Below are 41,482 nucleotides of genomic sequence, written 5' to 3' on the forward strand. Positions count from 1 at the left end.
TGAGGACCTCCACGTCTTCGCGCAGCCGGCGGTTCTCCCGCCGCAGCGCGGCCAGTTCCTCGCGTTCGCTGCTGGTCAGGCCGTCTCGCTCGCCGGCGTCGACCTCGGCCTGCTTGACCCAGTCGCGCACCGCGGTCTCGGTCAGGTCAAAGTCCTTGGCGACCTGGCCGACCGAGCGGTCGCCACGCCGGCACAGCTCGACGATCTCGGCTTTGAACTCCGGCGTGAACGAGCGGCGAGGGCGTGGCTTCTTCTTCCCCATGCTCTCCATGATGGACATCCTCCCGGGGCTGAACCCCAGATCTCGGATGTCCGCCAAAGCGAATCAAGCCCACCCCCGCAGGCCATCACTCGGCGGTGTTGCCCTCCGGTGGCTTGCGTAGCGCCAGGAGGCCGGCGATGCCGAGGGGCGGGCCCCATAGGCTGGCGGCGTTCTGAGGCTCAAAGTCCCCCCGGGACAGCTGCCACACGGTGATGAGCAACGAGTACCGCGACCACGGCTCCGCCGAGCCAGCCCACCGCTTGCCACGCCCGCCGGTGCCGGCGCCCCCCGATGTTCATGGCCCCGATGATGGCCCCAGCCCGCACCGGCGCACAGTCCCTTCCCATACCTGCGCTCTGTGATGCCCGGACGCGCGGCCTGTGGTGTACTCCCCCGCCCCATCAGGCGTGGCTGGGGAGTGGGGTTGCGTGTGCACCCGCCGCGCGCCGGGGCTGCGCCCCCGCGGTGCCTGCGGTCGGGCGACCGGTGCCGGTGGCGGGTGGAATCCGCGGTGACGAGGCGTTCTGGTCGTCGCGGCTGTGCCACAGTGACCGAAGGCAACGGGTAGGTGAATGGGGGCGGGACGATGAACGCCCCCCTACCACAGTAACCGCAGGCTCAGTTCGGCTGGTCTGGGGTGTTCCGGTGGTGGACGGCGAGGTGATGCTGGAGATCGGCGTGGCGGAATTGGTAGACGGGACCGACAGCGCGTAGCAGGCCGAGGCGGTGAGCGTCATCGAGGAAGGACATGAGCCGACGCGGTAGTTCACGGCGGCGTCCCGGGAGGCGCAGCGTGATCAGCACGTACCTCTTCCAGGCATGGTGATCGCCAGCGTAGAGGGCCGCGGCTGGGCCACCCACAAGGCCGACCATGAGGCCGCCGGCCGGTCCGAAGATGAGACCCGTCACCAGGCCGTAGGCCAGCCCGCCGGTGAGGCTGATCAAGGTGATTCTCGTGATGTTTACGGCGCGATCGGCCCGCCACGTACTGAACGGCGTGTTCGCTCGGTCGGTCGCAAGAGGGTGCTCGGCATGCTCGCCGAGCCAGATGCCGACCGTCAGGGCGAACATGGTTACGAGTCCGGCTAGAACGCCAGCGAATAGGGACCAAGTCAGGAATCCGGCCGCGAGGCCGACGAGAGCGCCGACACCGGATCCACCCAGGACGCCCCAGAGGAGTGTGCGGACAGTGCCACCAAGGGACACCCGCAGGTAACCCGGTCTGGCATCTTCCCACTCGATCGAGGCCGCTGAGGCCAAAGCCCCGGCCAGAATGCCCGCGATCACGGCGTCACGGATCGCCCAGATAGGACCCTCGATGAGCATCTCCAGCAGCAAGACGGGAACCGCGACGCACAGGCCGACTCCGACTCCCGCGGTGAGGCGGCGCTCACGAAGCGGGATTCCGTCGTCCAGGTCCCACCAGGCGAGGTCGTGGGTGTGCCGTCTTTCGAGCCGGTCGGCGAGTAAGCCGAGGTACCGTGCGGTCGGGCCAGGCTTCCAGCGACGTCGAGGCTCGAATGGCCTGGCGAGATCGTCGCTCGGTGGTCGCGTGGCGAGTGTCACAGGAATGAGACGGTCGAAAAGGTGGGCACGCAGCACTGCGGCCGTGGGAAACACCATGGGGTCAACGAGTTGGGCGGGATCTAGCCGGGGATCGCTCCTGTCCAGCCGGGCGGTGTAGATCGTGCCCAGCAGCCATAGGCCCAAAGGGGTAGAAACGACATCTGCGAGTGGGGGTGCGTCACCTGCCCTAAGACGGGACAGAACCTCGTCCCAGGCCGGAGTAAGGGGGCGCTGGGGGTGGTCGGCCAAGTAGTCGGCGGCGGCCCGTGCGGACAGCGGCCGGGGCTCGATGACGGCGGCGGCAGTCAGCCTGCCAATGGAGGCGACGGCGTTGGCGTACTCGTCCGGGCGGCAGGTCAGGATGACCTGGTCGGCCGCCGCGGTGAGCGATCTGTCGATTCCCGCCAGGACGGCGTGGCGAGCCGGCTCAGAGATCTCGTCCAGCCCGTCCAGGACGGGCAGCACCTTTGCGCGCATGACAAGTACCCGTGCCATGTCGGATCCGAACTGTTCGGCGGCGAGCGCCGGGTACCTTCTCGTAAGCTGGTCGGCCAGCCAGTCCCGCAGATCAGGTGTGCTATCTACGTCCCATTGGGTGAGGGGTAGCAGGACCGGTACCGGCTCGTCGTCTGCGCGAGTCGCAAGGAGCTGCCTCAGGAGCTGCACGGCGAGTGTCGTCTTCCCCGAACCTGCCCTCCCCAGGACCACGAGCCTGCGGCGGCGCAGCGCACGGAAGCGCGCCGCCACGCCCGCGATGTCAGCCCCGGACACTGACCACACGGCAGGCGCGTCGCCGAACACCCGGGCTGGGGTGTCCACCACCGCGAGGTTCGCGGTCAGATCCCAGTGCACTGGGATCGGATGATCGTCCAGGCGCTGGATACGCGCCTCGTTCCGCCACTGCTCGGTGACACTGGCCCTCAGCATCTCCATCGCCTCAGCTATAGCCTCTTCCGAGGGCAGTCGTTGCGGCGGGTGGAAGTGATTGACTTGCTGGTTGTTGTCGCCCACCTGAAAGGCGGTCGGCCCATGGAAGATGTTGCGGAACACCCCACCTTCATCCGCGCCTGGGGCCGGGGCAGTCACCTCTCTGACCCGAAGTGGTTGACTTGCCGGTTGTTGCCGCCCATTTGGAAGGCGGTCGGCCCGTGGAAGGTGTTCCCCGACACGCCACCAGCCGCAGGCTGCGCGTGCCGGGCCTGCTCGACCAGTTCGTGTAGCGCGGCGGCGAACTCCTCGCGTTCATCGTCGTCCGCGTCCTCCAAGAGCGTCTCGAACCGGGTCCGCCAGGACACCTCCTGGTCCACCAGTACTTGCTCGACCGCGTCTTCTCCTGCCGCTTCCAGGGCCGCCGCGGTCCGGTCCAAGCGCTCCAGCTCCACCCGCTCCCGCTCAGGATTCCCGCGGCCCAGCAGCCGCGCCACCCGCTGCCGCAGCGTCTCCCATGCGTCGGTACCCGCGGCCTGCGCCACGGCCGTACCGCTGGCCGCAGCCAACGCCACCAACGTCTCTGCCAACATCCCCGCCCCCTTCACCCCATGCCGACACCACGAACGTAGCGCCGAGCCCAGCTTCCAGCACAGCCTCTGCGACATCCGTAAGCCGACGAGGCCCCGTCGGCATGGCCGTCATCCCGGCCTCGGGGCGGCCGTTTCGTTCGAATCGGTTGAGGTCCGCCGCGGGCTGGGGACGGCGACCGCCGGGTCCAGCTCAAGGCGAGTGTTCATGTCCAGCTTGGTGGTCGGCGTGAGAATGACATGGCCTTTCGTCACTCATGCCGCCAACGGGTGAGCACCATCTGTCAGTGCCAATCACGAGATCGCTGAGCCTGCACCACTGACACTCAGATGATGCTGTTCAACTGACACTCCCCCGCAGATCATCACTTCAAAGGTGCACTATCTCTAGCCTCAGGGCAGCTGAGCTGGGGTGGAGTGGGCCCAGGCGGCACCGGACACGGTAAGCCCGTCGGCGGCCGCGATCGCGCGAGGCACCATCAGTTCTGCCGGCGACATGGCCGAGAGCCGTGGTATCGAATGCAGGTAAGGGAAGGCGAACCCGTTGCCAGAAATCCGCGCGATGGTGCCGTCTTCGCCGGGTTGAAGCGGGATGCGGTGGGTCTTCATCGCGCTGATGTCGACGTCGCGGTAGGGCGCCGACGGGTTCTTCGACAAGAGTGCCGAGTAGATCCGCAGCTTCTTGTTGCCGACCAGGTCCCACACGTCCAGGTCGAGCGAATGAGTTCCCTTGGGGATGTAGCAGTACACCGGGAGCTGGGTGAGGCCGCTCGCGAGCTTGAGGTAGGTGTGCGGTGAGCGTCCGGTGGAGTGGGATGCATCGATGTCGTATGTCAACGGAGCCTGGTGGTCGGCGTGAGAATGACATGGCCTTTCATCACTCACACCAGCAACGGGTGAGCACCATCTGTCAGTGCCAATCGCGAGGTCGCTGAACCTGCACCACTGACACTCAGATGATGCTGTTCAACTGACACTCCCTCGCAGACCATCAAGGGTGCCTGCGGGCAGCCAGCGTGCACGGGACGTGCAGGAGGGGCGCACAGCAGGCGGTCTCGCAGAGGGTGTCGCGGGCGGGCAGGGTTCCGCGGCCGACCCGAGGGCTCGTCCTGCTCAGCAGGTCATGACGGTCAGGACCGCTGTACCGCAACCACGCTCTCCACCGGGCAGGTCTCGCGGCGCAGCTCGTCGACGAGGGCTGCGCTCTCGTCCTGGCCGGGTCCTACGGTGTGGTCGGCGGCTTGCAGTCGGTCAGGGGCCGGGGAGTGTGGTGGGTCCGGGATGGGTGGTCAGCCATTGCTGGAGTTCGCGGTGGCGGAACTGGTAGGCGGGGCCGGCGTAGCGGAGCAGTCCCGCTTCACAGGCCCAGTCCAAGAACACCACCAGCCGGAACGGCAACCGGCCCCTCGAGCACAGTAGGAACACCGCGTAACGACGCACCACGACATCCCCCTGTCCGCCCGCCAGCCCGAGTGCCAGCCCGACCACCAGTCCGGATGCCAGCCAGCCCGCCAGTCCGACCTCTACCCCGGATGCCAGCGCACCCACCAGCCCGACCACCAGCCCGACCACCAGCCCGGTCACCAGCCCGGTCACCCACTGGACCACAAGATCGTCTCGCAGAAGCCCCCAGGGACGCGCCTCCTTGGCGGGCGGCGCTTGTAGCCCGGACCTCAGCATGACCATCAGCGCGACTACTAGCCCGACCACCAGCCCGACCACCAACGCGACCACCAGCCCGACCACCAGCCCACCCATTAGCCCGAACGCCTGCCCGGCTGGCAGCCCGAACGCCTGCCCGGCTGGCAGCCCGAACCCCAGCCCGGCTGGCAGCCCGAACGCCAGCCCGCCCTTCAGCCCGACCCCCAGGGTGCGGCTTGGGATGGCTGGTCTGGAGAGCCTCAGTCGACCTGGCGGTTCGGGCCGCGCTGTCGCCGCCGACAGCGCGGCCCAGACAGCGATCAGAACGATCATGGATGCCATGAGTGTGGGGACGGTGGTGGTCCGGGCCAGGGGAAGGGTAAGGAGCACGGCACTGACGGCCAGTACGGCGTCCAGGATGCGGACGCGGGTGCGGCCGGCCAGTGGCCACAGCTGGTGCAGGACCAGGTCGGTTCCCGCGCCGACGGGGACGGGCGTGGTGGCCGGTCCGGTGGTGGTGGGGGTGAGGGCGTGGGTGAGGTGGTGCAGCCACCGGTGGACCTGGTCCGGGTGGTAGGTACGTTGACGACCGAAACTGCTGCGGGGGTGGGGGCGGAGGCGGGTGGCGGCGGGGATGAAGCGGGCCAGCAGGTGCTCGTCCAGGGCCTGCGCGGTGGCGTGGGTGGTGAGTTCGGGGGGGTTGCCGTCGTGGTGGTAGACGGTGGCGGTCAGGCACAGTCGCCACGGTGTGGACAGCAGCGTGGCCAGCGCGCCGGTGGGGTGCCCGGTCAGGTGGTCGATCAAGGGCTGCCAGCGGGACATGTCCTGGGCGCGGGTGGTCAGGTAGGTGATGGCGTGGGCGGGGGTGACGGGGGCGAGGGTGATCTGGGCGGAGTCGCGCAGGGTTCCGCGGGTGGTCAGGGCGTGTAGGTGGGCGGTGCGGCAGGTCAGCACCACTGGTCCCGGCTCGCCCCGTACCCGGTAGCGGTCCAGGTGGCTCAGTGCCGCGCGGGCGCGGGGGGCGTCCGGGTCGGGGGTGCCGTCGGGCAGGGTGGGGTCCATCTCGTCTAGGCCGTCCAGTACCGGCAGGATCATGCCGTGCTCGACCAGGGCGGCCGCCTGCGTCGTGGGCCAGCCGTAGGCCTCGATCAGGCGTTGGGTCAGGAGGGTTTCCAGGGGGGTGGTGGTGTCCCACAGCGAGACCGGGATGCGGACCGGGACCGGATCGGTGTCGGCGCGGGTCTTGAGGAGGGCGAGGATCAGGGCGAGTGCGAAGACGGTCTTGCCGGCGCCGGCGGGTCCGGTGACCACCAGGCGTTGGGGGCGGACCTGACGCCAGTACGTGGCTACGTCCGGCGGGCCGGCTACGGGGTGTGAGGGCGGGAGCAGGAGCGCGGGGGCCGGGGTGGGTAGCAGGCGGGGGTGCGGTGGCGGTACGGCCGGGCGCGGGCTGGAGGGTGTAGGCGAGGTCGATGGGTACGGTGTCGTCGCCCAGCAGCTGGCCGTGGACGCGGCTCTCGCCGGCGGTGACCTGTTCGGCGAGGGTGGCGGACCAGGTGCGGACCAGGTCGGCGGTGTTGCCCTCCGGTGGCTTGCGCATCGCGAGGATCGAGACCAGCAAGGCGGCGAGGCCGATCGGCAGGCCCAGCAGGCCGGCGGTGTCCTGCGGTTCGAATCCGCCCCGGGACAGTTGCACCACGGCGTAGAGCAGGCTCGCTGCGACCACGGCTGCGCCGATCCAGCCGGTTCCTTTCCACACCCGCCGATGCTGACGGCCCCCGATCGTCATGCCCCCGATGATGGCCCGGACCTGAGGCACTGCGCAGCCGTTTCCCGGGGCCACGCGGCCCCAGGCGTGCCGGGCGCACCGGGTGGGGGCAGGCGGCCGTGTAGTGGGGGCTGCGCCCCTGGTGGGCGCGTGGGGCAAGTCGTGGACGGAGGGCTGCTTGGGCAGGACGTCAGCTTGGCGTTCCACGAGCCAGCGGATGTCGATGTGCAGGTCCACTCAGGCCACCCGGGAGGCCTTCACTCCTCGGCGGCGCCGTCGCGCGGCACCACCTCGCCGCAGTCGGGGACGTTGGCGCCGTCCGCGGCCTCGGCCCGGTCGTCGCCGTTGACGTAATAGGCGGACACCCAGCCCTTCCGTCCGCTCCCGCCCACGTCGGTCCGCAGCCACCACGAGTTGTAGACGCCGTTCTCGGTGACCGTCGCACCCGGGGCCCGGCAGTAGACGTGGTTCCGGCCGGCCCGCAGGGTTCCCAGCCGCTGCGAGTCCCGGGGGGGCTGCTGCGGATAGGGCCGTCCTTGAAGGTGACGACGACGACCCGGGCGAGCTCGGGGCTGGGCGAGCGTGAGGGCGTCGCGGTCGCCGATCCGCCCTGGTCCGCCGTACCGCCGGTGCCGCCGGGGTCCTCGCGCTGGGTGATCCCGTAGACCAGCGCCGAGATGGTGAGGGCCGCCACCGAGACCAGGGCGCTGAGGCCGAGGGCGGAGCGCCGCAGCCATCTCGACCGGTCGGTGCCGGTGCGGGCCTCCGGGCGGTCTTCCGACCGGGTCTCGGGCCGGGCCGGCGGGTCCGGGTCCGGCCGGGGGCTCACGTTCGGGCCGAGGTGCGGCAGGGGGTCCGGGCGGGGCTCCGGTCCCGGAGGCGGCGCGGGTTCCTCGAGGGTCGGCTCGGGCTGGGCCGCCGTGGTGCTCGAACGGACGGCGCGCGCCACCGGAGCGGGGAGCCAGTGCTCGGGGACCGACAGCTGCGCCGGCCGGTGGCCGAGCGCTGCTTTGATCATTTCCAGTACGGCGGTGGTGCCGAGCCGCCGCTGCGGATCCTTGGCGAGGCAGCCGCGCACCACCTCGCGCAGCCCGGCGGGCAGCCGCGTCAGGTCGGGTTCCGCGTGTACGGCCCGGTAGTTGACCCCGTAGGCCGACCCGGCCCCGAAGGGCGGTGCTCCGGTCGCGGTCCAGAGCAGCACCGCTCCCAGCGCGAAGACGTCGCACGCCGGCCCGGCCCGCTCCGCCATCACCTGCTCGGGCGCCATAAACCCGGGGGTCCCGACGGCGACTCCGGTCCGGGTCAGCCCGTCGGTGTCGCCGGCGATGGAGATCCCGAAGTCGATCACCCGGGGCCCGTCCGCGGACAGCAGCACGTTCGCCGGCTTCAGGTCCCGGTGCACCACCCCGGCCGCGTGGATGGCCTCCAGCGCCTCGACCAGCCCCGCGCCGAGGGCGAGCACCGCGTCGGGTGCCCAGGGCCCGTACGAGGAGACCGCCTTGTCCAGGGACAGGCCGGGAACGTACGCGGTGGCCAGCCACGGCGGCCGTCCGTCGGGATCCGCGTCCACCACGGCCGCGGTGTACACGCCATTGACCCGCCGGGCGGCGGCCACCTCGCGGCCGAACCGGCGCAGGAACTCCTCGTCGTCCGCCAGGTCCGGACGTACGACCTTGATCGCCATGGCCCGGCCGCCGGGGGACCGGCCGAGGTACACCCGGCCCATCCCGCCCGCACCCAGCCGCGCGACGATCTCGTACCGCCCCACCCGCCGTGGATCCCCGGCCTCCAGGGCATCGCCCACCGTCACGACGCTTCCCCCCATCATGTACCCCCGACACACCCGGGCGGGAGACTACCCAGGGGGCCCGGCCGTCACCAGGGTCCGGGCAGTGCCTGGCGCGTGCCCTAGGCTCTGTTGGTGGTCGGCGTGAGATGACATGGCCTTTCGTCACTCACGCCAGCAACGGGTGAGCACCATCTGTCAGTGCCAATCGAGAGGTCGCTGAACCTGCACCACTGACACTCAGATGACGAAGCCCAACTGACACTCCCCCGCAGACCATCAGCGTCCGGGACGTCCGTGGTGGCCTGCCGCTGGAGGACCGCGTCCTGCTGGTGACCGCGTACCCGCGCGCGAACCTGACGCGGCGCCAGCTGACCCGCCACGTTCGGCATCTCGAGGTCCGTCCCGATGGCGAACAGCGAACGCGCCTGCATGAGTGGGAAAGGGTCCGCTCCCGATCAGATGGGAACCCGCTGTCGAAGGGGACTCACGCCGAGGTCCCGGCGGATCGCGTTCCTCAGGTCGTGGAGGCGATCGGCGAAGGCCTCTAACTCGGCCTGGTAGTCGGCCAACGTGTCGTTCTCACCCGCGCGGATGCGGTCACGGAGCCTACGAAGGGCCGCGGAGGTCTCCACGGCGGCCCGTATGACTGGCTCCGACCCTATGAGGACGAGGTGCTCCTGGGCCTGGTGCACACCGGCGTCTCGGAAGGCCGCCCGCGCCGCATGGTCGCGGGTGGTCCCGGCGGCAACGTCCCCCAACGACACGGCTCGCATCATCTGGTTCGCCTCGTGTATCGCGTTCAAGTAGCCGATGTAGACCTCACGCCGGAGCGTGAGCCAATGGCTGCGCTGGTCCCGTCGCCAGCGGACGCGGTCACCAACAAGCGCCGCGCCCAGCGCGATAACGGCCCCGAGCGCGGTGGAGAGCATGGAGATCCATGACACAACGCGTGATCTTAGCGACGCACGTGCTCCCGCGCCGCTCGGCCGCGTTTCTTCGGACTGACCGGCCACTCGGCCAGCGCCCCCGCACCACGCTCCACGACGGGCCCGGCGCGGGGCGGGGCGTGGACGTGTCTGCCCGGAGCGGCTTGCCGCCCTCTTTACGGTGCGTGGCGCTTACCCCCACTATCGGTGCTTACGGTGGATCTGGGGTGGGGGGATGCATTGGCCACGGGTACAGACAAGGACTACTGGGCTGCGCAGGCGCTGCCGAGCGTGCTCAAGCACAAGCTGCTGGGCCAGTACGTTCCCCGTTTCGGGGGTATGACCGGCTCGCGTGGGTGGCAGGTCGTCTATCTCGACGGCTACGCGGGCGAGGGGCGGTATGCCAGTGGCGACTCCGGCTCTGCGGAGATCGCGATGCAGGTGGCCGCTCATCACCTGGAGAAGAACGGGCTGTTGTGGAACTGCTTCTTTGTGGAGCAGAAGCCCGATTCGGTGGCTCGTCTGGACCAGGTGGCTGCCCAGTACCGCGCCCTGGGTGTGGATGCCCGGGTCCACCATGCCGACGTCGGCGGGGTCCTGGGCGAGGTCCTTCTGGCAGCCGCGGGGCTCCCGCTGTTCCTGTTCCTGGATCCGTGCGGCTTGGGGCTGCCGTTCGACCGGATCGTGCAGACGCTGAACCAGCGGCGCACTGCGCGGGTGTGGCAGCCGACCGAGTTCTTGATGAATTTCAGCATGGACGCCGTGCGGCGTCTGGGAGGCAATGCCCGGTCCGCCCGTGGTGTGGAGCGGTCTTCGGAGCGTTTCGATGAGGCGTGCGGGGGCCGGTGGTGGCGCGAGTACTTCCGGCCTGATGAGCCGGTCGCGGCGGACGTGGATGAGATCGTGGCGGCTCGGTATGCGCAGCGGTTGCGGGAGCAGACCGGAATGTTCGTGCAGTCGGTACCGGTGGCCAGGAAACCTGGGCACAAGGCGGTGTACCACTTGGTCTTCGGGACGCGAAGTGCGCATGGTCTGTGGTTCTTCGGAGATGCCGTCGCCCGGGCTCGGGACGCGTGGTGGGCGGGGCTGGAGAACAAGGAGGAGCAGGAGGACCCGGACGCCTTGTTCTCCGCGGCCTCCATGGTTCGGCCGGACCCGCAGGAGATCATCGACGCTGCCGTGCCCGTCATGGCCGGCAACATGGAGCGGATCCTGCACCGGGGCCGGCGGCCCTTCAAGCTGCTTGACCACACGTTGGAGGTGTTCGGCGACTACTACGGTCAGGTCACCGAGCGCGCCGCGCGCAATGCCGTGAAGCTGCTGCACAGCAGTGGTCGGACGGCCAGTACGGGTGTCGGAGGCAAGACCCACGAGCTCATCGTGGAACCGCCTCGGTGAGCGGTCAGGCGCCGGTGAGAGCGGGCATCTGATCCCAGGTCAGGCCCTGCAGGGTGCGGCCGCCCGCCTTGGGTGTGTGGCCGCCCCACTGCTTGAAGAAGAACGCGACCTGCTCAGCTAGGCACAGGTCCCGGATCTGCGTCACCCATGCCTCGTCCATCGGCCGGTGCCTCGGGCCGGACTCGCCGCCGGCGATGACCCAGTGGATGCCGTCCAGGTTCAGGCCGTCCAACGGGCCCAGGAGCGGTTCGCAGGACAGGAAACGTACCGCGGCGGGCACATGGCGCAGGTCTTCCACGCGCGGCAGTTCCGCCGCGGACTCCACCGAGACGCCCATCCACACGTTCTCCGGCCAGTCCAGCTTCGGAGCGACCTGCCGCAGCCGCCGCGCCCGCTTGGTGAGCACCTGGTAGGTGTGCTGCGGGGTGTCGGCCATGACCTGGAAGACCTGCCGGACGAAGTCCAGCGGCACCCGTGCATGGAAGAGGTCCGACATGGAGTTCACGAACACCGTCCGCGGGCTCTTCCAGCCGTATGGGATGTCCAAGGCATCGGGGTGGACAGTGACGTCGAAGCCGGGCCCGGACGTGCGGGGGTCGCCGTCGTTCTGGTACTTCGCCGCGCCCATCGCCTTCAGCCGCTTGGCCAACGCCAGGGCGTAGCAGTTGTCGCAGCCGGACGAGACCCGGTCACATCCCGTTGTGGGATTCCACGTCGCCTCGGTCCACTCGATCGTACTGCGGTCACTCACCGGGCACCCCTCCGTATCCCGCGGGCCCGCCCGTCCTGGCGCGCCGCGGTCTGCTGCCTGACCAACGACGGGCAGCATCGCCGGACATTGCCATCCAACCACCGGCCACCACGCGTGGGGACCACCGCCGCAGACTGGGACGACCCGCCATGTCGCCTCCGCCGGTCCCCCAGCCGCATGCCGTCGTGCTGCCCGTCCATGACCACGCGCCTTACGTGTGCGAACGCGGGGCCCGACTGGGCGGGAATGGGGATGTGGCCGCAGGAGATGGGGGGCATGGATCCAGACTGGGCGTCGACGGCGCTCGATTGCCGCGGTGTGCGCCCACTGGGGCCTTGCGGTCGTGATGAGCAGCGGTACGCGGTTCGGTTCGGGGCGTCCGGATGGGGCGCGTTTGTCAGTGAAGGATGCGAGCATCGGTGCCAGCCGGTCCGGGGTGGTACCGGCCAGGGGCGTGGGCGTGTCGATGGTGAGGGGGCCGGGGATGGCCGCAAGAGGGGACACACGGCGGATCCAGACGGCGGTGCTGGGTCACAAGGAGTCCGACGAGCCGCTGGCGCTACCGCAGGAGGCGTTCGAGCTGGACGTCTTCCGGCACCTATACCAGGGGGCGACGTACTGGTGCGGGGTGCTGCTCGGCGGCTGCGGTGGGCAGTTGACGACGAAGCTGTACACCGACCGGGTGTGCCATTTCGCGCACTACCCCGACCCCGATGGGCTGCCGACGGTCTGCTCGCGCGCTTCTAGGGGTGTGGGCAGCGCGGATCACCTGTACTTCAAAGCGGCCGCGACCGCGTGGTTGCGCGAGCAGGGCCAGGACGCGCACTTCCACTTCGCCCGGCACGCCGGCGCGCCGGTCGGGTCGGTGGTCGATCTCCATGTCGAGGGCGGTATGCGGCTGCGGGTGCACATCAACGCCCAGGTGCCGGTGCGGTGGGACATCGGGGACGGCACCGAGACGGTGCTCGGGCCCGGCGTTCAGGTGGGCTCCGAGACGCTGGCCCGGCGCCGGTACGTCAACCGGGTCCGGTTCTACAGTGACGGGCCGTGCCGCCGGATGCAGATCGGTACCGAGGCGCTGGGCCGGGGTACCGACTGGTTCGCGCTGGAGGAGTGCACGATGACGCCGGACGGGTTGGTGACGCCGACCGTCGCGGAGCTGCGGCAGCGGTGGCAGCAGGCCGCCGCGGCGCCGCCGGTGCCGCGCGCCGAGCCCGTCGTGGCGGCCGAGGCGCCTCGGGCCAAGCGGGCGTCCGCGTCAGCGGGTTCGGGGATCTCGGCGCAGGTCACCCGGCTGGTGTTGCGGCTGGCCAGCGCTCAGCGGGCCAGTCACGTCGCAGAGGTGGAGGCGCTGTGCGAGCAGGGCGAGAGGCTCCTGGTGCAGCTCCACGGGGATGACCACGGCCGGCTGCGCGCTGCGATCGTGGCGGCCGGCCGCTGGCTGGAGCAGAAGGACCGGCTGCGGCAGGTGGTCTTCACCCGCCTGCGGCAGGCGTTGGACGGGCACCGGGTCGAGGAGACCAGGTCGATGGTGCAGCAGGCCACCACCTTGGAGCAGCAGGGTCATCGTCTGTCCCTGGCGCAGACGGACCTGATGAGCGAGGCCCTGCGGTTCCTGGACCGTTTCCGGCCGCCCAAGCGGGTCCCTCGAGCGGGCAAGGGCACGGGCCCGGGTGCCGCGTCGGGCCGGGAGGCGGGCGCCGCGGGGCGGCCGCGCGACCGCCAGCCGGACCAGTAGGGACGCCGAGCAGGGCAGCGGGGACGCCAGCCGGAGCAGCGAGGAGGCGTGGTGCCGGTCCCGGACCGTCCGGTGCGGACTCCGGTCGCCGTGGAGCGCTCCGCGCAGGACCTCGCCGTGGTGGCCAAGGCCGTTCGCGGGGCGCTGCTGAAGACCGCCCGGCAGCAAGGCGTCACCTCCTGGAACCGGCTGCGCCGGCAGCTGGGGTCCGCGCTCCCCCGGCTCTCCCCGCAGGAGCAGGAGCGGGTGGTGCTCCTGGTCGACCGCGCCACCGAGGCCGACCAGCCGCCCCTGTCCACGCTGCTGGCGGCCGGTGACCCCGGCACGGTGGCGGCGTACCGGCAGTCCGCCGCCAACCTCGGGCTGATCGTCCCCGACGACGACGCCGCCCTGCGCGACGTCCTGGAGGCCGACGCGGCGTCCCTGCACCGCCTGTGGGACAGCCGGTAGCCGTCACCGGGGTCCGCGCGGTAGCTGCTGGGGCCGGACCAGGCCCACGCCGAGCTCCGCGGCCGCGTCGCGAACCGCGTCGTACGTCTCGTGCCCGGGACCGGCGTCCGTGCACGGCACGGCGCACCCCGGGGGCGAGCCTCTCAGCCCCGGGGTGCGCCAGGTGGGTCAGGCTGCGGGTGACGCCGAAGCGACAGAGCGTCGACGGTTCGACCACAGCAGGAGCCAGTGCTCCTTGTCCTGCTGCTTGACGCCCAGCTCGGCCAGGTAGGCCTCGTACGCGGCGAGGTCGCCGGCCATGGCCGCCTGGGCTTCCGCGAGGCGGCGGCTGAACCCGGTGTACGGGATGAACTCCTTCGAGTCGCGGGGTGGGGAGAGCAGCACCCGGAAGATGTCCTTCACGGAGCTGCCCGTCGGCTGAGTGGGTTCCATCACTCGGTCCCACGTCTGCAGCCAGCGGCGCCGGGCCGCGGGCTGCTTCAGGTCGACCGCGTCGAGGAAGGCCTCAAGCTGCTGCCGGGTGCCCGGCAGAGTCCGCCGCGTGACGATGCGGTGGGCGGTGGAGTGCCCGAGCCGGCCGTGGCCGCCGGCCTGCTCCTCCATGGCCGCCATCGTGGGGGCGCCGGCCTTCTCGTAGAGCTCGACCAGCGCGGCGGACAGGTCGGCCTCGCTGCGCACCAGGCGCAGGGCCGGGGCCGGGGGGCGGGGGTTGTCCTTCAGGCGGTGGTGGTAGCGGGCTTCCCTCCACAGGTCGGTGGCGACCTGGGCCGAGCCGCCGCACGCGGTGACCGCCGCCACCACCGTCGTGGGCTTGGGCGGGGGCTTTTTGCCGTTGGCGGCGTCGCGCAGCGTGGTCGCTGACAGGCCGGTGAGGGCAGCGAGCTGGTCGTATGTCAGGCCTGCGCGGGCCCGGAGCTGGCGCTGGTAGTCGGCCAGCTTGCCGACGGCGGGGATGGTGCTGACCACCGGCTTCGTGGTGCGTCCCATGTCAGTCGTCCTGCGCGAGCTTGCTGAGCTTCTTCGCCCAGCGGCGCGGGGAGATCCGGCCCATGGCGGTCGCCGCGGCAGCCGCCGCGATCGCCCCGGTGGCGCCGATCAGCTTCATCACGTCGCTGAGCGGCATCCCGTGCAGGGCCAGCACCACGGTCGCGGTGAAGATGAAGCCGAAGATGACGGCGATGACGATCGCCTCGGCGGTGCTGAGCCGCCCGGCCGGGGCGCCTCCGCCGGGCGGCGGTGCGTAGGGCGGGGTCTCCAGCGCCATGGCGTGCATGGGCGCAGGGTTGTGCGGGTGCGGCGGCATCGGGGTGCCGTTGAACGGGGTCAACTTGAATCCTCTGCTCTGCGCCCCGGCCGGGCCGGGGCTGGTTCCAACGCGAACCGGCTCCGTGGCGGGCTATTGGCGTCACCCGCTCGGTCTTCCGGCGCTACGTGGCCATCATCCCAGGAGCAAGGTTCAACCCCGAGTCCGCAGAGCCCCGTTCCGGCCGATTCCGCGCCTGGTATCCCAGCCATCAGGTTTGCGCCCAATGGTCGAACGGGCTCGTCGACCCGTGACCGCGCCGCTGCGGATTGCGACGAAACTCCTGGTCATCCGGGTGGAAATCGCCGCACCGATGCTCGTGCGTCACCATGGGGGGAGCGATTCCGCAGCGTGTGACCCAGATCGTGTTGCCACTCTCCCTCTCTGGTAGTCATTATGGGCGGCGTGAATCGAGGTACGAACTCCGTTAGCGGAGGCGCACCTTGAGGACAAAGAGAGAAAGATAGATAGAAAGAAAGCGGCCATCGCGCTGCTTTCCGCATGGCGTCGCCTGATTGCTCTGGTTCCAACCACGCTACGAGGCACGCGACTTACGCAGATCACCGTGTTGGCGCACGGCCTGCGGACCTTAAGCCGGTACCGCCTCGTGCGGGCCGGCTGTCCGCATGTCCGCGTCCGGCATCGTGCGCGACGAAGTCGCCGCGTTCGGCAGCGCGCAACAGCACCCGCGGCGGCTACGCGGGACCGGTCCCGTAGCTGCCAGGCTGCTGATGGGCGCCGTCGTGCCCGCGCCGGAGACCGCGCCGCTCGGCAGACCCTTCACCAGGGGAGATGGCTCAGCACCCGTGACGGCCCTCCGGCGCTTGGTCGGGCGGACTCGTGCGGGCCGTGTCACGTCAGGGCGGTGATGGTGGCAATCCAGTCCTTCATGAACCGGTCGGGGTCGTGCGGTGCTTGTCCGCCGCTGCGGTCCATCAGGGACGGTCCGCTGACGACCTGCTCGAGCAGCACGTCATGCATGCGGACAAGGTCCGGCTGGAGGCAGGCGACGAGGTGATCGGCGACGGTGCGCGGGTTGCGGTGCCCCGTGGCGAACCCCATCAGCGTCGACGTCATCCCCATCTGCTCCACCGTGGCGCGCAGCGCCGCCTGTGCCGGGGTGTCGGGCATCAGCAGGGCGTGCATCAGCAGGAACCAGCCGACGGCGGCCAGGAAGTAGTACACGGCGCGCGCGGCTCGGAGGTCGTCGGCGGTGACGTTGCGGGCGGTGGCGAGCGGGTCGGTGCGGGCGGCCTCGGCGAGCGGGTCGTTCAGGGCGCCGGTGAGTTCCAGATCGGTGAGGACCTCCGCCCAGGTCTCGGCTGACATCTGCGGAAACGCGCCGGTGGAGGCCATCGCCAGCGCGAGGGCGTCGGCGCCCACTTCCCGGTAGCCCATGCCCAGGACGGCGATCAGATGCGCCAGGCCCCGCCCTTCCCCGCGCTCGAGGGCTTCGGGCGGGACATCGCCTGCGCCCAGCAAGCTTGCCCGCACGGCCGCCACGTCCACGCCCGGGGTCCCGGCGGGCACGATGGCCTCGGCCGCGGCGTAGAAGGCGTCCTGCAGCTGCTCGGTGTGTGCTGCGCGGGCTTGTTGGAGCAGGCGCTGGATCGGGCTGTTTTCGATGGCCCACACCACTGCGGCACACACCGCGTGATCCGGCGGCTCGGGCGCCTCCGGGGCGCGGCCGGCTTCGGCGAACCAGTCCAGCACCGCCCAGCGCAGGTCCCGGCCCTGACGGGCGTGCCGGGCCAGGACAGCGGCGATCCGGACGGTGGCCGGGTGAAGGACCGCCACCGAGCCTCGGCCCCGGCCGGGATAGCGGCGTTCATGGCGTGGCAGCAGGCCTGCGCGGCGCCACCGCTCGAGCTGCGTCAGGGAGACCTGCAGTCCCTGCTCCGCAAGCCGGGCGATCAGCTCCCGGTCGGCCGGGCTGGGTCCGCTGCGTGCCATGCCCCGGATCTTAGAACCCCGCGAAGTGGCCGGGATTGAAAAATGCCGGCTCTGGCTGACTGAGATCAGCAGACCCCGGCAGGCATCCGGCCACCGGGGCGACAAGGGACAGGAGCACCTCATGGCAAGCGGGGGTTCACGGCGGCCGCGGCGCCGCACCCTGGCGGCGCTGCCGCCAGTGGCCGGGCTGACCGGGCTGGCAGCCCTGCCCGCCGGGCGGACCGCAACGATCACCGCCGGCGTGGCGGTCCTGGGGTATCTGGTCGTGCTGGCTGCCGTGGCGCTCGGTGCGGCCTTCGCCCGAAACCCGGACACTCGCCGGGCCGCCGCCCGCACCCTCGACCTCCTGCTCCGCCTGATCCCCTGGTACTCGCCCCAGTGATGGGAGCTGACCAGGGCCGTGCAGAGGGTGTTCACAAGGGTGACGGGCAGCTTCGCAACCCCACCCAGCGCAGGGGCCTCGACGAAACCTGAAATCACTCGGCCGACGGGACCCGAGAGCCGTTGGAGCCTCGGGCCGCGTTGATCGATGGCGTGACCGTTCACGAAGAACTCGCTGCACGGGACTGCCTGCGAGGAAGCGATCCGCGCGGCGGTCGGCCCGACGGGCTTCATACAAGGCGCCGAGCCGGATCGTAGGGCCGGGCGCCGGGCGAAGGCGGTGAACAGGGCAGCTTGAGTTACTTGAGTGGTGCCGCACAGGGTCACAGCAGGCCAGGGCTCGCAGATGAGTCAGTACGGCCGCAACGACACGCAGCGAGTGGCCGCCGTGCTCAACAACCCGATGTGGGCCGCCCGGGGCCGGCACCGTCCCCTGAGCTCCACCGGTGCCTGGACCCCGTCCGCGTCTATCCCTGAGCGGCGGAAAGGGTGCTGTCGGTCGCTGTCATGCAGCCACACCCTCCTCTGATGGGCTACTCACCGCTCGACTGCTCCGGTTGATCCTCCACACGAACACAGCCGCCCCGAGGGGCAGACCCATGAGCGCGCCCAGGTTGAACCCGAGGTCTTCGGCGCTGGGCGAGATCCACGACGCTGCCGCGCTGCCTGCCGCTGCCAGCGCCACCATGGTGAAGAGGATCGCGACAACGCCAGAGCGCCGGCCCGGAGGCTGGGCCCGGTACAGGTCGGCGACGGGCCGACCTCCTCCCACGACAACCGCGGTGCACACCGGGCTGAGGCTGTCCGGCAGCCAGCCAAGAGGCCAAGCGACCAGCGCCAAGAGTCCCAGGGGAACGAGACACAAGAGCATGCCCCAGGCTGTCTCCGCAGCCACGTCCCACGGTCTGCGCCGTATCGGGCCGGCCCCCTGCTCGCTGGTCATGCCGGGAGCGTAACCGCAGCAGGCGTACCACCAGCGTGCAGGGCTCTCCCCGACGTTGTCGGCGGCCACCAGGATCGGCGGCCAGCGCTCAGGTGAAGGGAGGCAGCCAGATGCGCATGCCGAGCGCCCGGTAGGCCTCGGCATGGTCCCGGATGGTCAGCCAGTTGCGGCGGGTGAACTGCAGGTGGCGCTCCTGGTGCGGATGCTGTTTACCCAAGGCTGCGCAGATCGCCGTGAGATCGGGCGGGAAGCCGACCACACCAGCCACCTCAAAGGCCTCGAACAGCACCAGGACGTACCAGTCCACCCCGGGGATGCTGTGCACCAGGTGCTCGTTCACCCAGGGAACGGACGCATTGGCGAGGTACTTGACCTGGACCTTCTCCCCGTCCGGGGACTCGATGTCGTAGTCCGCCTGGACACGAGACACCGCGAGCCGCCCGCCCCATAAAGCGGCCACGAAGCGCTCCGCAAACTCCGACAAAGGATCCCGGTTCGACTGCTCCACGCCGAGCATCGCCAGCAGCGTCCGGCGCGCCCCCCGGTAGGCGGCGAGACCGTGCAGGTACTCCCCCGGGCCGGGCACAGCCGCTGGAGCGGCACCGCGATCGCTGTCGTGCATGCGCAGCAGGGTGCCACGCCTGGCCGGGAGCGGCCCCCGCTTCGACGGGACTGAGGCCTGTCATGCGTCGGGCGATGGGCCGAAACGGGCCTACCGTCGGGCGCTGTCGGTACCGCAAGGGGCCGCCCGGGTCAGCGAGCGTCGCCCTGCCAGTCCCAGCGGGCCGGGTCGGCCGACCGCGGCCCGTACACACCGCGCCCGCCCAGCCCGAACCGGCCGATGTCGGTGCGCAGCGGGGCACCGGCAGCTCGTTCGGTCTCGGTCCAGCCGGTGATGTCCAGCAGCAGTCCGTCCAGCGGGCCGCCGTACAGTTCCCGGTAGATGTGCCCGGGGCGCGGTCCTGGGTGCGGGTCGTCGGTGTCGGTGCCGTAGACCCGGCGCGGCATCAGCTCGTCCATCCCGTCAGCCTGCCACCGGGGGCCGACAGCAGGCTCGTCGCGTTGCGCCGGACCAGGCGCGTGTTGGCGTGATCACCCTGCTGCGGGACGGCCGCGGTCTTCCGGCCGGGGCCCCGCGGGGCAGGCTTCCTCCGCAGGGCCGGCCACTGCCAAGCGGTTCAGCGCCGTAGGGCCTCTTCTTGGGGATCGAAGCAGATCAGCCCGTGGTCGCGAGCCAGCGCGGCGGCGTACGCGGACACCTCCTCGGCCCTGCTGTAGGTCATGAGCAGGTACACGATCGGGCCCGAGGCCTCGTCGATGACCGGTGGTGACGCCCACGGGCTTCGCGGCACGTCGTCGGGGTATCGCTCGACGAGCGCCTCGACGTAGGCGTCGATGCGTGGCGACGGTGGTACGACCGCGTCCTCGGAATCCAGATAGCGCCCGTAGAGCTCGTCGTAGATCGCGCCCGCTTCGGCGTCATCGAGCGGGCGCTCGCCTTCCCACACGGCCAGGTCGTAGCTCACGGCCGCATCCTTGCAGGTCCCGGCGTGAGGAGGCGTCAGCCGGGCACGGCGCCGACGGGGCCGCGTCGGGCCGCCTCAGGCGACCGTGGCGAGCCCGAGTTCCTGCAGCTGCTCGAGCTGGCCGGGCTTGAGGTGGGTGCCGGGGTCGCGGAGCCAGGCGCGGTAGGCACGGCCGTCGCCGGACTGGGTCAGGGGCTCGCCCTTGCTGAGGCGCAGGCGGGCCTGCTGGCAGTAGCGCTGCCAGCCGTAGTCCCAGGCCGGGGCCCAGTGCGGGTCGATACGGTTCAGCTCGGCGACGACCCACTGGTTGGGGTTGTTATTGCCCAGCCGGTTGCGATGGTTGGACATGCGCTCGCCGAACGGGAAGCCGTCGGCGGTGACGTAGGACTTGGCGACGTTGAGGCCGCCGTGTTCGCGGGCGTAGGTCTCGGCGTGGGTGATGAGGACCTCGTCGTTGTCCTTGCGGGGGTCCCACTGCATGCCCCAGTGCTCCAGCGCTGTGATCTGCCAGTGGTGGAGTTCGCCGCGGCGGTAGGCGGTGCGTTGACTGGACAGCCAGGCGTCCAGGCTGACCCGGTGCGGGTCGCTGTTCAGCGCCTTGGCCTGCGCGGGGGTGACCGCGAGGTGGCCGTTGGTGTGGAAGAAGTTCATGGCCACGATCGCCATGTCCCGCCAGTTCTCGGTGACGGCCGGCGGGTGCAGGACGCGCAGGTGCAGCACCTGGGCGAGCTCGCGGGGGGTGATCTGCTGCCCGTCGGTGCCGACGACCTCTGGCAGCTCGGGCACCTGCGGGCCGAACGGCGGCTCCCCGGCAGGCTGTGTGGGCAGCGGCGCGGCCACCTTTTCCTCGGCGGCCTCGCCGGTGCCGGCCGCCCCGCCCCCGGGGTAGGTGGCCTCGCCGGGCTCGGTTTCGGGCTCGTCCTGGCCGGGGGTGGCTTTCAGTTCGGTGGTGGGCAGCCGGTCGGCGATACGCAGGTCGTGGGACCGCAGCGCCAGGAGGATCTCGTACAGCGGCCTGTAGGCATCCGTTTGCATCAGGTCGGTGGGGTCCTCGCCGGGGGCGAGGTAGATCGGCACGATCAGCGTGGCCTTGTCGGTGCTGGTCGGGTGCAGGCGCACCGCGCGGCCGAGGGCCTGCACGACGTCGGTGACGGAACCCTTGGGGGACGCGAAGACCAACCCGTCCACGGTCGGCGCGTTGTATCCCTCCCCCAGGAGCCTGGAGTTGGCCAGGACCTTGAGGGCGGCTTGGACCAGGTCGGCGCCGAATTCGTCCAGCAGCTGGTGCCGGTCGGGGGTGCGTTGGTGGATGGCGCGGGCCCACAGGCTGTCCGGACGCAGCGGGCGCGGGCCGCTGCCATCGGCTGCCTCGGCGGTCTCGCCGGTGAGGGCGTCGGCGGTCTGGATGAGGCGGGTGATGAAGGCCTCGGAGTCTTTGATCTCCTTGTGGAAGGTGATCAGCTTCTTCAGGTCGTGGACCGCGCAGGTCTTCAGGACGGCGGTGGCGAGGCTGAGCTGGGCCAGGACGTCGGTGGCGGTGGCGGCGCGGGTGCGGCGCAGGGCGCCTTGGAGGGTGGGGTGGTCGACGGCGGTCATGACCACGCGGTAGTCCCTGGCCAGGCCGAGCGCGATGGCCTCGCTGAGCATCATGCGGAAGACGGTGGGGCCGAAGGTTTCCTCGTCGTCCATGGAGGCCGCGAGGTAGGGGCCGGTGGTCCCGGCGACGTCGAGGCCTTCGGCGTAGGTGGGGTCGGTGGTCCAGATGCGGGGGGTGGCGGTGAAGTACAGGCGACGCCGGGCGGGGATGCGGGCGTCGTCGTGGACGGCGGCCCAGGCCTTGCCGAGGCTGCCGGAGGTGCGGTGGGCCTCGTCGCAGATGATCAGATCCCAGGTGGGGATGGCGTCGGTCTTGTGGGCGGTGATGACTGCGCCCATCTGGGCGTCGGCCTCGACCAGGGAGGCGTAGGTGGCGAAGACGGTGTAGTGGGAGCTGTCGTTCAGCCAGTCGGCGAGCACGCTGGCGTCGGTGGTGTGGTCGATGCCGCGTTCGGTGAGCGCTGCCACGGGGCTGCACACCGCGTAGATGTCGCCCATGCGGGCGCTGTCCGCTTGGTAGGCGTCGACGGTCTGCACGAGCAGGTCGAGGGTGGGCACCAGGACCAGGCGGCGCCGGGCGTGGCCGGATTTGGCGAGGTCTTCGCAGATGCGGCAGGCCATGAGGGTCTTGCCGGTGCCGCAGGCGGAGACGATGGTGGCGCGGCCGCCGTAGCAGACCGCGTGCAGCCCGGCGCTGATGGCGGCCTTCTGGTACTTGGCCGGGATCTTCCGAAGCGCGCGGGTGGGGTCCGGCTTCATCACGGGCGGGGGTCCTCACGGGTGTCCGGGCGCCCGGCGGGTCGGCGCAGACGGGTCCGGCGCGGCAGGCGGGATGGCGCGGGCGGGCGGGTCATAGCTCGAACTTCACGAAGGCCAGGTCGGTCATGTCGGTGTCCATGCCGGTGGCGAGCTGGAAGTAGGCCTCGGCAACGCCGGCGCCGAGCAGGTCCCGGGCGCGGGTTTCGTCGGCGGCGGTGCGAGCGGCCAGTAGGGCCGCGGTGGTCGCCGTGGTGAGGTCCTCGTTCAGCCACCGCTCGCGCGGGTCGTCGGTGCGGCTGCCGCTCACCCCGAAGAAAGCGAACTGGGCGCGGACGTCAGCGTGCAGGCCGGTGGTGGTGATGTGGGCGTCGATCTGCTTGCCGGTCACGCGGGGCCGGTACAGGCCGCGCACCGTCTCTTCCAGGCGGGCGGCGAACGCGGCCGGGGGGTGCTTGCGCAGGCCGCGCAGCCAGCGGCGCACTGTCTCCGGGTGCACCCCCAGGGCGTCGGCGGTGGCGCGGGTGACGCCTCCCAGGCGCTGGTGCACGTAGGCGACCTGGGCCTGGGGGGCGGCCAGGCGGGCCGGCAGGGTCCGGCGAGCGCGCTCTCGCAGGTCGTCGTGGACTTTGGCGCGGAGGGTGTTCAGGGCGGCGATGACGCTGGCCTCGTGGACGGGATTCACCGGGATCACTCGCCTCCGTCCAGGGCCGCGGCGCTGTCACGCGGCATGGTCTTGTCCTTCATCTCGTTCGCGGGGTTGCGGCCTTGCTCGGCCCAGCGCAGATACCAGTCCATGGTCTGGTGGCTGTGGAAGGCGCCGTCGTAGTAGAACGGCTCGACCTTGACCTTGCCGGGGTTGCAGCCGACTTGGAACCCGGACCTGTGGCCGGTCAGCCACAGCATGTCCGTGGACTTTGAGGCGTACAGCAGGCAGTCGGTGCGGATCGCCAGCGGCACCGCGCCGGTCGCCGCCTGGGTGGCGGCGATCTTGCGGTGCATGTTCACCCGGGACCGGGCAATGATCGCGGCCCGGATGTCGGGCCGCCAGGTCGGCCGGTTCAGTGCCGGCCAGCGGCTGCCCTCGGTACGGCGGCCGGTGCGGTGGTCGCGCTCGCGGAGCTTGCCGATGGCGCCCTTGAACGTCGTCTTGATCGCGGAGAGCACCTGCAGCTCGGTCGCGTTCTCCTCGCGGAAGGCGGGGTCGTTCAGCTGCTCCATCGCCGTCAGGAACTCCTGCGGCGCGAGGCCCTCGCCGATGCCGAGCGCCTCGTAGGTGTCCATGTAGGCATCCCGCAGGTGGTTGTACCAGGGCGTCAGGTACGGGGCGTTCCCGAACGCCGGCGGCGGCTCCTTGGGCAGCTGGCGGCGCTGGATCTCGTCCAGGACCGGCGCCGGGTGCGGGGCCAGCCCGAGCCGCTTCGCCTGCTGCTCGTTCGGGCGCACCCACGCCTCGGCCGCCGGCGGCGGCCGGAAGCCCAGTTCGACGGCGTAGGCGATGGTGTGGGTCTCGTACCAGGCAGGCCCGCTCGGGTGCTCACCGGTGGGGGTGAACGGGCTCGGCATGCCGTCGGGGACCGGCACGCCGGACAGGTCGTACAGCCAGCTGCCGGGCAGCTTCTTGTCGAACGGCACCCGCTGCAGGTGGTAGGGCGCACAGGTGCCCACCTGCAGCTTGTTGGCAGCCGCACCGAAGGCAATGTTGATGTCCAGGGACACAATGTACGGCAGGCCGCGTTCGGCATCGGTGGGCATCCGCCACCACTGCAGCGCCTCCTCCAACAGGGTCTGCGCCGGATCGGTGTGGTCACGGCCGACGGTCAGCGGGTGCCGGGGAGGGGCCTCGCACGGGGCCGGGTCGACCGGCAGGTGCAGCGCGTCGGGCACCCACGCCGGGCGCACCTTCCCCGACGTCTCGTCCCGCCAGGGCCGCGTACGAGGCCGCAGCGCAGTCATCAGCTCCTGCCCGGTCACCGCGGTCGAGCTCAGCGGCGTGGCAACCCGGCGGCTGTAGGCAGACAGGAACTTCACCACCTCCGCGACGGCGAACGCCGGACGCCCGTCCTTGACGGGCAGCGGCCACCCGTACGAGGGGCTCAGCGCACCCCAGGGGGTGATGGCAATTAGCACCGAGCGCCGCCCCTTGGCCTGCGGCTGGTACACCCTGGCCCACGCGCTGAACCAGGGAAGCTTCTTGTCCCCGCGGCGCGGGACCACCCAGCCGCCAGCCGCCAGATCTGCCAGCACCGGATGACCGGCGGGCAGGGCGCGGGTCTCGGCATCGTCGCTCGGCGGCAGCCCGAGCCTCTCGGCCGCCTGAGGCATCAGCACCACCAGCGGATCGCTGTCCCGGCCGAACTGGTGCAGCCTGGGCGTGCCCACCGGCTGCCGGGTCACCCACTCCGCAAGCTCCCGCACACTCGTCGCGGGGCAGCGCAGCGTGCCACCGTCGGCCAGATACGCGGTCCCGCCACCGTCCAGCACAACAAACGGACCCCACGAGGTGTCCTTCGGGTCCCGCTCGTTGACCTCCGCCTGCAAGTCCTGCTCCGCGACCTCGCCGGGTACCTCCTCCACGGGCGACTCGTCGGCGGCAACCGGCCGGGAGCGCTTGGTGCCCGCGGGCCACTCCCCCACCCGCTGCGCCACGGCAGCCGCCCCCGGGCCGGGGGCGGACTCCGACACGTCGTGCGGCTGTCCGGCGCCGGCAGGTACGGGCACCACTGCTGGTGCCACGGCGGCAGGCTCCGGAACCTGAGGAGCGGGGGCCGACTGGTCTTGCGAGCGGCAGAACCCGGGCATGTGCGCCGCACGGCCATCGATCCGGTACGGCGTCGGGGCACCGCAGTCCTCGCACGGCGCGCTCTCCCCACGCCGCACCCGGCCCGCCCCGGCCGCCGTTCGCGGCATCGGAGCGTGCCCCTGCCCGCCGGTAGGAGCGTCGGCGGATGCGGCCGTCGGGGCAACGATCCTTTCCTCAACCGGCACAGCGGCAGGGACAGCACTGGGAACATCGGTAACACGAGTGGGGACAGGGTCGGCCGGCTCGACCGGGGACAGGGTTGGGTCGGCTTCGGTGAAGCGGGCACGGGACAGCTCCGCGCGCAGCCGCACCGACGTCAGCGGCCCGAAGTCCCGCTCGGCGACCACGACGTCGGCCGCGCCGTGCGCGTCGGGCAGGGTCAAGGTGAGCGTGACGTCGGCGTCGAGGGCGGTCACCGTCTGGGGGTCGTCGGTGTCCACCACGGCCAGGACCGGCACCGCCAGACGGGCCGCAAGCTCCGCCAGCACCCGCGCTGCCTGCGGCAGCGCCTGGCCCGACAGCGGCAGATGCGCGGCCGGCCTGGCCTGCAACCGGTCGACCACCACCAGCGCGAGGTCCTCCAGGTCGCCCGCGGTCTCGGCGATCTCCTCCGCCCGCATCCCCGCCGTGTCATCGATGTACAGGGGGTGCCCCAGCCGCGCGGACACCGCCTGCGCAGCGGCCAGTTGATCCGCAGGCAGCGTCCCGGCCCGCAGCCGCTGATAGTCCACCCCCGCCTCGGCAGCCACCAGGCGCAGCGCCACGTCCCGGCGAGAAAGACCCGACGCCGCATACAGCACCGTGCCCCCCTCACCCAGCGCGGTGGCCCGGGCAGCGGCGATCGCCAACAGGCTCCCCCCGGCACCCTGACGGGCGGCGACCACGGCGAGCCGTCCCGGCGTGAGCGCCTGCCCGGCCACCGCCAGCGACGGCAGTCCGAACGACACCCCCTCGCGGGCAGGCACGGCCAGCACGTCCGGCGCGACCACCGCCCGGCCCGGACTCTGCCGATCTCGGTGACTGACGGCGGGGGGCGGGGTGGTGGCGGCAGCCTCCGCCACCACGGCGACCGGCTCGGCGTTGCGCGTCACCACCTGTGGAACATCGCCGATGGTGTGGGTGGTCGACGGAACCGTCGGAGCCGAGGCGGTCGGTGTGGCCGACGCGGCTTCCCAGGCGGGCTGCTGGCTTTTCGGCAGCGCGGTGGAGTCCGGGACCGCCGTGACGTTCGCGGCTGCGGGGAGCAGTACGGCAACGGGGGTGTTGTGGCGGCGCAGGACCTGAGGGTGGCCCTCGGCGGCGCGCTGAATCAAGTCGCCGAGCCTCTTGCGGGCGTCCGTGATTCCGAGCGCTGCGGCTTGGGTGAGGTCCCAGCCCAGTCCGGTTGCCTCGGCTGGGGTGGTGAGCACTGCATGGTGCGGGCCGCGCGTCAGTGACGTGGGCCTTCCCTCGGTAGCGGCGCGGATCAGCTGCGGGAGCGCGCTGCGCGCCTCGTGCAGCGTCGCCGGAGCGCCTGGCGCTTCCAGAGCAGAGGCAGAAGAGGTTGTTCCCGGCGCGGCCAACGGGGCGTCGAATACTCCGGGTTCAGGGTCCTCGCCGTGTCGGCGGCTGGCTTTCCCGGTGGCCGCCATGGCTGGTGCGGACGGGGCGGCAGGCGTCGGAAAACTCATAGGCCAGGTCCCCGCCCACCGGGGAGCCGCATCGGTCGAGGCTGCAGGCGCGTCGCTGTTGGCGGGACCCTCCGGAGCGGGAGTGCCAGAAGCCGCCTGACCGGCGACATGAGACGAACGCGAGGAAGACACCCGAGAACTCCAAGAACACAAAGCGGCAAGCAGGCTACACACGCCACTTAAAGATGTAACGTCTACCGACCACTTTAGCCTGACGGTACATAAGACGCCAGGATTTTGTAACGACAGGGTTGAAGTCATAGGTGATCCCGAACCGCGCTCGGCCTCCGCAGAGGGAGGGCGAGGCGGAGGCGGACAAGTTCGTTGCCGACCCAACCTGGAACTGACCGAGCGCGGAGAACGCGAAGCCTCCCGCGTATACCCCAACATACTGCCGTCACCGCGCCGGCCACCCCCTCCTAGGCGTGGCCGGCGCGTGGTTTGCCTGGGCAGTCAGTGCCAGGCGGTACGGCGACTAAGACCGCGGCTTTTCAGGAGCCAGGGGAGGTTGGAGGTGCTGTAGTCGGAGCAGCTGCACTGCAGGTGGCGCGGCCGAAGGCGCCATCCGCCACAGAGCGGGATGCCAGTCGGCCGTGGATGCTCAAGGCGCACTCAGCGTGGCCGCCCTTCTCGCCGAGGAGGATCTCCACGGTCGGGGCCGTTCCGTCCGCAGGCATGGAGATGTGCTTGCTCCAGGGCAAGTTGGTGGGGGTGAGCTCGCCTGCGTGTAGGGATGTCCCTCCGCCCTTGCTGACCGAAAGGCTCACGTTCGCTGTGCCGGTGACGGTGTAGACGACGTCGTATGTCGAGATCGGCGCTTCCTGCGTTTCCTCCTTGCCGGAGTGGACAGTCAGGGCAATGACCGCCGCCGAGATGGCGAGCAGCATGACCCCGCCGAGGAGAAGTGACCGGGACACCCGGCGTGCTGGTTCGGCCGTGTGTGCTTCGGGAGGTTCTCCGACGGGCCCGTCCTCCGCTTCTATGGGTTCCGCTTCCGCTTGCCCGGTCGAGGCCATGGTTTCGCTCCCAAGATTCCACTGAAAAGTCGGCTGGTTATACCGGATCGGCGGACGGTAAATCCATCGCGCTGATAATTCGGGGCAATGCTGTCGCATTCCAGCACGGTGGAGATTCGGTGGTGGTAGCGCAAATATGACGTGATGTCACCCTTTAGTTGAACGCTTGACATGGGCCTGGTAACCCCTGGAAGATCGCGCCCGCTCGGTCCGATGATCATCAAACTGCCTGCGAACCAGGCCAGTTGTGGTCCGTGGTCGGGTGCTGCGAGCTGTCTCGCTCGGTATGGGACAGCTCGTTTCGCTGCGTTCAGCCGGGCGTGGCGAATGACATTAGGGAGTTTTTTCGTGAAATCGAAATTCAGACGGTTGCTGGCCGTCGCGGTGGCGGGGGCGCTGTGCAGCCCGCTGTTGCAGGTGCCAGCATTCGCCGCTACGCCGCAGGGGTCTGGGGGCGACCATTCCGGATTCATTGACACTATCACGGGCTGGTTCTCAGACGACGAGAGCAACGGCCAGCCCGGCCACTCCGCATCGACCGATGTTCCGCAACGCCAGCACCTCGCCAGGGGCAAGAAGGCACCCAAGGCCAAGCGGGTCAAGGAGCTCACCGGCAAGCGCACGGCCAACACGCGCTACTGGCAACTCTCCGACGGCCGCATCGAGGCCGAGATCTCGGCCCGCGCGACGGCGTACCGCGCCGGCAAGGACTGGAAGCCGATCGACACCACGGTCACGGAGACCGGCCGTAAGGGCTTCGACTTCGCCAACACGGCAAACACGGCGCGCAGTTACTTCGGATCGGATCCTCGCCACCTGATGCGGTTCGAGGCGGAGACCGGCGAGGCCGTCACCTTCGGCCTGGTGAGCCCCACGGGCACCGGAACGCTGAAGCCGCAGGCCAAGGGCGCGACGGTCAGCTACCCGGACGCCATAGGTGCCGCCGACCTCGTCTACAACGTACGGCCGGGCGAGGTAAAGGAGGACATCGTCCTCACCGAGCGGCCGACTGCCGCTCCGAAGTTCACCTTCCGGGTTACCACCGAAGGGCTCACCCCCAAGCTCGTCAAGGGTGGTGCGATCGAGTTGTACGGGGAGTTCTCCAGGAACCCCGTGCTCACCATCCCGGCACCCTTCATGACGGACGCCGAGAAGGCGCACAGCAGCGCGGTCCGTCAGCAGCTCGTCAAGACGGGCAAAAGCTGGCAGCTCACGCTTGTGCCCGACGCCAAGTGGCTGGCCGCCCCGGAGCGGCAGTATCCCGTGGCGATCGACCCCACGGTCGTCATCGCCACCAAGGTGCCCGGCATGCAGGACACCATGATCGCCTCCCAGGCACCCACCTTCAACTACAACGACAACGACGGTGCGGGTACGCGCTATCCGCTCAACGTCGGTACCAACGCCTTCGGCATCATCCGGTCGCTGGTCCAGTTCCCGCTCGGTTCGATACCGGCGAACACCAAGATCGACGACGCGCAGCTCAGCCTGTACTACGACAAGACCCACACCACCAACGCCTACCCTGTGATCATCGAGGCGCACCGGGCCACTGCGGCGTGGGACGAGACGAAAGCCACGTGGAGCACGGCCAACGGCATCACCGGTGAGTTGTCGGGTACCTCGGTCACCGTGGACGACGGCGACGCCGGGACCACCGCGGCGGTCGGGGAATGGCCACGGGTCACGACCACGAGCATCAACGTCGGCAACGACTACGTGTACAACAAGAACACCGCCACCGGGGAGTCGTACACCTGGCAGCCCAAGCTGCCCGAGGCGGGCACGTACGCGGTCGACGTGCACTACGCCGGCGTCGCCGACGCGACCACCGCGGCCCCGTACACGGTGACGTACAACGGCGGCACCGCGCCGTACACGGTCAATCAGACCACGGGCACCTCCGGCGTGTGGACGACCCTCGGTGCGCACTCTTTCGCCGCCGGCACGGCGGGCAAGGTCGTTCTCGGGGACACCGGCGACTCCACCAAGCGCACGATGGCCGACGCCGTCCGGTTCACCAAGGCCGCGACGGTGACCAAGGGTGCGAACGCCCTGAACAGCACCCGGCACACCTTCTCGGTCACCGACACCGTCCAGGCCTGGGTCAATGGCACCTACGTCAACAACGGCTTCGTCCTGAAGGCGGCGGACGAGTCCGTGCTGGGGAAGGGCGGGCCTAGCTATCTCTCGTCCGAGCTCTTCAACGGATATGTCCAGTGGCAGCCCGACGAGCCCACGGTCGATCCCAAGTTGACGATCGTCTACGGCCGTCCCGGCGTCACGCTCGCCGCACCGACTACGATCCACGACACGGGTGCGGAACTGTCCTGGTCAGCGTACGTCGACCCGTCCACGGCCACCGGTGACGACATCGTCGAATACCAGGTGCACCGCGGCACGACACCGGACTTCACCCCCTCGGCGGCGACGCTCGTCACGCCGGTCGCCAAGGCGTCCACGGCCTACATCGACACCTCTGCGGAGCCCAGCAGTCCGAACCCAGAGGACCCACTCAAGACGTACTACTACATGGTCGCGGTGAAGACCCAGGACGGGCAGCTGATTAGCGCTCCGACCCAGCGCGTCGAGGCGCCCATGCCCAACCGGACCGTCAAGATCGTTCAGGCCGGCACCACGGACACCACACTGTCCGCGACTGAATCGACCACCGCGCACGACACGGTCAGCAACAACGGGGCCGCACAGAAGTGGCTCGCCATCGGAAACAACTCGCCGACGCTCGGCGTCACCCGTGCCCTGCTGAAGTTCCCGATGCCCGCCCTGCCGTCGAGCGCTCGGGTGTTCAACGCGGAGGTGAGGCTCTGGAGCGCCAGTACGACCAGTGCCACTACCGGCGCGGCTTTCAACATCCACGGTCTGAACAAGGACTTCGACGAGGCCACCGCAACGTGGACGAAGGCCAACGCCACCACCAACTGGACGACGGCAGGTGGCGATTTCGGCGCCTTGCAGGGTCAGCAGGCCTACGATACGAGGAATGAGTCCGGCTGGCACGAGTGGTACATCACGTCACTCGCGCAGAGCTGGCTGAACGACTCGACGACCAACAAGGGCGTCCTGCTCAAGCTGAACAACGAGACGACCACCGGGCCGCAGGAGCAGACGATGTTCCTGTCCTCGGAGGCATCGGAGGCACAGCTGCGGCCGCAACTGGTGCTGACCTACCTCGACACCAATGCGACGTACTCCGCCCCGCAGACGCCGGCCCGGATGGTCCCCGGTGACACCATCACCACGACGGTGAACGTCTCCAACACCACCGGCGCCCGCTGGAACATCTCGGACTATGTGCTGTCCTACCGATGGTCCCTGCCCGACGGCACCGACGTCACCAACGGCGGCAACCAGATCCAGTCGGACATCCCCGGCGGTATGGAGGAGGGTTCCCTCTCGGTCGGTGAAACGAAATCGGTCACTGCCCAGGTGAAGGCGCCAATCAATTCGGACGAGGGCAGCAAGCGCACCGAGTACGACCTGACCTGGGACGTCTACAACAAGAAGACAGGCCAGTGGCTCTCGCAGTCGGCGGGCATCGCCGGTCTACCGCAGCGGGTGGCCGTCGAGGACCCGACTTCGGACCAGCTCGGCATGGAGAAGTTCTACTCCTACACGGGCAAGAACACTGGCGCCGGTTCGACGGTGATGAACAACGTGAACGCCGGCAACAACGTCTGGTCGTACAACGTCTTCAGCAACCCGGGCCGCGGTCTTTCGACGTTCGCCCGGCTCAACTACAACTCGCTGGACACCTCCGACACCGGGCTGGGTCAGGGCTGGTCGGGCCAGGCTGCCGCTCCGCTGCGGCTGGGTGCTGCGCTCGACTTCCATCCGAACCCGAACCCCACGGAGGTGACGCTGCCGGACGGTGACGGAACCTCGCACATCTTCCGCTGGGACGCGGCAACCAGCACGTGGAAGGCCCCGGCGGGCGTTCACTACCTGCTGGAGCCAGTGGTGGGCGCCGACTGCAACCCCGGCAAGGGCGGGGCCCTTCGGGCCTGGAAGATGACCCGTCCGGACCGAACCCAGTTCTGGTACGACTGCGACGGATACATCACGTCGATCGTCGACAAGAACGGCAACACGCAGACGTACACCTACGAGAAGCTGACCTCCGGCAACAAGCGGGCGAAGCTGCTGCGATACGTCACCGACCCGGTGGGCCGCAAGACCCTGACGATCGACTACTACGCGAAGGGCCAGAGCTACTCGTACTTCGACGCCACCGGTACGAAGAAGACAGGGTCCAACCTGACGGAGCCGGAGATCATCGACCACGTCAAGTCGATGTCCGACATCTCCGGCCGCACGGTCTCCTTCGTCTACAGCGACAAGGGTCTTCTGGGCGAGGTGACCGACGGCGCCGGTTCGTCGCAGCCGAAGGTCTTCACGTTCACCTACGACCAGACGCAGGGCAACAAGAACGTCAAGCTGGTCAAGGTCACCGACCCGCGTGGGCACGCGACCTCGCTGGACTACTACTACCCGCAGACCGGGGACGACCCGAAGTTCCACTGGCGAGCCAAGACGATCAAGGACCGGCTCGGCGAAGACACGGTGTTCGAGTACACCGACCCTGACGGCAGCTCCGGTTCGACGATCCAGACGAAGGTCACGGACGCCGAGGACCACGCCACCACGTACGTCACGGACGGCTTCGGCCGCGCGACGCAGATCACGAACGCCAAGTCCCAGGACACAAAGCTGAACTGGGACGCCGACAACAACGTGACCCGTCTCGAGGAGGCCAACGGCGCGGTCACGACGTACGTCTATGACCAGAAGACGGGCTATCCGCTGGAGCAGAAGGACGCCGAGGTCAACAGGAACGGCTCCGCCCCGGCGACCTTCACCTACACCACCGGCCTGAACGGCTACATCGCCGACCTCTTCCAGAAGAAGTCACCCGAGGGCCGCACCTGGCAGTTCGGCTACGACACCTTCGGCAACCTGAAAACCGTCACCGACCCCAAGGGCGTCTCCACGGCGACGGCCGGCGACTACACCACATCCTACGAGTACGACTCCTACGGCCAGCTGACCAAGGCGACCGACGCCAACAACCACGCCACGGTCAACAGCGCCTTCGATCCGACCGGCTACCCGAAGACGATCACGGACGCGCTGCAGAAGTCGACGAACTTCGTCTACGACGAGCGGGGCCAGGTCACGTCGGTCACCGACGCACTGGGCAAGACGACCACGCAGACCTACGACACGTTCGGGCGTCCGAAGGTCAGCACGGTGCCCAAGGACCAGGCGGCGGGTGTTCTCATCACCACGCCCGAGCCGGTGTACGACGCCAACGACAATGTGACCACGTCCACCGCACCCAACGGCGCGATCTCCACCGCGGTGTACGACGACACCGACCAGATCACATCGGCGACCGCGCCGAAAGACACGCCCACCTCACCCGACCGGACGTCGGTCTACACCTACGACAAGGTCGGCAACCTGAAGACGTCGACAGAGCCCAAGGGCACGCTGACGACGACGAACCCGGACGACTTCGTCACGACCAGCACCTACGACGAGATCTACCAGCTGACGGACGTGGTCAACGCCGCCGGCGACAAGATCTCCTACAGCTACGACAACGTTGGCAACGTCACCAAGGTGGTGGACCCGAAGAAGAACGCCACCGCCGACCCGGACGACTACACCACCAAGACCGACTACGACTTCAACCACCGGGTCACGCAGGTCACGGACGCGGCCGGCAAGATCACGAAGCGAGGCTACGACAAGGACTCCCTCGTCGTCTCGACCACGGACGCCGAGAACAACACCACCACCGTCACCTATGACGAGCGGGGCAAGCAGACCGAGGTCAAGGTGCCGCACGACGGTACCTCGACGATCACCTACCGGTCGACGAAGTACGAGTACGACCAGGTCGGCAACACCACCAAGGTGATCACCCCGCGCGGCACGGAGACCTCCAACACGGAGGACTTCGCCTCCCGCACCGAGTACGACGAACTGAACCGCCCCAAGCGCCAGTACCAGCCCTACGACCCGGCGGACACCCGCTACAACAAGGCGGACGTCTACACCGAGAGCACCTACGACGCCGTCGGGCGCGTCATCAAGACCTCGCTGCCGCCCTCGGACGGCGAAACGGTCCGCAACGACACCGTCTACTCCTACTTCGACAACGGCTGGACGAGGAAGTCCACCGATCCCTGGGACATCGCCACCACCTACGACTACGACGCGCTCGGCAAGCAGACCGCGCGCACGCTGACCTCCGCGGGCGGTTCCTCGGACCGCACCATGACGTGGACGTACTACCCCGACGGCAAGCTCAAGTCGAAGTCGGACGACGGCGTCCCGGTGGGCAAGAGCGTGGTGCTGACCGACAACTCCGACACCCAGAACACCACCGCCACCGGCACCTGGGCAACCGGCAACACCGCCGGGCAGCAGGGCTACAACTACCGGACTCACACCGCCGGTACGGGCACGGACAGCTTCACCTGGACCCTGAACATCCCCAGGGACGGCACCTACACCGCGTACGTCAAGTACCCGCAGGTGACCGGCGCAGCAACGACGGCAAAGTACACCCTCACCCACGGCACCACCACCGAGCCGGCGGTGACGAAGGACCAGAACGCCAACACCGGCAGCTGGGTCCAACTGGGCTCGTACGCGCTGAAGCGTGACGAGGACGCCCAGCTGAAACTGGACCAGAACAGCGCTGGGATCGTGGTCGCGGACGGCGTGAAGCTGGTGCGCGACACCAGTGGCGATCCGGCCGACACCGAGAAGACGAACTTCGCGTACGGCTATGACGCCAACGGCAACCTGACGTCGATCGACGACACCTCGTCCGGCGCGAAGATCGACGCGTACACGGTCGCCTACACCGGCCTGAACCAGGTCCAGAAGGTCACGGAGGCGCTGGCCGGTCAGGAGAAGAAGGCCACCACCTACGCCTACGACGCCAACGGCCAGCCGGAAACCATCACCCACCCCGACCAGTTCTCCAAGTACACCTACGACCTGCGTGAACTGGTCAAGACGATCTCGGTGGGCAAGTCGGCCTCCGATACATCACCGAAGGTCACCTCGTACACCTACACCGACCGCAGCCTGAAGCTGCAGGAGACCAAGGCCAACGGCAACACAGTCGACTACGCGTACTTCCTGGACGGCGCCCTCAGGACGACATCGGAGAAGAAGGCAAACGGCACCCTCGTCACCTCACACACCTACACCTACGACCCCAACGGGAACAAGGCGCAGGACGCGGCCCGGAAGATGAACGCCGACAACCACGCGGCGTACCTCGACTCCACCACCGACTACACCTACGACCCGGCCGATCGGCTGTCCAAGTCGGTCAAGACCGGCAACGGTGCGGGGACGGAAACCTACGTCCACGACGACAACGCCAACGTCATCAGCCAGGCCGTCAAGGGCACGACCAGCACGTTCAACTACGACCGCAACCGTCTGCTGACCGCCACCAGCGGCAGCTCGACGGCGAACTACACCTACGACCCCTTCGGCCGCCAGGAGACCGTCACCGCCGCCGGGAAGGTCATCGAGCGGAGCGTCTACGACGGCTTCGACCACGTTGTCGAATCCCAGAAGGCCGACTCCGCCGGCGTGCTGAAGTCGACGACATACGTCTTCGACCCGCTGGACCGCACCGTGTCCAAGACGGCAGAGGGCAAGACGACCGACTTCGAATATCTCGGCCTGTCCGGCGAGGTACTGGACGAGAAGGTCGCCGGCGCTCTGACGAAGTCGTACCAGTACAGCCCGTTCGGCGAGCGCCTGTCGCAAATCAAGCACAACACGAACGGGACAACGGAGGACGGCTACTACGGCTACAACGGCCACTCGGACGTCGAGACGTTGACCGACACCACCGGCGACACCAAGGCAACCTATGGCTACACCGCCTACGGCAAGGACGACGACTCGGAGTTCACCGGCATCGACAAGCCCGAGGCCGCGGATCCCGGCAAGGAGGCGTACAACCCTTACCGATTCAACGCCAAGCGGTGGGACGCCCAGTCCGGCACCTACGACATGGGATTCCGCGACTACAACCCCGGCCTCAACCGCTTCACCACCCGGGACATGTACAACGGGGCCCTCACCGACATGCGTCTCGGCTCCGACCCGATGACGGGCAACCGCTACGCCTTCGCGGGCGGCAACCCCATCAGTGGTGTCGAGATCGACGGGCATACAAGCTGCGATATCACGGGAATGTGTGGCGGCGTTTACCGTGAAACTCCGATGATCAAGGCGGAGGAACGTCAGAGTCCAGCGAAGTCCTATCAGGCCGTCGAAGACTTCATGTTCAGTGAGATGAAGGGGAATCTGGAGTCCGAGGCATTCAAGGAGATCGAGGGCTACAACAATGCCTGCGACACCTGGAATCCAGTTCAATATGAAATCGACTGTGATCCCGACATGGCGGTTTCGAAATGGTTCGAACAGGTGCACGAGAATGGCCCATGGGACCACAAAAACTTCCTCTTGAACAACTTTGCTCTTCAGGAGGAGGGAGGCGTGTGCTGCTACACCGGAAAGATCACCGGAATGGACGCCGAGGTCTACCACGACGTCTGGTCGAATGTGCACTACGGCTATGTGGGTGCCGCTGCCGGTCTCGATCACGACCTGCTGGAATTTGCTGCAGCGCCCAGTCTTCCGGGTGGCAAGAATATTCCGGGAGCCGAGCACATACCGTACGTAGGGAGGTCCGACGAGGGCGACAAGGCAACCGTGCGCATGGGCATCGACCTGTGGAACAAATACGGAGCCGATCTCACACAGGATCAGTTCCACTCCGAACTTCTGACGATGTTCAAGGGTCTGCAAGGGACGGATAAGATGTACTCCTTGGCCCCCCCACAACAGCTCGGATACCACATTCCGGGCGGAACGCTCTACTAGCGCTGCCACGCTCCATCAGTCCGACGTAACATCGATTGCCGTGGGGGCGGCTCGGCCACTGGCTGGCCGCCCTTGCGGTGCACCTTTTCCGACGTGGGGTAAATTCTGTGAAGGCAAGGGAAGTGCGACCTTCTTCCTCGAGTAAGGGAGTGCGGTACGGCGCGGGTGCCTGGCTGATCGGATGGGCGGTATTCCTGGGGTCCGGGTATGTGACATCGCTCTTTCTGTTCAGTACCTGGTCGAACTGCGATATCGACGCCAATGGCGCATTCCAGCTTCTCTTGCTGGTGGCCACGGCCACCGCCATGGCGACCGCGTCGACCGTGCTGTGGGCTGTGATGCGCAAGGTAACCGGCCGCCAGGGCCTGCTGCTGCCTCTGGTGCTTACGGTTGTCGCTACAGCGGTGCTCCTCTGGCCCGTGTTGGCGCTGTGGTACGTCTCGCCCGGGCATCCGGAGAGCATGTGCCAACCGGGCGGTATGCCCGTGGGGTGGCCCGATTGGCTGCCGTTGTAGGACGGGTAGATGCCGCTGCTCCTCGATCGGCAGGCAATTCAGGCGCGGGCCCGCTCGGCGCGTCGGTGGAAGCCGGACCGCCGGCCGGCCGGACGGCGGCAGCAGGCGGTGGAGTGGGACCGGGCTCCCAACCGGCCGATATATACGTAGGTAAGTAGGCGAGGTTTTGTCATGTGGGTGGATTCCCTTCTCCGTGTCACAGGTTGGGACGCGCGGGACATCGCACAGCCCTGGGCGGAGATCGAAGCAGCGCTGGGGACTGAACTGCCGAGCGATTGCAAACTGTTGTGTCAGGCCTTCGGTGCCGGCGAGTTCTCACGGGAGATGTCGGTGCTGTGCGTCGACGAGACCCGCGTGCAGGATCTGGTTGGGGAATGGCGCTATCTGCTGGAGAGCGACAACAGTTCGGACGGCCCGTTCGCGCCCTACAGGATCCATGAGCCCGGCACGACGGGGGGCCTGATCCCATGGGGATCCTCGCGTTCGGGCGATTGGTTCTTCTGGCAGGTCACGGACGGCGCGGTGAACGCATGGCCGGTTCTCACCATGCAGGTGGACACCTGGGAGTGGAACCGTTACGAGATGACCGCCACGGAGCTGCTGTACCGGATCCTGACCGAACGCGGGTTCTGGCCCCCCTCCGCGGCACCGGCCGATTCCGGGCCCATGGCACAGGCCATGCCCGAGCCGTTCTTCGAGCCTGCCTGAACAGCCGATGACAAAGGCGAGGGAACTGACTCCGATGGACGACGTATGGAAGCCGCCGTATGAATCACAGCAACCGGCACCCGCACCGTATATGTGGCCAACCAGTCCTGCGGCGGGCCATAGGGGCAGTCGCGTGCCGTTGGCGGTGGCGCTGGGGATCGCGGTGGCCGGCGCGGCGCTGGCGTTGGCCAGCATCCTGGCGACCGAAGGTGGGAGCGGGGATTACCGGACGTTGCACCTGCAGAACCGTGCGATGGAACCGACGTATCCCGTGGGGAGCGACGTCACGGTGAGGCGCATCGACGGTTCGGAGGCCCGGCGCGGTGACGTGGTTGTGTTCTCCGCCCGGGACTGGGGCGCCGACGAAGTCTTCATGCAACGGGTGACAGGCGTCGGCGGCGACCATGTCGTCATCGACGAGACCGGGAAGGTGAGCGTCAACAGCAAAACCCTGCAGGAGCCGTACATCTCCAAAGGCGATCCCGCTTTCGGTCCTCCTGTGGACGTCACCGTCCCCGCGGGTCGGCTCTTCCTCCTCGGCGACCACCGGGCAGCCGCGGCCGACTCACGCGCCCACCTCTCTGAGTACAACGGGACCATCACCCGCTCTGCCGTCGTCGGCATGGCGGTGGACCGCGCCAGTGTCCCCACCCCCGATCGTCTATGGATGTGGGTGGGTACAGTGACAAGCGCCGCGGGCCTGGTCGCGGCAGCCGTCGCCGCGACCGTCAGGCGCCGTCGCACCGGCCTCGGCACCCCCATGGCCCAGACTCACTAGGGATAGGGGACTGGCGCGGTGGCTGATGCTCCGTTTCCAGTCCCCGCCGCTTGCCTGCGGTTTCCCGCACACGCGACCTGCGAGTTTGTCCGGACGACGCTGGCGGCGGCACCACGGACGACCTACGGCTACACCTCCTATGAACCACGTTCTCTGACTGCGCATCACCGGCCCCACTCCCGGCTAGCCTCGCGCTTTCACTAGGCGGGCTGTCCGGTAGGCGATCAGCTATCTGAAGAGTGCGTCTGACCAGCGAGAATGAGGATCGTCAAGGTTCTGCTTCCCGCACCAGCCGGAGGCACTTCTCAGGTGAGTAGCCGGCGTGACGCCCGGACTTGCACAGCCGCGCGAGTGAGTCGAGCCGTTAGAACGGCGGCGACCAACGTCCTGCCCAGGTCGGCGTGTATCCGGCTGGAGGCCAGACACGCATTTCTGGGAACGACGGGTGGGGCCACACATGGCCCACCCATTCGCATTCGGGGATCGCACCTTCCCAGTCGTCAGTGCAGCGGTCGGCCCAGTCTCGGCCGACCAACACCAGTCGGGTCAGCAGTCCGTTTGCGGAGTCCTGCACTCGCAGGACCAGCCCCAGGTCGTTGATCCCGGGATTTCCGCGCGGCCCATAGGACACGCCGCCCATCGAGTCGGGGAGATCGAACAGCCATTCCTCCAGCTCAGCCGGGCTGCCACCGACCAGCTCCACCCCGTCCAGTGTCACCTGCGGCCCGCGAACGGCATCAATCGCGATGCAGAACAGTCGGCCAGAGCCGTCGAAGTACTCGTAGACGGTAGGTTCCGCCGGGCTGAGCCCCAGCTGGATACCCACGACCTCTGGAAAATAGGGCTCGGCTTGGAACCGACGTAGCTCAGAGGTCTTGGGCAGCGCCATCGCTGCCTCATCCATACTCATGCCGAATCGCAACGGCCCGACGCTCTCCAGCGGGGTGAGCACCCACACCGGCCTGGCCCGTGTGGTGGCTTCTTGAGTGCCTGGCGACGTCATCCGCCTATTCCCCTCTGCTGACCTCGAGCTCCATGAGGTGGGCTGTCCGATAGGTGATCACCTATACGAAAAGTGCCTCTGACCAGCGAGAATGAGGATTGTCTAGGCCCTCGTTCCTGCGTCCGTCGGAGGCACTTCTCAGGTGAGTAAGCGTATCGGGTCGTACCCACGTGTGCTGGTGTCGGGTGGCGGCCGAGGGGTGGTTGCGCAGGCTGGCGGGGTGTTGCTGGTCGAGACGGCCCGCCGGACGGGGCTGGCTGCGGCGCTGTCCTCGGCCCTCGCGCCGTGGCGCAAGCCCAGAACGGTGCACGATCCGGGCAAGATCCTGCTCGACTTGGCCCTGGCGACCGCGCTGGGCGGTGACTGCCTGGCCGACATCGCGGTACTGCGCGCAGAGCCGGCCGTGTTCGGGCCTGTGGCCTCCGATCCCACCGTCTCCCGGCTCATTGACACCCTGGCCGCAGCCGGTCCGCGCGGCCTGACGGCGATACGCCGGGCCCGCTCCGATGCCCGCGAACGGGTCTGGAAGCTTGCCGGGCACCAGGCCCCGGACGCGGGTGGTGAGGTAACCGTGGACATCAACGGTGTCCTGGTCCTGGCGCACTCCGAGAAGGAGGACGCGGCCGCGACCTGGAAGAAGACCTTCGGCCACCACCCGCTGTTCGCGTTCGTCGACCACGGCGCCACCGGCTCCGGAGAGCCGGTGGCCGGCCTGCTGCGACCGGGGAACGCGGGCAGCAACACCGCCGCCGACCACATCACCGCAGCCCGGCTCGCGCTGGCCCAGCTCCCGTCAAGGTATCGGCGCGGACGCCGGACCCTGATCCGCACCGACTCCGGCGGCGGCACCCACGAGTTCGTGAACTGGATTGCCGCCCGCGGACGCTGGCTGTCCTACTCGGTCGGCATGACCATCACCGACGCGATCCACCAGGCCGTACTCCTGGTTCCGGCCTCGGCTTGGACCCCGGCCGTCGAGCCCGGCGGCGAGGTCCGCGACGGCGCCTGGGTCGCTGAGCTCGCCGGGGATGTCCTCAAGGGCTGGCCGCAAGGCATGAGACTGATCGTTCGCAAGGAACGGCCGCACCCGGGCGCGCAGTTGCGCTTCAGCGACGCCGACGGAATGCGCCTGACCTGCTTCGCCACCAACACCGTCGGCGAGCCGATCGCACAGCTGGAGTTGCGGCACCGCCAGCGGGCCCGGGCCGAGGACCGCATCCGCGCCGCCCGCGACACCGGCCTGCGCAACCTCCCCCTCCACCGCGCCGCGCAGAACCGGATCTGGCTGGAGATCGTGCAGCTTGCCCTGGACTTGCTGGCCTGGATGCCGATGCTCGCTCTGACCGGCGAAGCTCGCCGCTGGGAACCCAAGCGGCTCCGGCTACGGCTGTTCTCCGCCGCCGGCCAGCTCGCCACGACCGGCCGCCGCCACTACCTCCGCCTCGCCCGGCACTGGCCCTGGACTCACCTGATCACCGCCGCGTTCGACCGCCTGCAAGCCCTACCGAAACCCGGCTGACCAGTAATAACGTCCCATCCCGACGAATCCCCTCACCCACCCGGAACAGTGGAAACCGCGCCCACCCGACGCGACAGCCGGGCCACCGGCCTGCCCACCACCCGCCCAACAAGACGAAACGGCCTGCCAGAGAATCCGACGGGCCGTCACGCAAGATCGAGGCTAGTGTCCTGAGTCGTTGATTCGGTTCAGATATCCGGCGAGGCGTTCGAAGATTTCGTCTGCGGTTTTCGTCCAGACGAAGGGCTTGGGGTCGT

The 41,482-nt window shown here is 69.0% G+C and carries 29 protein-coding genes and 1 pseudogene; 10 read left to right on the top strand and 20 right to left on the bottom strand.

Going from position 1 to position 41,482, the window contains the following annotated elements:
- The 6 genes from ABZ312_RS38795 to ABZ312_RS38820 all read right to left on the bottom strand — a co-directional run.
- The coding region (locus ABZ312_RS38795) for a transposase (protein ID WP_500439733.1) at nucleotides 1-262 on the bottom strand (262 nt) is incomplete at its 3' end.
- Between the two features lie 618 nt (nucleotides 263-880).
- A complete protein-coding gene (locus ABZ312_RS38800) occupies nucleotides 881-2,878 on the bottom strand; it encodes an NACHT domain-containing protein (RefSeq protein WP_500439734.1) in 1,998 nt (665 codons plus the stop codon).
- A 32-nt stretch (nucleotides 2,879-2,910) separates the two neighbouring features.
- The gene (locus ABZ312_RS38805; protein WP_500439735.1) at nucleotides 2,911-3,348 is read right to left on the bottom strand and encodes a hypothetical protein; all 438 of its coding nucleotides are present in this window, start codon (nucleotides 3,346-3,348) and stop codon (nucleotides 2,911-2,913) included.
- Nucleotides 3,349-3,738: 390 nt separating this feature from the next.
- A complete protein-coding gene (locus ABZ312_RS38810) occupies nucleotides 3,739-4,182 on the bottom strand; it encodes a hypothetical protein (protein ID WP_500439736.1) in 444 nt (147 codons plus the stop codon).
- 414 nt (nucleotides 4,183-4,596) lie between these two features.
- Entirely contained in the window at nucleotides 4,597-6,297 is a 1,701-nt protein-coding gene (locus tag ABZ312_RS38815; protein WP_500439737.1) for a hypothetical protein, read from the bottom strand.
- 647 nt (nucleotides 6,298-6,944) lie between these two features.
- The gene (locus ABZ312_RS38820; protein ID WP_500439738.1) at nucleotides 6,945-8,564 is read right to left on the bottom strand and encodes a serine/threonine-protein kinase; all 1,620 of its coding nucleotides are present in this window, start codon (nucleotides 8,562-8,564) and stop codon (nucleotides 6,945-6,947) included.
- A gap of 247 nt (nucleotides 8,565-8,811) precedes the next feature.
- Here ABZ312_RS38820 and ABZ312_RS38825 point away from each other — a divergent pair.
- A pseudogene (locus ABZ312_RS38825) lies at nucleotides 8,812-8,914 on the top strand (IS5/IS1182 family transposase); the annotation flags it as partial.
- 84 nt (nucleotides 8,915-8,998) lie between these two features.
- Here ABZ312_RS38825 and ABZ312_RS38830 read toward each other — a convergent pair.
- Nucleotides 8,999-9,472 carry a hypothetical protein gene (locus ABZ312_RS38830; RefSeq protein ID WP_500439739.1) on the bottom strand — a complete coding sequence of 158 codons (474 nt, stop codon included), beginning with the start codon at nucleotides 9,470-9,472 and terminating at the stop codon, nucleotides 8,999-9,001.
- Between the two features lie 213 nt (nucleotides 9,473-9,685).
- Between ABZ312_RS38830 and tcmP the strand changes: the two genes are divergently transcribed.
- The gene (gene tcmP, locus ABZ312_RS38835; protein WP_500439740.1) at nucleotides 9,686-10,867 is read left to right on the top strand and encodes a three-Cys-motif partner protein TcmP; all 1,182 of its coding nucleotides are present in this window, start codon (nucleotides 9,686-9,688) and stop codon (nucleotides 10,865-10,867) included.
- Nucleotides 10,868-10,871: 4 nt separating this feature from the next.
- Here the strand turns inward: tcmP and ABZ312_RS38840 are convergent, their stop codons facing one another.
- Complete coding sequence (locus ABZ312_RS38840) at nucleotides 10,872-11,618, bottom strand: DUF5131 family protein (RefSeq protein WP_500439741.1); 747 nt, start codon at nucleotides 11,616-11,618, stop codon at nucleotides 10,872-10,874.
- Between the two features lie 484 nt (nucleotides 11,619-12,102).
- Here ABZ312_RS38840 and ABZ312_RS38845 point away from each other — a divergent pair, with 484 nt between their 5' ends.
- Both ABZ312_RS38845 and ABZ312_RS38850 read left to right on the top strand, forming a co-directional pair.
- Nucleotides 12,103-13,356 (top strand): hypothetical protein, encoded by a 1,254-nt coding sequence (locus ABZ312_RS38845; protein ID WP_500439742.1) that lies wholly within the window; start codon nucleotides 12,103-12,105, stop codon nucleotides 13,354-13,356.
- A 51-nt stretch (nucleotides 13,357-13,407) separates the two neighbouring features.
- The gene (locus ABZ312_RS38850; RefSeq protein ID WP_500439743.1) at nucleotides 13,408-13,806 is read left to right on the top strand and encodes a hypothetical protein; all 399 of its coding nucleotides are present in this window, start codon (nucleotides 13,408-13,410) and stop codon (nucleotides 13,804-13,806) included.
- 168 nt (nucleotides 13,807-13,974) lie between these two features.
- On the opposite strand, the gene ABZ312_RS38855 is transcribed toward ABZ312_RS38850, so the two are convergent.
- From ABZ312_RS38855 to ABZ312_RS38865, 3 genes are all read right to left on the bottom strand, one after another.
- Entirely contained in the window at nucleotides 13,975-14,793 is an 819-nt protein-coding gene (locus ABZ312_RS38855) for a helix-turn-helix domain-containing protein (RefSeq protein ID WP_500439744.1), read from the bottom strand.
- Nucleotide 14,794: 1 nt separating this feature from the next.
- Nucleotides 14,795-15,133 carry a hypothetical protein gene (locus tag ABZ312_RS38860; protein ID WP_500439745.1) on the bottom strand — a complete coding sequence of 113 codons (339 nt, stop codon included), beginning with the start codon at nucleotides 15,131-15,133 and terminating at the stop codon, nucleotides 14,795-14,797.
- An 828-nt stretch (nucleotides 15,134-15,961) separates the two neighbouring features.
- Nucleotides 15,962-17,062, bottom strand: a complete 1,101-nt coding sequence (locus tag ABZ312_RS38865; protein ID WP_500439746.1) for a hypothetical protein — start codon at nucleotides 17,060-17,062, stop codon at nucleotides 15,962-15,964.
- Nucleotides 17,063-17,183: 121 nt separating this feature from the next.
- Here ABZ312_RS38865 and ABZ312_RS38870 point away from each other — a divergent pair, with 121 nt between their 5' ends.
- Nucleotides 17,184-17,444 carry a hypothetical protein gene (locus ABZ312_RS38870; protein WP_500439747.1) on the top strand — a complete coding sequence of 87 codons (261 nt, stop codon included), beginning with the start codon at nucleotides 17,184-17,186 and terminating at the stop codon, nucleotides 17,442-17,444.
- Nucleotides 17,445-17,948: 504 nt separating this feature from the next.
- On the opposite strand, the gene ABZ312_RS38875 is transcribed toward ABZ312_RS38870, so the two are convergent.
- The 8 genes from ABZ312_RS38875 to ABZ312_RS38910 form a co-directional block, all read right to left on the bottom strand.
- Entirely contained in the window at nucleotides 17,949-18,386 is a 438-nt protein-coding gene (locus ABZ312_RS38875) for a hypothetical protein (RefSeq protein WP_500439748.1), read from the bottom strand.
- Nucleotides 18,387-18,474: 88 nt separating this feature from the next.
- Nucleotides 18,475-19,008: a hypothetical protein gene (locus tag ABZ312_RS38880; RefSeq protein ID WP_500439749.1), complete on the bottom strand. Its 534-nt coding sequence runs from the start codon at nucleotides 19,006-19,008 to the stop codon at nucleotides 18,475-18,477.
- 131 nt (nucleotides 19,009-19,139) lie between these two features.
- The gene (locus ABZ312_RS38885; protein WP_500439750.1) at nucleotides 19,140-19,406 is read right to left on the bottom strand and encodes a hypothetical protein; all 267 of its coding nucleotides are present in this window, start codon (nucleotides 19,404-19,406) and stop codon (nucleotides 19,140-19,142) included.
- Nucleotides 19,407-19,564: 158 nt separating this feature from the next.
- Nucleotides 19,565-19,912 (bottom strand): hypothetical protein, encoded by a 348-nt coding sequence (locus ABZ312_RS38890; RefSeq protein WP_500439751.1) that lies wholly within the window; start codon nucleotides 19,910-19,912, stop codon nucleotides 19,565-19,567.
- 75 nt (nucleotides 19,913-19,987) lie between these two features.
- On the bottom strand, nucleotides 19,988-22,267 hold the full coding sequence (locus tag ABZ312_RS38895; RefSeq protein ID WP_500439752.1) for a helicase associated domain-containing protein: 2,280 nt from the start codon (nucleotides 22,265-22,267) through the stop codon (nucleotides 19,988-19,990).
- 91 nt (nucleotides 22,268-22,358) lie between these two features.
- Nucleotides 22,359-22,958, bottom strand: a complete 600-nt coding sequence (tpg, locus tag ABZ312_RS38900; protein ID WP_500439753.1) for a telomere-protecting terminal protein Tpg — start codon at nucleotides 22,956-22,958, stop codon at nucleotides 22,359-22,361.
- Nucleotides 22,955-26,476: a type II toxin-antitoxin system prevent-host-death family antitoxin gene (locus ABZ312_RS38905; RefSeq protein ID WP_500439754.1), complete on the bottom strand. Its 3,522-nt coding sequence runs from the start codon at nucleotides 26,474-26,476 to the stop codon at nucleotides 22,955-22,957. Before ABZ312_RS38905 ends, tpg begins: the two co-directional genes overlap by 4 nt.
- Nucleotides 26,477-27,228: 752 nt before the next feature.
- Nucleotides 27,229-27,624 carry a hypothetical protein gene (locus ABZ312_RS38910; RefSeq protein WP_500439755.1) on the bottom strand — a complete coding sequence of 132 codons (396 nt, stop codon included), beginning with the start codon at nucleotides 27,622-27,624 and terminating at the stop codon, nucleotides 27,229-27,231.
- Nucleotides 27,625-28,080: 456 nt separating this feature from the next.
- On the opposite strand from ABZ312_RS38910, the gene ABZ312_RS38915 reads away from it, so the two are divergent.
- The 4 genes from ABZ312_RS38915 (at nucleotide 28,081) to lepB (ending at nucleotide 38,703) form a co-directional block, all read left to right on the top strand.
- Nucleotides 28,081-36,702: a golvesin C-terminal-like domain-containing protein gene (locus ABZ312_RS38915; RefSeq protein ID WP_500439756.1), complete on the top strand. Its 8,622-nt coding sequence runs from the start codon at nucleotides 28,081-28,083 to the stop codon at nucleotides 36,700-36,702.
- 149 nt (nucleotides 36,703-36,851) lie between these two features.
- Nucleotides 36,852-37,217: a hypothetical protein gene (locus tag ABZ312_RS38920; protein ID WP_500439757.1), complete on the top strand. Its 366-nt coding sequence runs from the start codon at nucleotides 36,852-36,854 to the stop codon at nucleotides 37,215-37,217.
- 171 nt (nucleotides 37,218-37,388) lie between these two features.
- The gene (locus ABZ312_RS38925) at nucleotides 37,389-37,925 is read left to right on the top strand and encodes an SMI1/KNR4 family protein (RefSeq protein ID WP_500439758.1); all 537 of its coding nucleotides are present in this window, start codon (nucleotides 37,389-37,391) and stop codon (nucleotides 37,923-37,925) included.
- A 133-nt stretch (nucleotides 37,926-38,058) separates the two neighbouring features.
- A complete protein-coding gene (gene lepB / locus ABZ312_RS38930; RefSeq protein ID WP_500439759.1) occupies nucleotides 38,059-38,703 on the top strand; it encodes a signal peptidase I in 645 nt (214 codons plus the stop codon).
- A 364-nt stretch (nucleotides 38,704-39,067) separates the two neighbouring features.
- Here the strand turns inward: lepB and ABZ312_RS38935 are convergent, their stop codons facing one another.
- Nucleotides 39,068-39,655 carry a hypothetical protein gene (locus ABZ312_RS38935; protein ID WP_500439760.1) on the bottom strand — a complete coding sequence of 196 codons (588 nt, stop codon included), beginning with the start codon at nucleotides 39,653-39,655 and terminating at the stop codon, nucleotides 39,068-39,070.
- A gap of 193 nt (nucleotides 39,656-39,848) precedes the next feature.
- Between ABZ312_RS38935 and ABZ312_RS38940 the strand changes: the two genes are divergently transcribed.
- A complete protein-coding gene (locus ABZ312_RS38940; RefSeq protein ID WP_500439761.1) occupies nucleotides 39,849-41,225 on the top strand; it encodes an IS1380 family transposase in 1,377 nt (458 codons plus the stop codon).
- The last annotated feature ends 257 nt before the right edge of the window (nucleotides 41,226-41,482 follow it).

The sequence above is a fragment of the Streptomyces sp. NPDC006207 genome (assembly GCF_040613835.1).
Classification (GTDB): Bacteria; Actinomycetota; Actinomycetes; order Streptomycetales; family Streptomycetaceae; genus Actinacidiphila.

Excerpts from the sequence above, each read along its gene's own strand:
- ABZ312_RS38805 (WP_500439735.1), bottom strand. The coding sequence starts at position 3,348 with ATGTTGGCAGAGACGTTGGTGGCGTTGGCTGCGGCCAGCGGTACGGCC.
- ABZ312_RS38830 (WP_500439739.1), bottom strand. The coding sequence starts at position 9,472 with ATGCTCTCCACCGCGCTCGGGGCCGTTATCGCGCTGGGCGCGGCGCTT.
- ABZ312_RS38845 (WP_500439742.1), top strand. The coding sequence starts at position 12,103 with ATGGCCGCAAGAGGGGACACACGGCGGATCCAGACGGCGGTGCTGGGT.
- ABZ312_RS38855 (WP_500439744.1), bottom strand. The coding sequence starts at position 14,793 with ATGGGACGCACCACGAAGCCGGTGGTCAGCACCATCCCCGCCGTCGGC.
- ABZ312_RS38865 (WP_500439746.1), bottom strand. The coding sequence starts at position 17,062 with ATGGCACGCAGCGGACCCAGCCCGGCCGACCGGGAGCTGATCGCCCGG.
- ABZ312_RS38870 (WP_500439747.1), top strand. The coding sequence starts at position 17,184 with ATGGCAAGCGGGGGTTCACGGCGGCCGCGGCGCCGCACCCTGGCGGCG.
- ABZ312_RS38875 (WP_500439748.1), bottom strand. The coding sequence starts at position 18,386 with ATGACCAGCGAGCAGGGGGCCGGCCCGATACGGCGCAGACCGTGGGAC.
- ABZ312_RS38880 (WP_500439749.1), bottom strand. The coding sequence starts at position 19,008 with ATGCACGACAGCGATCGCGGTGCCGCTCCAGCGGCTGTGCCCGGCCCG.
- ABZ312_RS38885 (WP_500439750.1), bottom strand. The coding sequence starts at position 19,406 with ATGGACGAGCTGATGCCGCGCCGGGTCTACGGCACCGACACCGACGAC.
- ABZ312_RS38895 (WP_500439752.1), bottom strand. The coding sequence starts at position 22,267 with ATGAAGCCGGACCCCACCCGCGCGCTTCGGAAGATCCCGGCCAAGTAC.
- ABZ312_RS38910 (WP_500439755.1), bottom strand. The coding sequence starts at position 27,624 with ATGCTGCTCGCCATCTCGGCGGCGGTCATTGCCCTGACTGTCCACTCC.
- ABZ312_RS38915 (WP_500439756.1), top strand. The coding sequence starts at position 28,081 with ATGACATTAGGGAGTTTTTTCGTGAAATCGAAATTCAGACGGTTGCTG.
- ABZ312_RS38925 (WP_500439758.1), top strand. The coding sequence starts at position 37,389 with ATGTGGGTGGATTCCCTTCTCCGTGTCACAGGTTGGGACGCGCGGGAC.